General features: G+C 36.3%; 48 protein-coding genes and 2 pseudogenes. 23 read left to right on the top strand and 27 right to left on the bottom strand.

The window, feature by feature from the left end:
• Positions 1-370: 370 nt before the first annotated feature.
• From D5R40_RS07225 to D5R40_RS07205, 5 genes are all read right to left on the bottom strand, one after another.
• The gene (locus tag D5R40_RS07225) at positions 371-1,105 is read right to left on the bottom strand and encodes an energy-coupling factor ABC transporter ATP-binding protein (protein WP_124154431.1); all 735 of its coding nucleotides are present in this window, start codon (positions 1,103-1,105) and stop codon (positions 371-373) included.
• An 11-nt stretch (positions 1,106-1,116) separates the two neighbouring features.
• Positions 1,117-1,917 (bottom strand): cobalt ECF transporter T component CbiQ, encoded by an 801-nt coding sequence (gene cbiQ, locus D5R40_RS07220; protein ID WP_124144537.1) that lies wholly within the window; start codon positions 1,915-1,917, stop codon positions 1,117-1,119.
• Between the two features lie 1,079 nt (positions 1,918-2,996).
• Positions 2,997-3,641 carry a cobalt transporter CbiM gene (gene cbiM, locus D5R40_RS07215; protein WP_124144538.1) on the bottom strand — a complete coding sequence of 215 codons (645 nt, stop codon included), beginning with the start codon at positions 3,639-3,641 and terminating at the stop codon, positions 2,997-2,999.
• Between the two features lie 303 nt (positions 3,642-3,944).
• Positions 3,945-4,451 carry a carboxypeptidase-like regulatory domain-containing protein gene (locus D5R40_RS07210; RefSeq protein WP_124144539.1) on the bottom strand — a complete coding sequence of 169 codons (507 nt, stop codon included), beginning with the start codon at positions 4,449-4,451 and terminating at the stop codon, positions 3,945-3,947.
• 452 nt (positions 4,452-4,903) lie between these two features.
• Complete coding sequence (locus D5R40_RS07205) at positions 4,904-5,725, bottom strand: DUF4382 domain-containing protein (RefSeq protein ID WP_339379461.1); 822 nt, start codon at positions 5,723-5,725, stop codon at positions 4,904-4,906.
• Between the two features lie 725 nt (positions 5,726-6,450).
• On the opposite strand from D5R40_RS07205, the gene D5R40_RS07200 reads away from it, so the two are divergent.
• Together D5R40_RS07200 and D5R40_RS07195 are read left to right on the top strand one after the other, a co-directional pair.
• Positions 6,451-6,819: a helix-hairpin-helix domain-containing protein gene (locus D5R40_RS07200; protein ID WP_161564948.1), complete on the top strand. Its 369-nt coding sequence runs from the start codon at positions 6,451-6,453 to the stop codon at positions 6,817-6,819.
• Positions 6,820-7,051: 232 nt separating this feature from the next.
• Positions 7,052-7,486 carry a ferritin-like domain-containing protein gene (locus tag D5R40_RS07195; protein ID WP_124154429.1) on the top strand — a complete coding sequence of 145 codons (435 nt, stop codon included), beginning with the start codon at positions 7,052-7,054 and terminating at the stop codon, positions 7,484-7,486.
• A 650-nt stretch (positions 7,487-8,136) separates the two neighbouring features.
• On the opposite strand, the gene D5R40_RS07190 is transcribed toward D5R40_RS07195, so the two are convergent.
• On the bottom strand, positions 8,137-8,634 hold the full coding sequence (locus D5R40_RS07190) for a hypothetical protein (RefSeq protein WP_124144542.1): 498 nt from the start codon (positions 8,632-8,634) through the stop codon (positions 8,137-8,139).
• Positions 8,635-8,853: 219 nt separating this feature from the next.
• On the opposite strand from D5R40_RS07190, the gene petN reads away from it, so the two are divergent.
• The 3 genes from petN to D5R40_RS07175 all read left to right on the top strand — a co-directional run bounded on the left by petN (position 8,854) and on the right by D5R40_RS07175 (position 9,957).
• Entirely contained in the window at positions 8,854-8,943 is a 90-nt protein-coding gene (petN, locus tag D5R40_RS40855) for a cytochrome b6-f complex subunit PetN (protein ID WP_124144543.1), read from the top strand.
• Between the two features lie 298 nt (positions 8,944-9,241).
• A complete protein-coding gene (locus D5R40_RS07180; RefSeq protein ID WP_192901101.1) occupies positions 9,242-9,421 on the top strand; it encodes a hypothetical protein in 180 nt (59 codons plus the stop codon).
• 71 nt (positions 9,422-9,492) lie between these two features.
• Positions 9,493-9,957 (top strand): multicopper oxidase domain-containing protein, encoded by a 465-nt coding sequence (locus D5R40_RS07175; RefSeq protein WP_338043167.1) that lies wholly within the window; start codon positions 9,493-9,495, stop codon positions 9,955-9,957.
• Positions 9,958-10,300: 343 nt separating this feature from the next.
• On the opposite strand, the gene D5R40_RS39255 is transcribed toward D5R40_RS07175, so the two are convergent.
• From D5R40_RS39255 to D5R40_RS40850, 3 genes are all read right to left on the bottom strand, one after another.
• The gene (locus D5R40_RS39255; RefSeq protein WP_240038908.1) at positions 10,301-10,507 is read right to left on the bottom strand and encodes a PAP/fibrillin family protein; all 207 of its coding nucleotides are present in this window, start codon (positions 10,505-10,507) and stop codon (positions 10,301-10,303) included.
• A gap of 16 nt (positions 10,508-10,523) precedes the next feature.
• Entirely contained in the window at positions 10,524-10,796 is a 273-nt protein-coding gene (locus D5R40_RS39250; protein WP_240038909.1) for a hypothetical protein, read from the bottom strand.
• A gap of 123 nt (positions 10,797-10,919) precedes the next feature.
• Positions 10,920-11,054 carry a hypothetical protein gene (locus D5R40_RS40850; RefSeq protein ID WP_275670342.1) on the bottom strand — a complete coding sequence of 45 codons (135 nt, stop codon included), beginning with the start codon at positions 11,052-11,054 and terminating at the stop codon, positions 10,920-10,922.
• A 129-nt stretch (positions 11,055-11,183) separates the two neighbouring features.
• On the opposite strand from D5R40_RS40850, the gene D5R40_RS07165 reads away from it, so the two are divergent.
• On the top strand, positions 11,184-12,593 hold the full coding sequence (locus D5R40_RS07165; RefSeq protein ID WP_124144544.1) for an aromatic ring-hydroxylating dioxygenase subunit alpha: 1,410 nt from the start codon (positions 11,184-11,186) through the stop codon (positions 12,591-12,593).
• 609 nt (positions 12,594-13,202) lie between these two features.
• On the opposite strand, the gene D5R40_RS07160 is transcribed toward D5R40_RS07165, so the two are convergent.
• On the bottom strand, positions 13,203-15,098 hold the full coding sequence (locus D5R40_RS07160) for an AAA-like domain-containing protein (protein ID WP_124144545.1): 1,896 nt from the start codon (positions 15,096-15,098) through the stop codon (positions 13,203-13,205).
• 1,373 nt (positions 15,099-16,471) lie between these two features.
• Here D5R40_RS07160 and D5R40_RS07155 point away from each other — a divergent pair.
• Together D5R40_RS07155 and D5R40_RS07150 are read left to right on the top strand one after the other, a co-directional pair.
• Positions 16,472-17,140, top strand: coding sequence for a DUF3747 domain-containing protein (locus D5R40_RS07155; RefSeq protein ID WP_124144546.1), 669 nt, complete (start codon positions 16,472-16,474; stop codon positions 17,138-17,140).
• Between the two features lie 511 nt (positions 17,141-17,651).
• Positions 17,652-17,969: a hypothetical protein gene (locus D5R40_RS07150; protein ID WP_240041558.1), complete on the top strand. Its 318-nt coding sequence runs from the start codon at positions 17,652-17,654 to the stop codon at positions 17,967-17,969.
• 362 nt (positions 17,970-18,331) lie between these two features.
• Here D5R40_RS07150 and D5R40_RS07145 read toward each other — a convergent pair.
• Positions 18,332-18,886: pseudogene (locus tag D5R40_RS07145) on the bottom strand (CHAT domain-containing protein); the annotation flags it as partial.
• Positions 18,887-18,996: 110 nt separating this feature from the next.
• On the opposite strand from D5R40_RS07145, the pseudogene D5R40_RS42465 reads away from it, so the two are divergent.
• A pseudogene (locus D5R40_RS42465) lies at positions 18,997-20,183 on the top strand (IS630 family transposase).
• On the opposite strand, the gene D5R40_RS07130 reads toward D5R40_RS42465, so the two are convergent.
• The 3 genes from D5R40_RS07130 to D5R40_RS07120 are packed head-to-tail and all read right to left on the bottom strand — an operon-like array spanning position 20,143 to position 21,111.
• Positions 20,143-20,529, bottom strand: coding sequence for a hypothetical protein (locus D5R40_RS07130; RefSeq protein WP_124154428.1), 387 nt, complete (start codon positions 20,527-20,529; stop codon positions 20,143-20,145). The pseudogene D5R40_RS42465 and the gene D5R40_RS07130 overlap by 41 nt on opposite strands.
• Positions 20,526-20,768 carry a S1 family serine peptidase gene (locus D5R40_RS07125; protein ID WP_124144548.1) on the bottom strand — a complete coding sequence of 81 codons (243 nt, stop codon included), beginning with the start codon at positions 20,766-20,768 and terminating at the stop codon, positions 20,526-20,528. The genes D5R40_RS07130 and D5R40_RS07125 overlap by 4 nt, the downstream gene beginning before the upstream one ends.
• Before the next feature lie 13 nt (positions 20,769-20,781).
• On the bottom strand, positions 20,782-21,111 hold the full coding sequence (locus tag D5R40_RS07120; RefSeq protein WP_192901102.1) for a CU044_2847 family protein: 330 nt from the start codon (positions 21,109-21,111) through the stop codon (positions 20,782-20,784).
• Positions 21,112-21,326: 215 nt separating this feature from the next.
• On the opposite strand from D5R40_RS07120, the gene D5R40_RS07115 reads away from it, so the two are divergent.
• The gene (locus D5R40_RS07115) at positions 21,327-21,644 is read left to right on the top strand and encodes an acyl-CoA dehydrogenase family protein (protein WP_205127334.1); all 318 of its coding nucleotides are present in this window, start codon (positions 21,327-21,329) and stop codon (positions 21,642-21,644) included.
• 69 nt (positions 21,645-21,713) lie between these two features.
• Entirely contained in the window at positions 21,714-21,860 is a 147-nt protein-coding gene (locus D5R40_RS34775; RefSeq protein WP_161564467.1) for a hypothetical protein, read from the top strand.
• Between the two features lie 264 nt (positions 21,861-22,124).
• Here D5R40_RS34775 and D5R40_RS07110 read toward each other — a convergent pair whose 3' ends face one another.
• From D5R40_RS07110 to D5R40_RS39245, 6 genes are all read right to left on the bottom strand, one after another.
• The gene (locus tag D5R40_RS07110; RefSeq protein ID WP_124144549.1) at positions 22,125-23,924 is read right to left on the bottom strand and encodes a M61 family metallopeptidase; all 1,800 of its coding nucleotides are present in this window, start codon (positions 23,922-23,924) and stop codon (positions 22,125-22,127) included.
• Between the two features lie 146 nt (positions 23,925-24,070).
• The gene (locus D5R40_RS07105; RefSeq protein ID WP_124144584.1) at positions 24,071-24,754 is read right to left on the bottom strand and encodes a Crp/Fnr family transcriptional regulator; all 684 of its coding nucleotides are present in this window, start codon (positions 24,752-24,754) and stop codon (positions 24,071-24,073) included.
• A gap of 576 nt (positions 24,755-25,330) precedes the next feature.
• Positions 25,331-25,684, bottom strand: a complete 354-nt coding sequence (locus D5R40_RS07100) for a DUF1257 domain-containing protein (RefSeq protein ID WP_124144550.1) — start codon at positions 25,682-25,684, stop codon at positions 25,331-25,333.
• 175 nt (positions 25,685-25,859) lie between these two features.
• Positions 25,860-27,377 (bottom strand): stress-responsive protein Ycf46, encoded by a 1,518-nt coding sequence (gene ycf46, locus D5R40_RS07095; protein ID WP_124144551.1) that lies wholly within the window; start codon positions 27,375-27,377, stop codon positions 25,860-25,862.
• A gap of 150 nt (positions 27,378-27,527) precedes the next feature.
• Positions 27,528-27,878 carry a slr0373 family blue light stress response protein gene (locus D5R40_RS07090; RefSeq protein WP_124144552.1) on the bottom strand — a complete coding sequence of 117 codons (351 nt, stop codon included), beginning with the start codon at positions 27,876-27,878 and terminating at the stop codon, positions 27,528-27,530.
• Positions 27,879-28,292: 414 nt separating this feature from the next.
• Complete coding sequence (locus D5R40_RS39245; protein ID WP_338043168.1) at positions 28,293-28,424, bottom strand: zinc ribbon domain-containing protein; 132 nt, start codon at positions 28,422-28,424, stop codon at positions 28,293-28,295.
• 1,496 nt (positions 28,425-29,920) lie between these two features.
• On the opposite strand from D5R40_RS39245, the gene D5R40_RS40845 reads away from it, so the two are divergent.
• From D5R40_RS40845 to D5R40_RS07060, 5 genes are all read left to right on the top strand, one after another.
• Positions 29,921-30,043 (top strand): hypothetical protein, encoded by a 123-nt coding sequence (locus D5R40_RS40845; RefSeq protein ID WP_275670343.1) that lies wholly within the window; start codon positions 29,921-29,923, stop codon positions 30,041-30,043.
• Between the two features lie 77 nt (positions 30,044-30,120).
• Complete coding sequence (locus D5R40_RS07075; RefSeq protein ID WP_124154427.1) at positions 30,121-30,918, top strand: COP23 domain-containing protein; 798 nt, start codon at positions 30,121-30,123, stop codon at positions 30,916-30,918.
• Positions 30,919-30,979: 61 nt separating this feature from the next.
• Entirely contained in the window at positions 30,980-31,828 is an 849-nt protein-coding gene (locus D5R40_RS07070) for a S1 family peptidase (protein ID WP_124154426.1), read from the top strand.
• A gap of 56 nt (positions 31,829-31,884) precedes the next feature.
• Positions 31,885-33,354: a S1 family peptidase gene (locus tag D5R40_RS07065; RefSeq protein ID WP_124154425.1), complete on the top strand. Its 1,470-nt coding sequence runs from the start codon at positions 31,885-31,887 to the stop codon at positions 33,352-33,354.
• 71 nt (positions 33,355-33,425) lie between these two features.
• Positions 33,426-34,703 (top strand): S1 family peptidase, encoded by a 1,278-nt coding sequence (locus D5R40_RS07060; protein ID WP_124154424.1) that lies wholly within the window; start codon positions 33,426-33,428, stop codon positions 34,701-34,703.
• A gap of 272 nt (positions 34,704-34,975) precedes the next feature.
• Here D5R40_RS07060 and D5R40_RS40840 read toward each other — a convergent pair whose 3' ends face one another.
• Positions 34,976-35,107, bottom strand: a complete 132-nt coding sequence (locus D5R40_RS40840) for a hypothetical protein (RefSeq protein ID WP_275670344.1) — start codon at positions 35,105-35,107, stop codon at positions 34,976-34,978.
• A gap of 138 nt (positions 35,108-35,245) precedes the next feature.
• Positions 35,246-36,649 (bottom strand): (Fe-S)-binding protein, encoded by a 1,404-nt coding sequence (locus tag D5R40_RS07055; RefSeq protein WP_124154423.1) that lies wholly within the window; start codon positions 36,647-36,649, stop codon positions 35,246-35,248.
• Between the two features lie 568 nt (positions 36,650-37,217).
• On the opposite strand from D5R40_RS07055, the gene D5R40_RS07050 reads away from it, so the two are divergent.
• Positions 37,218-39,173, top strand: coding sequence for a CHRD domain-containing protein (locus D5R40_RS07050; RefSeq protein WP_124154422.1), 1,956 nt, complete (start codon positions 37,218-37,220; stop codon positions 39,171-39,173).
• A gap of 215 nt (positions 39,174-39,388) precedes the next feature.
• On the opposite strand, the gene D5R40_RS07045 is transcribed toward D5R40_RS07050, so the two are convergent.
• Positions 39,389-40,726: an FAD-binding oxidoreductase gene (locus D5R40_RS07045; protein WP_375339372.1), complete on the bottom strand. Its 1,338-nt coding sequence runs from the start codon at positions 40,724-40,726 to the stop codon at positions 39,389-39,391.
• A 422-nt stretch (positions 40,727-41,148) separates the two neighbouring features.
• Here D5R40_RS07045 and D5R40_RS34770 point away from each other — a divergent pair, with 422 nt between their 5' ends.
• Positions 41,149-41,322: an EF-hand domain-containing protein gene (locus tag D5R40_RS34770; RefSeq protein WP_161564468.1), complete on the top strand. Its 174-nt coding sequence runs from the start codon at positions 41,149-41,151 to the stop codon at positions 41,320-41,322.
• Between the two features lie 112 nt (positions 41,323-41,434).
• On the opposite strand, the gene D5R40_RS07040 is transcribed toward D5R40_RS34770, so the two are convergent.
• Positions 41,435-42,100: a class I SAM-dependent methyltransferase gene (locus D5R40_RS07040; RefSeq protein WP_124144560.1), complete on the bottom strand. Its 666-nt coding sequence runs from the start codon at positions 42,098-42,100 to the stop codon at positions 41,435-41,437.
• 355 nt (positions 42,101-42,455) lie between these two features.
• Here D5R40_RS07040 and D5R40_RS07035 point away from each other — a divergent pair, with 355 nt between their 5' ends.
• Both D5R40_RS07035 and D5R40_RS40835 read left to right on the top strand, forming a co-directional pair.
• Entirely contained in the window at positions 42,456-44,354 is a 1,899-nt protein-coding gene (locus D5R40_RS07035) for a S9 family peptidase (RefSeq protein WP_124144561.1), read from the top strand.
• 798 nt (positions 44,355-45,152) lie between these two features.
• Positions 45,153-45,278 carry a hypothetical protein gene (locus D5R40_RS40835; RefSeq protein WP_275670345.1) on the top strand — a complete coding sequence of 42 codons (126 nt, stop codon included), beginning with the start codon at positions 45,153-45,155 and terminating at the stop codon, positions 45,276-45,278.
• A gap of 125 nt (positions 45,279-45,403) precedes the next feature.
• Here the strand turns inward: D5R40_RS40835 and D5R40_RS07030 are convergent, their stop codons facing one another.
• A complete protein-coding gene (locus D5R40_RS07030) occupies positions 45,404-47,455 on the bottom strand; it encodes a mechanosensitive ion channel domain-containing protein (RefSeq protein ID WP_124144573.1) in 2,052 nt (683 codons plus the stop codon).
• A gap of 532 nt (positions 47,456-47,987) precedes the next feature.
• On the opposite strand from D5R40_RS07030, the gene D5R40_RS07025 reads away from it, so the two are divergent.
• Positions 47,988-48,230: a hypothetical protein gene (locus tag D5R40_RS07025; RefSeq protein ID WP_124144574.1), complete on the top strand. Its 243-nt coding sequence runs from the start codon at positions 47,988-47,990 to the stop codon at positions 48,228-48,230.
• Here D5R40_RS07025 and D5R40_RS34765 read toward each other — a convergent pair.
• Together D5R40_RS34765 and murG are read right to left on the bottom strand one after the other, a co-directional pair.
• Positions 48,208-48,465, bottom strand: a complete 258-nt coding sequence (locus D5R40_RS34765) for a hypothetical protein (protein ID WP_124144575.1) — start codon at positions 48,463-48,465, stop codon at positions 48,208-48,210. The two genes, D5R40_RS07025 and D5R40_RS34765, sit on opposite strands and share 23 nt — an antisense overlap.
• A 674-nt stretch (positions 48,466-49,139) precedes the next feature.
• A complete protein-coding gene (murG, locus tag D5R40_RS07015) occupies positions 49,140-50,210 on the bottom strand; it encodes an undecaprenyldiphospho-muramoylpentapeptide beta-N-acetylglucosaminyltransferase (protein WP_124144576.1) in 1,071 nt (356 codons plus the stop codon).
• A gap of 536 nt (positions 50,211-50,746) precedes the next feature.
• Between murG and D5R40_RS07010 the strand changes: the two genes are divergently transcribed.
• Together D5R40_RS07010 and D5R40_RS07005 are read left to right on the top strand one after the other, a co-directional pair.
• Positions 50,747-51,589, top strand: a complete 843-nt coding sequence (locus D5R40_RS07010) for a DUF8623 domain-containing protein (protein WP_240038911.1) — start codon at positions 50,747-50,749, stop codon at positions 51,587-51,589.
• Between the two features lie 419 nt (positions 51,590-52,008).
• Entirely contained in the window at positions 52,009-52,782 is a 774-nt protein-coding gene (locus D5R40_RS07005) for an SDR family oxidoreductase (RefSeq protein ID WP_124144577.1), read from the top strand.
• The last annotated feature ends 141 nt before the right edge of the window (positions 52,783-52,923 follow it).

Genomic DNA, 52,923 nt, shown 5'->3' with positions numbered 1-52,923 from the left:
ACGGAGTCCTCAGGAGTCAGTCCTCAGGAGTCAGGAGGGAAGAAAGAAGAAGGAAGAAGAAGAACAGGAGAAGAAGGAGAGAGTTTTCTGATCACTAATTATCCGGACATCATATAATATGAAGAATAGGAGACAGGAGACAATTATATATAGTGGTCAATAGGAGTAAGTAATTGAGTATTTATACTTAGTATTTTCCTGAAAATCTGACTGCTGAGAAAGGTCAAATGTAGGAGCTATATAGTATAAATACCTACCAAGTTACGGATTTTTCTACTACTTTTAATGTTACAAATTGAAGTGCGGAATGTGAGTTGTAGGACTGCCAATGCTTTTCCCTAAGACCTACCACCTACTACCTAAGACCTTCTTAATAATCAATGGGTAAACCGTAGTATTCAAGAGTTGAACTATCTTGAATAATATTTTGAGTAGAAGTATCTACTTGAATTTGACCAGATTGCAAAATTAAAGCACGTTGAGTTACTTTAGCAACCCAGTTTAAATCATGGGAAGCAATTAATATAATTTTAACTGGTAATTGTAAGATGATTTTAGCTAAATTTTTTCGCCATAAAGGGTCTAGACCATTAGTGGGTTCATCTAATATTAAAATTTCTGGTTTTAATGCTAAAACAGCGGCTAAAGCAGCCAATTTTTTTTGACCTCCTGAAAGTTCATATACAGATCGATCTGCATACTTTTCTAAACCAAATTTTACTAACAAATTATGAGCAATTTCTGTAGCAGTTTCTGGAGATAAACCATAGTTAAGCGGACCAAAAGTTATATCCTCTAAAATCGTAGGCATAAATAGTTGGTCATCAGGATTTTGGAAACAAAAACCTATTTGACGACGTACTTGAGATAAAGTTTTTTCTTCTAGAAGAATTCCTTGAATCCAAATTTCACCAGATACAGGTTTTTTTAAGCCTACTAAAATTTCCATCAAAGTGCTTTTTCCTGTACCTGTAGGTCCTAACAAAGCGACTCTTTCTCCAGGCTTAATTGTCAATGAAAGACTCCGTAAAATCGGTTCATTTTGTGGATATTCAAACAATAAATCTTTAACATAGACTCCAGCTTTTGGGTAATCGTCTTGCATTTTATCAATGACTAATTATTAACAGTAAAAAAAAATATTTCTGCCATGGCAAAACTAGCAGCAATTATCAGAGATAGGAATAGATATATTGAGTCAGAGCTATATTTAAGATTGTTTGTATAACTGAAATATATTCTATTATTTTCATTGTGTAACACATTGCCATAACCGCGCAACAACATTGCCTGATAAACTCGTTCTGCTTGTTGATAACTTCGCACTAAAAGACTACCTGTAAGAGCAGCATAAACTGATAAATTTCTCCAACTAAATTTGTTTCGTTGAAAACCTCTTAATCTAGTAGCTTTAAGCATAATACTAAGTTGATTAGATATTTCAAAAATATAACGATAAGATAACAACAGTATATCGGTAATAATGGGAGAAATTCCTAACTGCCTCATCCCTTTTATTGTTGTTAAAAACGAACTTGTACCGAATAAAATTAAACAAGTAGTCATAATGGCAAAAAAACGACTAACAATTAATATAACTGCCAGACATCCTTCCTGACGAATTGTCAAAAATCCGTATTGCCAAATAATTGTTTGACCAGATAAAAAAGGTAATAATACGATTACTCCTAACAAAAAAAACCCTGGATAACGTAATCGACTAATTAAAAATGATAAAGGTAGGTTTGAAACTCCATAAAGCAGAATTGTTACTAAGAGCATTAATGGAATTAAATACCAATTCTTAACAGTAGCAAAAGCAAACATTAATGCCATTAAACCAATAAGTTTATATCTCACATCCCACCGATGTATTGGAGAGTTTAAATTGGCATATTCATCTAGAGCAAATTTCATTACTATAGTAGGTATTAGGTAGTAGATTTTCCACAATTAATAATTATTGTCTCCTCTCCTTTTTGAGTGGGGCAGTAGGCGACCCACCCCTAACCCCTCCCCCTCCCAGGAGTGGAATAGGGGGAGTAGTAAACATAAGAATAATTAACAATAACTGGCGTGCTAATTATCAAAAAAGTTATTCAGTCTGCGTTAATTACTTAATAATTGAAGTGTCACCTAAGTTAAGTATTCTTTTTTCACGCTTGGTATAATAAACAAATGAGAAAAAAATCGAAATAGGTAAATTATAGGATTGGAGAAGTTTTTTTTAGGCATAATTTTCAGTTTTTTTTGTAGCATTGCTTTTTCCACGCTTGGTATTACCTAATACCTTATGGTAACTACTATTAGCTGTAGACGAGAAAAGTTTACTGCTCAATCTAACACCTAACTTTGAAAACAAAGGAACAAATAACAAAAGAAAGTTGTAGTTAAAAATTTGACTAACTATCACCGAAAAGTCCTGACCTCAAGTCTCCCCTTTTAAGGGGATAAAAAGCGGTTGAGGGATGGCGAGGTCCCCTCGCCATATCCAATCAACCAAGACAGCGGTCGATCTTCGGAGCTTCCCGTAGGGTGGGGTGGCGTTTGCTACCGCAAAGCTTTCCGTTCCGGAATGCTACCGCAAACGCTAACAGGGGAGCGGGTCTGTAAGAACGGGTCTCCTCGCCATATCAAATCGACCAAGAGAAAGAGAATATTTCAGATTTCAAGCTTCTTGCTTTCCTAGGTCATGCTGCGCAAACAGCGGTCGGTACTGATAACTGATAACTGAAATGACTAACTAATAGTTATTCAAGATTGATTTGAAGGATATAGTAGTCGAAGGAAAGGTGAGGACATATCAAAAACTTAAAACTCAGACAACGCCAGATTTTTCCTTATTACTTATGTCTTCTTCCTTCTGCTATAACCTGTGAAATTTTCTCCCTTACCTATTTTCCATAATCATCTTCTCTAGTAAGAGTTTCAACCCATAATTTTCAAATTTAAAAACCAGTATCCTCTGACTTTTTATAGATTTCTGAACAACAGTCCTAAGAAGGTAAAAGCTCTGGCATAACTCGACGCAAAAAACTAATAATCATTGCAGTCAAAATACCTTCTATTCCCATCAAAGGAATATGAGAAATCATTAATCCATAAATTACTCTCTGCTCTAAGACAGTATCAAACCCAGAAGGTATATTTGTAATAATTATCGTAAAAAATATTAAACTAGAAACTCCAATAGCACTAGCTCCAGCAATAAATCCAAAAATACTCATAGATAAATTTTCCTTAATTCCATTTCCTAAAATATGACGTAGCTGAAATATTTGATAAGCCAAAAGCGCAGGTATTCCCATAATTAAAGCATTAATTCCTAAAGTAGTTAAACCACCATGTCCGAACATTATTGCTTGAAAAAATAGACCAACCAGGATAGCTGGAAAAGCATAATAACCCAAAACAGTTCCTAACAAACCATTTAATACTAAATGAACGCTAGCTGGTGGAATAGGAATATGAATACTAGAAGCCACAAAAAAAGCTGCTGTTAATAAAGAAGCTTTAGGAATACTAGCTTGAGGATTTGGTAAACGATTAATTTGGCGTAGAGAATACCAGGTAATTAAAGAAGTAATCCCATAGCCACTAATACATAGTTGAGCAGGCAAAATACCTTCTGAAATGTGCATTATTGAAGATTTAAAATTATCCTGACAAAGGTCAAATATTATAAGCATTCAGCCGTCAGCTATTAGCTATCAGCTAGTAATTTTGGGTCTGCGTAAAAGCAACCTTTGAAATTGAAAAAGAATAAAAAGTTACTGCCAAAGTCCCAGGAACAAAAAAGCAACCTTTGAAATTGAAAAAGAATAAAAAGTTACTGCCAAAGTCCCAGAAACAAACCTGAGAAATAATTATTCATTACTAATTGCTGATAGCTGACTGCTGATAGCTGTTTGCGCAGCATTCCGCAGGAAATGCTTACCATTATTCTAATGTTCTTCTTGTGGTCGATATTGAGTTTTAAATCGCCAAAAAAATAAAGTAGTTCCCACAAAACCCCACATAGTACAACCGATCATTAATCCTTTTTGTAGCGGATTATAATCATTAGAAATATTGGCTAAATACTTGTGATTTTTGCTGACATTATGATTATGATAATTGTTAGATTCATCTACTTGAAAAGGAATACTGACCAGCCCACCATGACCAGCTTGACGCACCTTAATTTCCCAAGTTCCAGACAGAGAAGAATCAGGGTGAAAAATAAAATTTCCTTGCTCATCAGTTGTGCCTTTTAACCAAACTTTATTTGGTTCGATAGGAGCATAAACTGTGACAGAAGCATTAGGTAAAGGAGTGCCAGTATCGTAAGTAGCATTAATCTTAATTGCCTGAGTAATTTGGTGTTGAATTTTCACTCCATGAGCGATGGCTTTTCCCTGTAAACTTACTGAAGATAAAAATATTAAAGGAATAGCAAATTGCCATTTCATATTTTACCTATGTATAATTTTTACCTTAGCAATCTTGCCATTATTTATAATAAAATAGGATTTATTTTATAGAAAATCCCGAATTACTAAATTACCCAATTTAATTTATGAGATTTCTTTGTGGGTTTAATACCCCACCGTCAACGGGGGTGTTCACGCATTACTTGGGGGAGCGAATCCCCATGTAATTTTCCTCCTGTCTCCTGTCTCCTGTCTCCTGTCTCCTTCTTCAAGAGATTTCTTACAAGGCTAAAAGTCCAATAAATTACTAGTGCAGGATGGCAGAAATAACTAACCAGTTACAAAATCCTAAAAGCCTTACCAATCAATACTTTTGACTGTATTGAGTGCGTCTTACATTCTGAGGACACCTCAGAATTACGCACTCGATGCATGACTTTTGACTTTTAACTTCCGCGTAGCGGCAATAGACAAAAATTATCTTTGACTTTTTAATTTTGACTTACTAATGACTCATGGCAATGGCCTTCACCGACATGACCCAAACTGGGTAAAATTGCCATTAACTTTTGATAGTCAGCAGGGGAAAGTTTGCTTTTCAATGTAGCCATATCTGCTTCAACTTTTCCTCCTTCGGCGATCGCTGCTAGAGGTGCAAAACCTAATGCTCCTGTATTAATTTCATCATCTGAGGCGGCACCACCATCACCGAAAAGATGGTCAAAATGGAATGTTGCCTCCAATTCTGCGGTATCTCCACCTTGGAGAATACCTTTACGCTCATCTCCAACAAAATCTCCACAGGTAAATTCTAGCTCCTGGTCAATTTTGAGGGTAAAAGGTATAGTCTGACCATCTTTAGTTGCTGTGCCATTAATTAATAGAGAATAACCCTGAGCAGGGCCAACCGTTGCTTTGGGCATTTTCCAAGAGATGGCATTGTAGCGACCAGGAGGTGCAGATACCTCACTTACCAAAATAGCTTCCGCAGTTTCATCCCCCTCTGCTAAGTCTACTGTTTTAGTTTGAGCAAGAATGACCTTTTCTTTTGCCTCTGGTTTTCCTCCCGTTTCAGCATTATAGGGTGGGTCTGTTTGGTAGGCAGTGACTTCCACTAAATTCGCGTAAAGTTGGTCAAATGTCACTTTCCACCCATCTTTAGTCACGAAACCTTCTCTGACAAAGTCTTCTCCGTTGGCACGAAGTTTGAGAGTACCTGGAGTATTGTCAGTTGTTTGGGTTTGCTCGGTCTCAGTTTCAGTTGTTTGGGTTTGACAACTGCTGAGTAAAGCACTAGGGATGACAAAGGCCAATGTTGACCATATTAACAGCTGTTTTCTCATCTTCATTACTTTTACAGTTGTACAGATAGGATGTTGAAAGTAAGAAAATTTTAGCCATGGGATTTTGATTTATAGAGAATTATGGACATGAGTAACTATTTCTCTCAAAATCTATGTTGCTTACTTTTTTGACATTCTTTCATACACATCTCTGTTATTTAGCAAACACTTTTTTATAAAAATTAACAATCCCTGGGGAGGGCATTATAGCGCGTAGCGCAAGTCAGAAGTTAGAAGTCATAAGTCAGAAGCAATCCCTGACTGAGTTTGAGTGTTTATAATTTCCCTAACCTATTTATGTAATGCTATATGTGGACAAAATAATAATTAAGTTTTAAAATTTTTTTTGAATAAGGCAGAAGGCATTCCCCCTTTCAAAGCTATCCCTTACCCATAAGTCTTAGAAGTATTGCAGGGTGGAGAGATGGTTATAGTAGCAACGCCAGAGAAATCAAATAGCACACCCATTCGTTATTCACTTTTAGCCACCTCTGTCACTATTTATCTTTTAAAGATTTAAAATTGCTTTTAAACTTTGAGTTAATAACTATTACTATCAAAAATAAGATGATAGGATTATGACTTTAATAAAGATAAAATAAAAAAAACTAATATGTAAAAAATTGTCAATATTTTTGAGACCCCTTACAATATTTAATTGTCTTAGCATGAGCCAAAAAACTTACTTAACTAATATGATGAATCACTTTCGTTTTCTATCCTTATCTGGAATTATTGCTAGCTTAATTGCCATGAGTTCCTGTGCAAATACAACTACTCCAACTGTAGATCCTAACGCTAGTCCTAATAGTTTAAATTCACCAGTATCTACTGCTACTGACAACATGAGCAAAATAGATATAAATGATGCTTCAGACTCAGACTTAAAAAAATTAGCAATCAAGTTAAACATACCGGAGCTACCAGAAAAAATTAAAGAAAATCGTCCTTACAAAGATATTAATGAACTGGCGGTCAAAGAAGTTATTAGTCCTCAACAATTAGACTTTGTGAAGAATGATATAACTGTGGCAAAACCTACCCCAGTACCAGAAGAAAATTAATTTTAAAAAAGTTTTTTTTATTGTACTATTTACCCCTACTAATATATTCCTTATTTACTTAGTAGTAACTTAGTAGTAGGGGTAGAAAAAGGTTTTGTATTGAAATTATCTATAGAGAAAATTAATATATTTCAATCTTAAATAAAAGTTAAAATAATGTATTTTGTTGATTAAATGTATATAATTCAGAAGTGAAAATTAAGCAGAAAAAATTAAGACTTGAGAAACTAAAATGATAGAACTTAATACACAAAAAGCTGTAGAGTTATTAAACTCTATTATGGAATTTGAACTAGCAGGAGTAGTGCGCTATACTCACTACTCCCTAATGGTAACAGGACCTAATCGCATACCAATTGTACAATTTTTTCAAGCCCAAGCAAATGAATCTTTACTTCATGCTCAACAAGCAGGAGAAATATTAACAGGTTTAGAAGGTCACCCCACATTAAAAGTTGCTCCAATTGAAGAAACAAATCAACATTCAGTACCAGACCTTTTAAAGGAAAGCCTTAACCATGAAGCTAAAGCTTTACAACTATATAAAAGCTTCTTGCAAGTTGTAGAAAACGCAAGTATATATTTAGAAGAATATGCTCGTACCATGATTGGTCAAGAAGAGTTACATAATATGGAAATCAAAAAAATGTTGCGTGACTACAGTTGATTAATATAACCTAGAGTAAATCTCTAAAATTATCATAGCAATCCGTCTAAAAAATGTGAATATCTGCCCAGAAATTACATATTATTTAGGATTAGAGAAAGAGCAATCGGATTGCTTCATTTTTCTCCAATACCAAAGAAAAATATCAACTATTTTGAGAAAATTTTTGTGATTATTTACCAAAAATCATCCGCTTTTTTATTGCTAAATATGCCATTGGTGATTGGAGGTATGAAATCAGTAATTTAGGTAAATTAAGAGTAATTATTTGAATGGCAAGATTAGATATTGTCTTTACTGAATTGACCGAAAAGCACATTTCTTTCTCCTGACTCGGTCCTCCTGACTCCTAAGTAGGGTTTGCTGAAAAAGTATTTTAGTAGGGGTAGGAAACAGGAGACAGGAGACAGGAGACAGGAGAAAAGGGTCGGGAGCGAGGAAGTAGGAGCGGGCGTTTTGTAAGAATGATTTTTCTGCCCAACTATGCGCCTAAAATACTAACTTTTTGAGCGTGAAGAGCTGAAACAGGCGCACTTTTTTCGTTCCCAAAAAGGCACTTGTCTTTATATGTCAATGCTTTTATATTTAATCAGCAAGCCCTAAGTAATTAAGGTTAATATCATACAGTAATTCACCAACGCCCTAAATATTTATTCATCTTCATTAGGTAGAGAAGGAACAGAAGGAAAAGATTTTATCCACTTTTGATTAATACTCCAATCCAAAACAAGGCCAGCCACAGCAAAAGCCACTACACTTTCTATACCCAAGACCATTAAAGGCCATAAATCAAGAAACCTATCCTCATAACTTAATCCCACATCAATTTGTCCCAAACCTCTGACACTGCCAAAGGCCACGACTGCTCCGGATTTTAGATGGGGGTTGCTGTCCTGACGGATAATATAACGATAAGTCACGCCAAACAGAAAACCACTAATAAAAGCAATGGCGCACTGAAACAAAAAATTCCAGCCTAGAGCTATAATTTCTAAATCTGCCAATAACTCAAACTTATGGGCCAAAAATAGGCTGTTGCCGAAAGCGATCGCCCCAGAGGTTAAAAATAGGGAAATACCAGCTATAGTTCCTGCTTTTAGAGATTCTATTCTTTCAGCAAAGGTAAAATTTGATGAGTATTTGACCATATATCATATTATTGATTACCACCGAAGGGTATCAACCATCAGTTTTTTGTCTCACTTATCTTACTATTGTTTTCAAGACTGGTTAAGATACTTAAATTGATACGCAAATTGCGATAAACTTAATATTATTATTCTGTTTGATACTTTTGATAGTCAAAATACCCTAAATCAAATATTATAAAATTTGAAGTAAATGTTTACCTTTTTCTAAATGTAGTTATGGATATTTTGTCATTAGGCTGGGTTTCACTTTTAGTTGTGTTCGGCTTCTCTATTTCGATGGTAGTCTGGGGTCGTAACGGTTTCTAGAAACTAAGCATCCGTTTTTATAAACCTAATTTTTTTGATGCGATCGCACTAAATAGCTTTTCTGAGCAACACCAGAGATGGGGTAGGTTTGTTACCTCTCCCCATCAACCTTAGAAAATAACATTGCTTAACCAATAATTATTTATATAAAATTCCTCCTCATCTTCTCAAGCAAATATCAATCAAAAAATATAGGTAAGCAGAATTACTTTTATCCCTACTTATTGAAAAAAATAGAAAATAACTATATTTTAATTATTGACTTTTTAATAAAAAGTGTCAATAACTTTCTATAACTATGGCTAATCCCCTAGAGCCAGAAAAATCAGTAATTTGGAACAGACGGCAATTCTTAAAGCTAGGTTTAGTAGGTAGTGGAGTAACTTTAGCTGGCATTACCACTCAATATATTATACCTGCATTGTCATCATCACTCGAAGCTAGGGCAGCCATCAATACTAGAGTTGTTGGGAAATAAAAATTGAACAATGCTCAAAAGCTTATTCTATAAGGTTTTCAGGATTCTAGGACTTAAAAACGCTATAAACTTTGACCAATAAGGGTTTTAGCCTTTTTTTTAGCTTAATTCCCAACAACTCTACTATAGAATTAAATCCTACAAATACCCTAAGAGAATTTGATTATGGAATTATCAAACAAGAAAACGGTCGTCAAATCCGAGAATTTCAGATTAAAGCAATTAATTCTAAATTACAACTAAATCAAGCAGTATCCTTTATTAGTTGGAACTATAATGGTCGGGTGCCTGGGCCAACATTAAGAGCAACAGAAGGGGAAAGAGTCAGAATAATTTTCGAGAACGAAGGTGGTCACGCCCACACAATGCACTTCCATGGCATTCATCCAGCAGAAGTAGATGGAGTGCGTCCAGTGCGTCATGGGAAAACAACCATTTATGAATTTGACGCTCAACCTTTTGGCGTTCATCTCTATCATTGCCATATTACTCCAGTAACTCGTCATGTCAGCAAAGGGTTGTACGGTATGTTTTGACTATATCAATAGACATCTCCAATAATAAAAAATCAAATCAATTATCGCACAGAAATTATTAATTCTTTCCCCCTACTCTGTACGGACGTTGCATGGAACGTCCCTACCACTCCCTCTTTTGTGGAGATATAGCAATGTGCGCTGGCATATTTACAAATTGCAGGAGGTGTCCAATAGCTAAAAGTCTTATATGATTCCTACGGAATGCTTGCGCAAACGGTTTTTTATTCCCCCAGATGAGCTGTTGCCTGTTGCCTGTTGCCTATTGCCTGTTGCCTGCGCGCAGCGCTATATCTATTAGACATCTTCATAAATTAAATACTCAAATTTGAGCTTTGATCGACTATTTATGCTGTCGCTCACAAACTAGAACAGTTCCCTTTTCTCCCCGTGTAATGCGAAGTTCTTCATCTAAATAAAGCACTTCTAAAGGACCTTTAGGCGATCGCTTCATTGTAAAAGAAATTTCTCCTGTTTCTGTATTCATGCCTTTGGGTGGCACTAACCCAAATATCAACTTTAAAAATACAGACATTAATTGTTCTTTCAACCCTTTCTTTGATAATTTATCGTTGACTAAATATATCTTTCCAAATTAACAAATTTTCACCCTTTTGTGGAGTTAAAGTTCCTCCAGTAAATTCGACTTGTAAGGTTTTATTATCGGCAGGATAACAAACACCTAAATTACGAACAATACCTTTTAATGGTGGGAATAATTCATCAATAATACTAAACTCAACTACAATATCATGGCTACGTTTTTTCCCTTCTCCTAACAACACAACAGGTTGTCTAACAGAATCAATAACTAACTTTAAATTGCTAGGTTCAAACATATTAAATGCTAACCTTCCCAGAGTATAAGCATATTTACCATTAGAAAGTTTCTCCCCTTGAGGAAAAGAAGGGGCGCTAATTAATAGCCAATCTTGAGATTCTAGAAGGGAGCTATGGGTAGGTTATACTATAGGATTAAGTTGAGAAAGTTGCTCTATTTTTTCCTTAACATTCTGGTGTTTAACATCTCCTTGATATATCTTCAAAGCTTCTTTCAAAGCAATTTTTGTTTCAAGTATTGTTGCTGTATAATTCATGATTTTTTCCTAAAATTTGCGTTATGTAAAACTAATACACCCTATGCGAGTTATTAAAACAAGCTATAAAATACTTTGGCATAAAGCTATATTATACTAGGTAACTTAACTAAATCAATTAACATTCTGATGATTACTAACGCTGTAAAAAATTCCCACAATATACCTTTAAGTGCAGGTGGAACTGACCCAGAATATTTTGATTGGCAAGAAGTTTGGTATCCAGTTCATTATGTAGAAGATTTAGACAAAACTAAACCTACACCGTTTACATTATTAGAACGAGATATTGTGATTTGGTGGGAAGAAAAAAACCATCAATGGCGCGTATTTGAAGACCAATCTCCTCATCGTTTAGCACCCCTTTCTCAAGGTAGAATTAATGAGACTGGATGTTTAGAATGTCCTTACCATGGTTGGGCATTTTCAGGCAGAGGAAACTGTGAAATTATTCCTCAACAAAAAGAAGAAGGTAAAGCTGAAAAATCATCAAGAGCAACGGTTAAATCTTTACCTACAAAAGTCTGTCAATGTCTTTTATTTGTCTATGCAGGAAAAGTAGAAAATGCTGCTCAAACACCTATTCCTACAGTTGATGTTTTAGATGAAAATTCTGATAAAAGTTCTAATGAATGGGTTTGTTTAAATACTTTTCGAGATTTACCTTATGATGCTTTAACATTAATGGAAAATGTTTTAGATTCTAGTCATATTCCTTATACTCATCATCGTACTGTGGGAAACCGTACTAATGTTTCTCCTGTAGAATTAGAAGTAGTAGAATCTGGAAAATGGGGTTTTAAAGGAGTCTGGGAAGAAAGTCCAAGAAAAGGTACTTTGGGAAGACAAGAAACTACTTTTATTGCTCCTGCAATGATGTGGCATGACCTTACTTCTAAACAATTTGGTCGTACATTAACAGTTGTATATGCAACACCTATTCGGAAAGGAGAATGTCGTTTGTTTGCTCGTTTTCCTTTTAAGTTTTCTTCTCCATTTCCCAAATTTTTTATTCAGTTAAGTCCTCGTTGGTATTCTCATCTTGGGCAAAATGGAGTATTGGAAGATGACCAAATATTTTTACATCATCAAGAACGGTATTTAGAAGCAAAAGGTGGTAGTCCGAATTTTTCAAAGGCTTTTTATTTACCGACAAAAGCAGATTTATTTGTATTTGAATTGCGTTCTTGGGTGAATAAATATAATGCTCAGTTATTTTCTAATGCAAGTTTAAGTTCTGCTCTTTATTCAGAAATATTATTAGACAGATATCATTCTCATACTAAAAAATGTAGTAGTTTTCGCAATGCTTTAAAATTTTTACAACGAATTAAAATAGGAGTAATAATTGCTACTTCAGCTATGTTGATGATTATCCTATTATTACTGTTAATTTTGGAATATTTAAATATAATTGGGATGATTTTTATGATTTTAACTTTACCTCTTGGAGTTGTTTCTTGGTTAGGGTTAAATCAATTAGAAAAACAGTTTTATCAAGGTCGAGAAACTCCACCAAGAAATTTACCAGATAATTAGGAAATATCAAAATTTTCTTGAGCGAGGGAGTAGGGGAGCGGGGGAGTGGGGGAGATGGGGAAAAAGATGTTGGAATGGCGCTCAGATGGAACATTTTGTATAAGCATAAGAATAATTAACAATAACTGGGGTGCTAACTATCAAAAAAATATTCAGTCTGTGTTAATTAATTAATTAATAATTGAAGTGTCGCCTAAGTTAAAAATTATTTTTTCACGCTTGGTATAATACTATAGCAACTGCTATTACTACTTTTAACTTAGGAATATCTGTTTGCGTAGCACATAGAAATCATTAGAACGGGAACAAGCAACAGTTAGAACGGGAGCAAGAGCTCCCACTAGCTATACCATTATAATCCACCAGTACCTTTAGTTCTTCCTTCTCTCCTAAATAACTAAACTCCCTTCTTTTTTCCTCCTGACTCGGTCGTTCCCCTCCCCTCCAGGGAGGGGTTAGGGGTGGGTTGACTCCTGACTCCTCCATCTTTTATTTATAACTAAACACCTTCTTCCTTCTTCCTTCTTACTTCTTACTTCTTCCTTCTTACTTCTTCCTTCTTACTTCTTCCTTCTTACTTTTTCCTTCTTACTTCTTACTTCTTACTTCTTACTTCTCCGATAACAAATGCGCTTGAAAATACTGACGATATAACTCACATCTGGGATAACATTTATTACTCTGCCATTTCACCAAACCTAAACTATCTAACTTAAAACCCAACATTCCTGTTAACTGCCCATTATAATTTTCAGAAATCGCATTTTTCATCGCTTCAGCTAACTCTGGATATTCTTCTAAATTCCACAAATGTCGTCGTAAATGGTCGCTATAAATTCCCGTTTCAGCAGTTACATTTTCCGGCAAATCTTCCAGAGTTAAATCTTGTTTAGAAATATGATATAAAGCAACCCTAACTAAATAAGGATGCCCGCCAACAATTGTCATTAATTTATCAACTTCTGACTCCGACCAATTCAAATTATGTCGCGATGCTAAATCTCGAACTTGTTGTGGATTAAACTCTGGTAAATCTATAGGCAATCCTACATTAAAAGGAGATTGATTAATATTCATGGGAATATAAACTTCCGTAGAATGTACTACCAATAATCGCAATTTTTTCCAAATAACTCGTCGCTTTGATTCCTCATGCCAAGCTCGTAATAATCCCAAAAAATCTTCGGCAATATCAGGATATTGAAAAACTCTATCAATTTCATCTAAACCCAACACTAAAGGATTATCTATTTGAGCTAATAAATACTTCTCAAAATAATCCTTACAATTAACTTTACTACCAAAAATATCATCCCAATAATCATCTAATTGATTAGGCAAACGTAACTCTCGTCCCACATAAGCACAAAACCATTTTAAGAATTTATCAAGATTACTAAAAACCTCTTTATCTACTAACTGAAAACTTAAAGGTACAGTCCGATATCCTTCCTGTGTAGCATGGTGTAAAATTCTTGCCATTAAAGAAGTTTTACCCATCTGTCGTGGCGCTTTAATTCTAATTAAACCACTTGGTTGCAAAATAGCTTGATAACAACGTTCTTCAATAGGTGGACGCTCGATATAAAAAGTAGATGCCACATCAATTTGTCCCCCCGGTATTTCAGGTTCAGCAGAGGGTAAAGGAGCGCTATTTGTTGATGCAATGCTACTAATTTCTTCCGCAGGTAAAGTCTCTTGTTGTTCCTCTACTTCCGACGCAATATTCTCCGGTGGAGTAGCTAAAAGAGTCAAAACTTCCCTCAGAATGACCACACTATCTTCTGGCGATCGCCACTCCCGTTGTTGAATGCGATAGAGATAACCCCGCAGATCGTGGTTGAGGGGTGTACTCAGGGAAAACCCTACCCGTATCGGCAAAATTACAGGTTTACGGTTGGGTCGGGAAAATTGTAACTCCCTTGCAAGTTGTACTTGATAGGTCAGTAACTCACTTTGTACCGACTGGGGAGGCAAAAATAACAGCAAATAGTCACACCGTCTCAACTCTTCATTAATACGCCGAAACCAATTTTCTCCCAGACGGATGCGGTCTGCTGCCATAAAAACCTGATGACCAGCAGCATTCAAGGCCGTTTCAAACTGTCGCGCCAATTCTCGATCCGGGTCTTGACTGCAATAACTGATAAAAACTTGGGAACTATTGTGACTCACTATTTCTTCGTTATTAAGTAGTGGCAAAAGTTCTCCAATAGGTTCTGTTTCACTTGAAGTTTGACTCTGTTTTCCCGAACGGTGGTCTGCTTCATCCAATGTCAGACCAAAGGAGGCAAAAAGCTGCTGAATTTTACTCAGGTCTGCACCGACTCGCCCTTGTCTAATTTTACTGATGGTGTCGGAACCCACTCCAGACTCAGCTTCAATTTCTGCAAGAGTAGCTCTGAGGTTGTACTGTTGTTTCCATTCTTCAATAGCTTCATTCAGTTTTTTCAGTCCAGAAGTTGTGAGAATTCGTCCGCGATCGCGCTTTGATTTTTTTTCCACTGTTTCTTCCTATTTGTATTTTTATTGTTATTTATTTTACAGCAGTTATCGAGTTGATGAGGTATAAAGTTTTATTGCTCTAGGGAACAGGGAACAGGGAATATACGAATAAATAGTCTTATAGCTGTACCTCACTATCCTCAAAAGTGCTGTAAATGATTTTAACTAGCTATCAGCTTTTCTGTTCCGGAATACTTTCCTACAGAATGCTACGCAAACGCAAATAGCTGTCAGCTAAAAATTCAAGGGTTTGAGTCCCCCACTTTAACGAACTCAGAAGTCAGAAGTTATTAGGGAACACCGGAGCTGGGAACAGGGAATATACGAATAAATAGTCTTATAACTGTACCTCGCTATCCTCAAAAATGCTGTAAATGATTTTAACTAGCTATCAGCTTTTCTGTTCCGGAATACTTTTCTACAAAATGCTACGCAAACGCAAATAGCTGTCAGCTAAAAATTCAAGAGTTTGAGTCCCCCACTTTAACGGACTCAGAAGTCAGAAGTCAGAAGTTATTAGGGAACACCGGAGCTGGGAACAGGAAATATACGAATAGTCTTATAACTGTACCTCACTATCCTCAAAAATGCTGTAAATGATTTTAACTAGCTATCAGCTTTTCTGTTCCGGAATACTTTTCTACAAAATGCTACGCAAACGCAAATAGCTGTCAGCTAAAAATTCAAGAGTTTGAGTCCCCCACTTTAACGGACTCAGAAGTCAGAAGTCAGAAGTTATTAGGGAACACCGGAGCTGGGAACAGGAAATATACGAATAGTCTTATAACTGTACCTCACTATCCTCAAAAATGCTGTAAATGATTTTAACTAGCTATCAGCTTTTTTGTTCCGGAATACTTTTCTACAAAATGCTACGCAAACGCAAATAGCGGTCAGCTAAAAATTCAAGGGTTTGACTCCCCCACCTCACGGGGTGACAAGTCACAAGTCACAAGTCAGAAGTTAACCCACCCCTAACCCCTCCCAGGAGGGGAAGTAGGGGATGCGTGAGCAACTCTCCAAAAATATTTCGCTTTAAAAGGCGGAGTTTTAGACCCAATTATTTTGATAAAAAAGCGCGTGATGCTTGTTAATGGGGGACTTAAACCTTCATTATACACCTTGAGAAGCTGATTGCTCATAGCTGAGTGCTGAATGCTACTTTAACGAACATAGCTAACTCTTTCTAATTTAAGGAAGTTAACTAATTAACAACATTTTAACTGCTTTTATCTCGAAACTATACTGCCTAACATAATTGAGGCTTTTCTAGATTTTTTTAAATCTGGTTTAATTAAAATCCTAATATTCTCTACAAAAAAAAGCCGATTTTTTTAAAGTATTTAGAGAAACAAAAAACAGGGAGCAAGCCAATGAAAAATATTTTTCATCGTTCAATTTTAACTATTTTTAGCACAATATTTTTTACTATTAATACTGCGATATCTGCCCAAGCAAATTTTACTTTTGACGAGGTAGAAATTGACCAAAATCAAGTTATTGCCACGGCAATGCCTCTGAGCGATCTAAACGGATATTCTGGTTATAAACTAATTATTTTAGAGCAGCGTTCTAATGAAAGACCTTGCTGGAGTGAAAGTGAAGCAGGATTATATCCAATTTTAGTTGAGCCTTTGCTATTAAACTTTAATTTTTCTGGCATTTGTGGAAGAGCTACTGATAGTAATGGCTATTCAATTCGGGTAGATGGTAATGATTTATCAGTTAGTCATAGATTAATTTTGCAGAATGTTGGTGGTGAAATTAAATTATTTGGCATTTCCTTGACAGGAGATAAAAAAATGATTGGTAGAAGTCGCGGACTTAGTAATGGAATGATGAAAATTTTTCTAGAACCTGGTTGGCAATTTACTAAGCGTAGTTATCAAGGAAAAGTTCTTGGTCATTTTTATTTTAGTTATGATAGTTTTGCTGCTAAACAAGCTGAGATTGAGCAAAGAATATCTGAGATTGAGGCTCAAATTCCAGATAGTTTAGAGTTTTATGATAATACTAATTCAGCAATAGCAGAAGGTTCTTAACGAAGTCAGAAGTCAGAAGTCAGAAGTTATTTTTTTAACGGGCATTTGAGCAACTCTCCAAAAATATTTCGCCTTAAAAGGTGGGGCTTTAGACCCATATTATTTTGATAAACTGAAGATTCATAAATTACAGAAGTATTTTTTAATATACCTTGAAAAATGTAGATTCAATACACAATATATATTTTGAAAATGGATGAATTGATTGATAAACTTTAGCAATTTAAATTAATTTATAACTCTTAATAAAATCAGAAATTAGCAAATATTTTATCGATGGTAACTAGATTTAAAATTCAGTATATAGCTAGAAAAATTTGTACCGCCCTACTTTCTAATTGATCAAATAGTTAATATAGCAGTAGAAGCAAAGGGCACGGACAGATCAAAAGCTTAAAAATCAGACAACGCAAGATTTTTCCTTCTTCCTTCTTTCTTCTTCCTTCTTTCTTCTGCTATACATTAAAATTTTCTTTCACAAAATCAATAAAAAAACATGGAAATCAGACTTATGAACCATAGAAAAACCCATAAACTATCTCAGAAAGACTTGAATAATTTAGAAACATTATTAACTTTAATAGGTCTAAATTTAGTCATTCAAGAAACAGAGTATTTTACAGGAGATGATTGGTTGCCTCTATGTAATGATATTGATAGTGGAGAAATTTATCGGAACTGGTTTATTTGGCAAGATACAGAAGTTACTCAAGAATGGGAAGCTTACGATCATGTTACTAATCAACGAATTATTGACAGTAACTTAACTAGATTAACAGCAAAAATAGATATAATAGAAAACCAGAGAAACTTACAAATAAATAATTAGTTGAAGAAGGAAGAAGAAAGAAGGAAAAAATGGATAGGGATACTAAAATAAGCCACTCTACATCTACAAACCCCAAGAAATTGTAGATACCGTGTAGACTGCATCAAAACTAGAAACTTTACATACAAAAAAATCAAGTAGGAAATTAATTATGACAGGTTTAGAAATAATAATTTTTGCTTTAGTACCAAGTATTGCTTGGGGAATAGGAATTGTATTTGCTTTCCCTCCTGACGATATTAATAATTACTAAAATCCAAAAATAAGTATCAAAACTTTCATCATCGTAGAAATTGATTAAATTAGTATAGTACTACGCAAATGGGTTAGGAGGTTTATAAACGCTCAAACTTAGTCAGGGATTACTTCTGACTTGCGCCTAGCGCTATCGGTGTCCCATCCCCGGAAAAGATGAAACTCGCCCAATAATAAGGATGTTGATATTCTCCCTCTTTCAACCAATTTCGCTGAATATCCAGTAACGCATCCCGGCGTCCTTTTCCTGCTTTTAATCCCTGATAATAAGCTACCATCAAGTCTTTTGTGGCATTATCTTCTACTTTCCACAGACTCATCATTTGACTTTCGCTGCCTGCAATAACGAAAGCACGACGTAATCCATAAATTCCTTCCCCCACGCTAATATCCCCTATTCCTGTATCGCAAGCGGATAATACTACTAATTGAGTGCCGACTAGATTTAAGAGGGTGGCTTCATAAGCAGTAAAAACTCCATCATCTCCTCCACTCTGTTGTTTTTCGACTCCGGCAAACACTAACCCAGAACGAAATAGGGGATTATCAAGATTGGTTGGGTTTTCTGATGTAGGTTTGGATAAAAAGAATCCATGAGTGGCAATATGGAGGAAGTCGGGATTTTTGACTTGCTTGAGGGCGTTTTCTGTCGCTTTGGTTTTGGTTAAAGTTAGAGCTTCTGGGAAGAGTTGATATCAAATCCGGTAGCATCGGTATAAAAAAATTAAACCTGATAAATTAAGGGATGAATAGTAAGAGTTGGGCGATCGCCATGCCGAGATTGTTAAAGCTAGAACCACACAAAAGTATCGAAGAGTTGGAAAAACTCTACCGACAAACTCAAGACCCAATAGAACGAACTAGATGGCAAATCCTCTGGTTGATAGCTAAAGGCCACAAAGTAGAAGAAGTGGCTGAGGTTACTGGATATCGGCGTGGTTCAATTTACAGAATTGTAGGGCGCTATAACCGATTAGGTATTGATGGATTAAAAGATCGTCGCCATCAACATCAGGGGCCGGAGACCTTACTCTCAGAAATAGACCAAGCTTTCCTATGGCAAGCACTACAAGAGCCACCGGTAGATGGAGGTTTATCATTTTCTTTGTGGGTTTAATACCCCACCGTCAACGGTCGTGTTCACGCATTACTTGGGGGGAGCGAATCCCCATGTAATTTTCCTCCTGTCTCCAGTATAGCTGTCTCCTGTCTCCTTCTTCAAGGAATGGACCCAAAGTAGCTCAGTGGATGAGCGAGCATCTGGAACGTCCTATTCATCCTCAAAGAGGGTGGGAATATCTACGTAGCTTTGAAATGCGTTTAAAAGTACCACGTCCAGCACATGACAAAGGGGAGATCACAGAGCAAGAACAGTGGAAAAAAAAACTCAACCAGAAAGTCCAAGAAGTAGGGCAAAAACACCCAGAGGCCACAGTTGAAGTCTGGGCAATGGATGAACATCGCTTAGGGTTAAAACCTATATGTAGAAGAGTCTGGGCTCAGTTGGGTAGTCATGCGATCGCCAATGTTAACTGGAAATACCAATGGCTATGGTTATACGGCTTTGTGAATCCAAATAATGGTGAAACTTACTACTGGATTTTACCAAAAGTTAATGTAGAGCTTTTTAACCGAGTTTTAGAAGACTTTGCACGAGAATTTCAGTTAGGAGAAGACAAACACATTATCTTAACCATTGACAGAGCTGGATGGCATACAAGTTCTGAGTTAAAGATTCCTTTGGGCTTGCACTTAGAGTATTTACCACCCTACTCGCCTGAATTACAACCAGCAGAAAGGTTATGGCCTCTAATTAATGAACCGATCGCAAATCGTTCATTTACCAGCCTCGAAGAGTTAGAAGAAATTCTGTTTGAGCGTTGTCAAGTTCTTTTAACACAGCAATTTGCAATCAAGGCTATAACCCAGTACCATTGGTGGCCGAAAATTCAGGTTTAATTACTCCGATGCTACCGGATTTGAGATCACCTAGAGTATAGTAAGCAATCCCTCTTCTTTGAATACCTAGTCTTCCCAGAATAGTTTCAAAAGTTGCTTCTACTCTATTAAGTGCTTGTAGTTGCTGATTAGCTATACCTGCAATGACTCCAGCAATTATTGCTCCAATAAAAGAGATAGCCAAAACACCAGAACCAAAACGAATCATGCGATTAGCTTTCTGATTAGCTTTAGCCAAGATACGATTCTTGTCTTCTGATGTCTCAAAAGCTACTTTAGCTTCTAGCTTTTCTCGTTCTTGACGTTTTTTTTCCTCTTTATCTCTATTCCGCTCTGTCAAACTCATTTGACTGCTTTCCAGCGAACAACCCTTGCCTTAAGAATGTTTCCCGATGCAACTAGGGGAACATCTAGATAAATTGCCCTATCTGGCAGATCTAGAGTATTTAGTTGTTTTCCCAGTGCTGCATTAACCACATGAGCGCAGGTGATAATGTGCCGATTAGACACTAGAAAACCTGCGCCAACAACGTTTTTGTTAGGTTGACGAATGCGAACGATTGCCGATGTCCATTGAAAAGTCATTGTTAACTACAAATCACTTCTTCCACTTCAAGGTAATTTCATAGTTGCCTTCCACATTTGTCGAGGCAATAATCGCTCCCATTTCTGCCGTCATCTTTAGCCCAAATTTTACCTCTACTTCATCAGGGGAGTCTTTTAGTTCCCGAACTTTGCCAATAATGTTGGTAGCAATAGGCTTAATTGTCTCCATTGCTTCAGCAAAGGAGGTTTGAGCTTGAGCAACAACTTTTTGGCCAGGATAGTTAGCAACCAGTTCCTCATCTACCTCGGAAACTGGTAACTCCTCTACTTCTACAAGAATAGACTTGTCACCATCTAAGGGAAATTTAATTAAGGGTTTCACAGTTTACCTCTGCTTCTAAATTGAAGTTCTAATTAAAAAAATTTTACTATTACTATTATGTACAACAAGCCACCCCTGGATTCCGGATATGTTCCTGGTATTTAGAATTTTTAGCAATACCCATTTCAGGCAAAAGATAGGCTACATAATTATCATATAGCTTTAGTGCTTTTGCTTTAGGATGTGCTTTAGCAGGTATAGATATTATGAAATAAATATCAAAAACGAAACTTCTTCCTTTTATCCCAGATGCAATTTATTCCTTACAAACTGAGGTTGATAAATGTCGAAATGCCATAGAAGAAGCCAATAAAAATCCTAATACTGATTTTGCCGAAAAACTCCACCTCAGAGCAACAGCTATTAATTTAGCCCAACGTTGTACTGCTGCTGCTGTTACTGTTTCTAGTGGCGCAGCTAATCACAAAAATCATGGAGCACAACGGGTTTATCGCGAGGCTTTAGTATACACAGTTTCAGGTCAAACTACAGATATTATGGAAGCTACTCTCAAATGTTATAGCAGGGAATAGGGAACAGGGAACAAGGAACGGGGGGAAAAACATTTCCCTGTCTGAGGTTCACCATCAGCACAAGTCCTAATGGTACTTAGGGTTTGCGCTCAAAAATCTTTTAGTAGGGGTAGGAGACAGGAGACAGGAGAAATGGGAATGAGCGAGGAGGTAGAAGTAAGAATTGTAAGAATGATTTTTCTGCCCAACTATGCGCCTAAAATACTAACTTTTTGAGCATTTTAGACTGAAACAGGCGCACTTTTTTCGACTCCAAAAAGGCACTTGTCTTTATATGTCAATGCTTTTAGATTTAATCAGCAACCCCTACTTAGACATTTTTTGGTAGGAAAAATGCTTCAAAGTCAGTCTAGACAAGGGAATTATTGTTTGGGTTGGCGATCGCCTCTTTCCCTAATCATAATAATCTGTAGGGACGTTGCATGCAACGTCCCTACCTGTTCCCTGTTCCCTATTCCCTGTTCCCTGTTCCCTGCTCTATTAAATAGAATCCAATGGCACTCCTAACCATTCTGCAAAATTTTCTAATTGTTTGAGTGTGGTGCTGCTCAATGATACCACTTGGTAATTACTAGGACTAGGAGCTGCTAAAGTTACCTTATGGGTCAGAAGTTGATCGTGATGAAAAACCGTTACTTCAATTGAATCTCCTGGTTGATAATCTTTGAGGCGATCGCTCAACTTATCAGCACTTACCCGAAAACCATCTATTGCCAATAACTCATCACCCGCATCCAATCCCGCTAACTGTGCTGGCCCTTGGGCTTCGACAAATTTAATTATTTCTTTGCCATTCTTAGTGACAACATTCATCCCTAAATTAGGCCATTTATTGTCTTCTCTCTTAAGTTGTAATCCAAAAGGCTTGAGATACTCGTCAAAAGGCAACTCATCTACACCATCAATATACCTCTCAAAGAAATCATCCAAATTTACTCCTGCTACTTCTTCAATTACACTTTTCAATTGTTCGGGAGTAAAGCCTATTTCTGGTTTACCAAACTGCTCCCACATTCGGCGCATTACATCATCTAGCGAGTATTGATTTTGATGTTTTTCCCTAATTAATAAATCGAGCAATAAAGATACCATCGCTCCTTTTAAATAATAAGAAATCTGGCAATTATTGCTATTAGCATCCCGACGATAAAGTTTAATCCAAGCATCCCAACTAGACTCACTTAGGGGTTGTACCTTTCGTCCTATTGTTGTTAGGAAAAGTGTAATTTCTTTCCCTAATCCTTGTAAGAAAGTTTGAACATCATAAACACCAGCTCTGAAAGGAATTAATAAGTCATAATAGCTAGTTGTACCCTCACAAAACCATAGAGAAGGAGTATAGTTTTCCTGTTCATAATTAAATACTTCTAGAGCTTTAGGTCGAATACGCTTAACATTCCATAAGTGAAAAAATTCATGGGCGACTAATTGCATAAAGCGATCGCGTTTTTCCTTACTCCTAAAACTGAATCTAGGATAATTTAAAGTACAGCTAAATTTATGCTCTAAACCACCAAACCCCTGTCCAGATATATGCAATAAAAATAGATATTTTTCATAAGGTAAACCACCAAAAAACTTGGCTTCTACATCAATAATTTTTTTAATATCTGGAATTAACTTTTCTGGTTCTGCATTACCTGTTCCCCAAATAGCTAACTGATGTGCTTTTCCTTGTACTTCAAATTGATATAATTGATGAGTACCTATTTCAAAAGGACTATCTACTAAAGTATCAAAATCTACTGCCTCAAATGTATTATCAGAACCTGGAATTTCTGGTAAAGAAGTCGCTACTTTCCAATCAGGTTTAGGTGGAATAATCTTTATCCAAATGGAATTTTTCTCAGCTCCAGGAATATCAAAAAATAAAGCTGCACCATTAAAATAACCATGTGTAGAGTCTAAATGATTAGTGCGTACCGTTAATTCATTTGCAAATATCCTGTACTGTACTATTACTTCAGAAGTTCCTGAAGTTTCTATTTGCCAATGATTTTTACTGAGCTTTTGCCAATCTAAAGAAGATTCATTTTCACTATAAGCACAAAAATCTTGTAAATGTTTAGCATATTCTCTAACTAAGTAAGACCCTGGTGTCCATACTGGCATCTTTAAATCCAGTTTTCCAGCTTTTTGAAATGAAGGAGATAGCTGTTCAAGTTGGACACACAAACTAACCTCAAACAGATGAGATTCTGGATGAGGCATAAATACTTGATATTGAATTGCTGGTTTTTTAATTGTGGGACTGAGGGATACTGTTCTAGCTTCAGTCATGGTTATTTATTTTTGATATTAACTATTTCCATTTGATTTTAGTATTATATATTTTCTGTTAATTCATCACATATTAATTAATATTATTTTTTAGACAAAACTTTTGATTAAGTTTTTAATGTTTAAAACATTATTATTTATCTAGTCTATTGACTTGCTAAATGCATTAAATGTTTGAGATTAAGTAAGTGAATTACCTGATGTTCTGTATATCTATTCATCCACCCCTTAGCCTGTAGTTTTTCCATGATTTTGCTAGTTTCTTCGATTGTTATATCTGTAACATCAGCTAAATCTTGGTCAGAAATATTAAATATTTCACAGGTTTTGTCTGTGGTCTGACCGTAATTTTCTACTAATTCAACTAATGTATTAGCCAGTTTGACTGCAGGGGGTCTATGACGCAGTTGATCACGAATATTTGTTTGCCTTAGACGCTTGACCATAAGTTGAAGCATTCGATGATGTAACTGAGGGTCTTTGAAGAGAGTTTGAATAAATCTTTGAGCTGAAATACTAATCAAACGTACTGGTGATAAGGCAACGACATCATTTGAGCGTGGTGACTCATCTAGAATAGCCATTTCTCCAAAAAAATCTCCTCTCCCTAGAATAGCAAGTGCAACTGAGTTGTCAGGGGACAATCTGCGTCTAACTTTGACCCAACCGGATACCACGAAGTAAACTGCATTACCCCAAGCATCCTCCATAAGGACGACTCTATTTGAGGGATATTCGTGTTTGACTGCAACTGAAAGTAGCCATTCCAAGGTTTCTGGGTTTGCTCCCTTAAACAGAGGAAAAACCTCGCTGAAAGCTTCTGTCTGCATGAAAATTACTGCTCTTTGTCGTATCTTGATATTGTTCAACTCTACAGCTATCATAACTGGAGTTTTTTAGTTAAGCCAAATTATGTTTTTATTCTTAATTATCTCAACTAAGTTTGATTAAATTAAAATAGTACTATCTTATCATTATTCTTTGCTTATTGCAAACTTAATTTAAATTGAATATTTAATATAGCCATTGAAGGAAAGGTTATACCATTTCTCAAAAACTTTTCAACCCGTATCTTGAGCAGGGGAGTGGGGGACCCACCCTTAACCACTCCCAGGAGGGGAATAGGGGGACAAGTAAATATAATAATAATTAATGCACTCCTAGGGTGCTAATGATCAAAAAGGTGATTATATTTGTGTTAATTACTGAATAATTGAAGTGCTACCTAAGTTAAGCATTAATGCATAGTAATTGGTATTAGGATAGGTCAAAAGCTTAAAATTCAGACAAAGCAATATTTTTCCTTCTTCCCTCTTCCTTTTTCCTTCTTCATTCTGCCAAAATAACTAAAAAAACGGGCTAACCCGATCTTGGTTAACCCGCAAACTTGGGAACGCGCAAATAGATTACTTCTGCACAACCAACTTGACATTAGCGTTTTGCAGACCGCGTTGCTTAACAGCAGCTAAAGTCTTGTTAACGGCATATTTCTGATTGATGGAGTTGATCAACTCAGTTTGATTGTGCTTTTTAGCAACACCCCACAAGTCAGCGATTAGGTCAAAAGAACCATCACTATTGGAAGACCAACCTAAATCATATTCACCTTCGAGAACAGCAACGATATCTGAACGTACACGTTGGCCATTGTAGCCACGAACATCAGCGTTAGTTTTAACTGTGATACCCAAGTCACGCAGAGAAGCTTTTAAGATTTCAGAGTCAGAGATCTTGGTACGCAGTGTGCTGAAGTGAGACATTCGAGTTTCCTCCTAAAATTTTAACTGAAAACAGAAACAACAACGGTTTTTATGAAAAATTACCACTGCTCATCATCGTTAAGTTGATATCGAGTCAAAGTGGTTTTTTTAGGCACTGCTAGTAACTCTATACAGATTACTAGCCTTTACTCCTGTTTGGACCAGGAGAAAGCTTTTAGAACTCCAGTCTTTGATACTCGGCGACTGAAGCTGCAGCAGGCCGCGCACGTTGTCTTGCCCAATCTCGTAGTGCAGTCACCTGCTCTGTCATGGTTTTCGACAACGGTAGTGTAGCTTTAATCGCGGCAATAATATCTAGCTGTGTAAATTCTCTATCTTGAGCAAATGCCTCATACATAGCAGCGATTATGGCTTGCTCTATTTCTGCACCTGAAAAGCCTTCGGAAACATTAGATAATTGATCGAGATCGAAGCGTTCAATTTCTCGACGTCTTTTTGCTAGGTGAATCTTGAAGATATCTTGACGTTCCTGTTTGTTTGGTAAATCTACAAAGAAAATTTCATCAAATCTACCTTTACGCAAAAACTCTCCCGGTAAACGTTCTACTCGGTTGGCAGTTGCCATCACAAATACTGGGGAAGTTTTTTCTTGCATCCAAGTCAGGAATGAACCGAATATTCTACTTGAAGTACCTCCATCAGAGTCAGCTGAACCAGTACTACCAGCAAAAGCTTTATCTAACTCATCTATAAATAGTATAGCTGGTGATATTGACTCGGCTGTTTTAAGAGCATTTCGTAAATTAGCTTCAGAACGTCCTACCATTGAACCATCGTAGACTCGTCCCATATCCAAGCGCAATAATGGTAAACCCCACAGGCGAGATGTAGTCTTTGCTATTAAAGATTTTCCACATCCAGGTATTCCCAAGATTAACATACCTTTTGGCTGAGGTAGGCCATATTCTCTAGCTCTCTCTGTGAAAGCATCAGAACGTTGTCTTAACCAGTGTTTAAGTTCCTCTAGCCCACCTACAGCATTAATAGTTTCATCCTCTTCGATGTACTCTAATATGCCGTTACGCTTGATTAGCTGCTTTTTCTCAGACAGTACAATCTCAACCTCTTGTTCAGTTAGACGTCCTGCTGTTACTTGAGCTTTGCGATATACCTTTTCAGCCTCATCTTTTGTAAGACCTAAAGCTGCTTTGAGGAGCTTTTCCCTTGTCTCTGTGGAAATGTTACGCTTCCCTAGATATTGTGAGAGGACTTGATTCAACTCCTTCATATCTGGTAGTGGAAAATCAAGTACAACTACCTCCTTTTCTAGTTCTATCGGAACATTCTGCACTGGGGACATCAATATAATTGTCTTATTTGTGCCCTTGAAACTAGCGATCGCATCTCTTAACCACCTAGTAACTGGCGGTGAGTCAATAAACGGATGTAAGTCTTTGAATATATATATTCCAGCGTTGTTGCTAGTATCTCGCTGTCTGATTACCCACTCTATAGCTGCCTCTGGTGAGACTGTATTATGCTGAGTGGTATTTTTGCTTTGACTATACTCTACTATTCCGTGAGTTACTGTCCAAACAAATACTTTTTTCTGAGACTGGGGCTTCAGTTGAGCTATAGCTGCAATTGCCTGCTCTGACCGCTCTTCCTCGGATGTTACGAGGTAGATCAGAGGATATTGAGCTTGGATTAGAATCTTAATTTCTTCTTTCATAGTCCTCGATCCAATAGAAACGGTACAATAGATTACGGCTTAATTGAGTTTATGCTTGCTACCCTTAGCAGTATGATGAGCAATTATTTAGAGGTTTAACTGTCATCTCTACTACTTTGTAGTCATCAGATGTAGTCATTTCTACATTCATTAGCAGGGAACTAACTCTTGCTCTCCCGGTTGAGCTTTAGATTTTTCTGTTTCCGGGGTTTCATGTACTGGAATATTTTGGTCTGCCAATACACTTGGCTGATTTTTCAGGGATGCCAGTTCTCCTTCTCGCATTACAACTGAACTCGTACACTCTGGACAAGTGTATACCCGGTGGGTTTGTCCATACATTGAACTTAGTTCATCCACTACTTCTGGGTTTTCCAGATAGAAAAGGATAGCTCTTTCTGCTATTGATGACATTGGTTCCGAGTCAACTGCTGCTCTGATTTTGAGCTTGCGATGCAGTTCTGGTTGGATGTATAACGTAACTTTTTGCTTGTCTTGCATATGACAGTCAACTTGTTTACCCGGGTATGTATATTACATTAACTATTCTTCTAGGGAATGTCAAGCAGTTAAACCGTTTTGACTCTAATATTGTAACATATATTTACATTTTATCAAAAGTAATTTACTGATAAAAAAAGCTAGACTCTACTTTGCATAAGACTTACAGCCTTATATAGGCTATCAAATGTTTTGCTTTTTTGACTAAATAATTTAAACAAGAATCGAAATTAGATTACATATAGCAGGGGACAGGGAACGGACAAGAGTGGGGAAAAGTACTTCCCTGTCTAAGGTTCATCATCAGTCTGTGTCCTAACCAACTCGTTCCTTGCTATCTGAATTTGGATTAATTCCTAACATACATTCTGCAAAACAGTAAAAATAATTTATATTTTTTAATATTTTTCATGGTTAAGCGGACTGGATGTTAAACAGAGGTAATTTTTCTACTATGTGCCCACAATCAGAACAAAGCTTAGAACTGGAAAAGAATCGATCAATCTTGATTAATTTCCGTCCATACCATTCCGCTTTAGAGCTGATTTGTAAACTTAGCTAAAACCCTTATGTAATCTGACTCTCAGGGATTTATTTTTGTTTGGTTATCACTTCCAAAACCCTTGTATTGCAAGGGATTTAGCCTCTTAATATTCACTTGATAAATCAGCTCTTATACTCTAATTGTCTAACTAACTCGGACTAGTTGGCATCACTCCCACCCCTCTTGCTCCCCTACCGGGAGCAGGGCTAATTCTTTGTCGTCAGAGAATATTTATATGGATATGAAATATAGCAATGTGCGCTGGTATATTTACAAATTGCAGGAGGTGTCCAATAGCTAAAAGTCTTATATTATCAGCTTTTTATTCCCCCAAATGAGCTGTTGCCTGCGCGCAGCGCTATAATTAAAACTCACATTCCGCACTTCAATTTGTAACATTAAAAGTAGTAGAAGAATCCGTAACTTGGTAAGTATTTATACTATATAGCTCCTACATTATGACCTTTCTCAGCAGTCAGATTCTCAGGAAAATATTAAGTATAAATACTCAATTACTTACTCCTATTGACCACTATAATTGTCTCCTGTCTCCTATCTCCTATTTTATATACTACAAAAGTAGTATAAATGTAGGTTTCATTGTGCAAATATAAGAATCTCCCCATCTCCCCACACTTCCCACACTCCCTATCAATTATTCTATAGCGTGACAATAAATTAACCCTGTTTCCCGGGAGGGGATGGGGGTTGGTTATGATTCTTGACCATATTCTTTACTGCTAAATCCTCAACCACAACAGTTTGATTTTCTCTGATTAGTTGTAGGGAAGCCGTCGGATTGGCGACTTATGTTAGGTTGTGTGTATAGTCAAGCCTTGAATCTTTAATTTTGACGTGGATCTTTGCTATTTTAAGTCTGGCTTTTCGATCAAAAATTAATATCAGAAGAATTTAGTTAGCTATTTGCTATATTTAGTTTATGGGGTATTGCTGCAAACAATATCCTTAGTTAATCCCTAAATCCTTACTCCTATTCCTGCCTAGCGCTTAGGCAAATGGGGTATATTTGAGTTTTTTTTTGATGAATCAATACCTGTTATCTCTAGCTTGTGCAGGTTAGTAACCTATCAATTACTAGCAATAATATTAACAGCACAAGCTCAAATAGGCACTAACTATATATATCTAAGCCTAATATCATAGTAGTTCAAGAAAATAAACCTAAAAAGGCTCAAACGAGTATTTCTACTCACTCTCCTAATAGTCAAACTACAGGTTATAGTCCTCGTGCTATTAGATACCGATTTGAATGTAACTCAAATAATCAAACAGTTTTAGCTATTTATCAAGCACGACGAGACCGTAGAGGGAATATATTATCTTTGTGGAAAAAATTTACCGAACCAGAGGGAGGTTGTAATCAAAATAATGTTCTGTGGACTCTGAGACATGACAATCAAAATTCCAATGGTTCAAATTATTCGACATTCGACAATTACTGAGCACACTTCGAGGTAAAGCGAGCAGTAGCATAATTATGGAAAGTCAAAATGATGAAGAAATAGAAGCATCTTCAGAAGTTAACATGGAAAATATAATTGATGCCATTATTGAAGAACAAAGCGAAAAATTTGATGAGGAATACGAATTTCCTGAATAATAGAACAGAGAAAGGAAGGATGAAACAAACAGCAAACTTAAAGTTTTTGCTGAACCATAAGCTAGGAAATATTAATTATGGAACACCGAAAAATATTACCTATGGTCTGTGCAGTAGCGATCGCTGCTCAACTCTTAGTTATCAAAGTACAGTCCAGTTTTGCCCAACTCACAAACTCAAATACTACAGTTACTCAACTTAGTACATCTGATGACGAACCAGATAATAATCCCACTCCTTCAGTCAACCCTAAAAAGATACGTTACAGTCGCCGTTACGCATACAAATATAAGTTTGATTGTACACCAGAAAATCAAACTGCGCTAGTCATATATCAAGCACGTCGTAGTCGTCAGGGTGAAATAGTTACATCCTGGAAGGAAGCGACTAAAAGACCTCTAATTCAATGGACAAAGGGAGGTTCCGTAGAATTTGGTGACAAGTATACTCCGGAAGCTCGTTGTCAGGCAGTTACAGATAGATTTAATCAGCATTTTATACAGGGAGAAAAACCAAAGATGCCTCCTTTAAGTGAAGGAGTTGTTAATGGTATGGCTGTAGTTTGTGCTGCTAAAGCAGGAGGTTGTAACTCTAGTAATTTGTTGTGGACTCTCAGAAATAATAATAGAGCTACTAACGGTAAAATTCTGATGAATTTAGTAAGTTCTCTCAGAGGTAATGCTAGTGCTTCGTTAATAATTGAAAGTAGCGATGTTGTGGAAAATAAAAGCCTTGAATGGGTTGAAAAATTGTCAGTTATTGATGGGTTGAAAGCATCATCAGTAAATCAGGAAAAAATGCTGGAGGTGGATATGGAAAAGTTGATTTTTCAAGTTATAGAAGAACAAAAAAAAATGGAAAATCAGGAGTTTTAAGGCTGGAAATGAGAATTGTTAAACAAAAATTTTAGGGATAAAGAAACTCCCACTAACTCAAATGAAACAATTGATAAGTTTAATGGCAATAATTCCTACTTTTTGGGAACTTTGCCTTTCTCAGGTAGCATCAAACTCTGAAGAAGTTAATCTCCCGCAAATTCAGGCAGTTTCTGTTTCTACTATTAAGTATAATCCAACTGTGGAGGCGATCGCTAGACCTCTGACTGTTAGATTGATCGGGAAAAATATTGCTGGCTCAGGAGTGATTATTTCTCGGAAAGGTAGCGAGTATTTTGTTCTAACTTGCGCTCATGTACTTGATTCAAATCAAGAAAATAAATTTGCAGTTTTAACTGTAGATGGAAAAGAATATACTGCTCATAAAGATACTAGATTTAATTTTAGAGAACTGGATTTGGCAATAGTTAAATTTTCCACAAATAATGAGTATAAAGTTGCTGTTGTCAATGCTAATTTTAACTTAAGTTTAGGAGAACAAGTTTATGTGGCTGGATTTCCTAACTATGAAAGGAAGGCAGTAAATTTAGTTACTACTGTAGATTTAGGAATTAAACCATATAATTTGACTAAGGGTAAGGTTATTCATCTACTTAATTTATCCTTGGAGAGAGGTTATAAAATTGGCATGAGTAATGAGATTGAAATTGGGATGAGTGGGGGACCAGTTTTGAATCAAAATGGTGAGTTAGTTGGGATTATTGGTCGGGCAAAATATGCTTTTGGTGGCTTTGATGCTTATCGATTTTCTGATGGTAGTCAACCATCAGAAGAGCTACTTGATGAATTCCTGAGTGCTAGCTGGGCAATTCCTATTGCTAAGTTGAATCAACGGGATGATTTTGCAGAGATAGTAAAGACAAATATTAGTGATTTGTCTGGTGATTAAAATTAGTTATTTGAGATTTTTTTTGACACAAAAATTTGGAATAGGTGTGAAAAAATATGATAAAAAAAAGACATATATTTACTGCCTCTATGACTGTAATTATTCTCAGTATTGGTAAGGGAGTAGATGCAGTTCCTAGAAAATTAACAGTAGAAGAAATTAACTCCATAGCTAAACAAACTACTGTTCTAATTGCCCCCAGGTTAAGTGAACGTGAAAAAGATGATTTATTAAAAAGAAAACCTGTAGCTAGATGGACAGTAGGTTCAGGAGTAATTATTGCTAAACAAAATAAAACATACTATATTTTGACAGTAACTCATAACTTTAGTCAGGAACAAGTAAGTCAAGATGCACATTATGGCATACTAACAAGTGACAAAAAAGTTCATCAAGTTACAAAAATCAACGATGGTAGAGAATGTACTAATAGATTCTTAGAAGCAATAAAAAATAAAAAAGTAGAAACCGCTTTAGTAAGATTTGGTTGTTTTAACAATCAAGAAATAAATGGCTATGATTTAGCAATAGTTAGTTTTGAAAGTAAAAAAAACTATCCTGTTGTGACCTTAGGAGATGCTAGTAAATTACAAGAAGAAGATATTGTTTATATTTCTGGTTGGCCGAAAATTGAAGCGGAACCGAAGCTAAAACTTGATGGAACTATGCAATTAGATTCCCAAGGAAAAATAATTTGTAAAGATCCTGCACCTGAAAGGCAAAGACACCTAGCATGGGGACCATTAAAAGCTTCTATTCCTGTTACTGAAAAGGATAATGGTTATAGCTTATATTATACAGATTATACTCGTCCAGGGATGAGTGGTGGTCCTGTGTTTAATAGTGGCGGAGAGCTAGTTGGAATTCACGGACGAGGCTCGACAAATAAACCTATTTGCGGACAAATATATGAACCAATATCTAATAATAATTCTACTTCAAAAAATAAATTTGAGGCAGGAAATAATTCAGACCCTTTTAACGTGTTTGAGTCTGAAAATACTAGGTTGAAAAATGAAGATCAGAAGAAGCAAGATGATTTCCTAGGATATCCAGAATTTCAATCTCAAAATAACTTAGAGAATAACTCAAATAAAAATCAAAATAATTCTACATTAGACTTGGATTATACTTCAAAATCAATTTATGATTTACAGAAAATGTATAGTAGTGCCCAAAATGTTAATTATTCTCGAAAGTTGATTCAGGAGATAGAAATGAATTTATCTTTTAAATTAGAGGCTCCTTCACAAAGGATAATTCAATCAGAAATAACAAAAATTCCTCAAATTAAGATTCCTGGTGTAAGTAGCCAAATCGAAAATTCTATGTCGAGAAATTCAGATATAACAATATTAGAAAATCCTGAATTGATAACTCCAAATCAAACACCTGAATTGATCGATCCAAATCAAACAAAAGAGGGCGGGTTTGAAGACCCTAATGATAAGATAGACAATATATATGAAATTTTTAATTTTGATCTAGAAACTCGTATTCGGGATAAAAAACCAGATCTATTATAGGTAATTGAAACATCATAAAATATAAAGTAGGTTTAATGAAAAAAATTATGTAATAGATGCAGGGGGGGCAAATGCTATATTTTTTCATAAAAAAAACTCAAAAATTATCTATTTTTATCGGTGGAATCTTCCTTAGTTGTCTAGCATCAACTCCTGCTGTGGCAGAACTTTCAATAGAGGAAATTAATTCTATAGCTAGACAAACAACTGTATTAATTGCTCCTGCACTAACCCCTGAATTACGACAAGATTTAGAAGAAAATCGTAATAACCCATTACAAAAATCAGGGATTTGGAATCCAGGTTCAGGGGTAATTATTGCTAAAACAGGAAATAAATATTATGTCTTAACTGTAGCTCATAATTTTATACAAAGACACCTTGATAGTAAACAGTATTGGCAGCAGTTGGGAGGTATTCCTTATTATGGAATTAGAACTTATGATGGGAAAGTTCATATTGTTAAAGATGTTAATGACCACCGGGGGTGTCCTCTAAAAGGCAATCCGAAATTAACAGTATTGGTGAGATTTGGCTGTCGTGATCGCTTTATTGCAGGTACAGATATAGTTGAACGCAGCATTGGTACAGATCAAATAAGAGGTGTAGATTTAGCGATCGTCACCTTTAAAAGCACAAACAATTATACAGTTGCTCCTTTAGGAGATCCTAAACAGGTCAATATCAACGATAGAGTATATATTTCCGGTTGGCCTGACCCAGAAAGAGAGCAAGACCCGCAGACAGGTAGATGTCGTAACAGAGTAGCTCGCAGACAACGCCGTTTAGCTTGGGGTTTAGTTAGGGGAAAGATTAACCCTGCTCCTGAGCATCTGGGTTATAGTATTTTTTATACTGATGAAACTGCTGCTGGTATGAGTGGGGGACCTGTGTTTGATAGTAATGGTCGTGTAGTTGGCAGTCATGGGTTAGGTAGTCAGAGTAAACCTTTATGTGGCGGGAGTCTTGAGGCAGGAGGTGAATCTGATTCTAGTTCTGATTCTGATAATGTTTCGAGTGGTGAGAGTCTTGATTTTAATAAGTTGCAAAAGCGTTATAGCAGTGGGCAAAATGTTAATTATTTTGAGAGTTTGCTCAAAGAGTTTGATTTTGATTTGACTTTCAGACGAGAGTTACCTAGACCTGAAGTTATAAAAGCTGGTATCACATACATTAAAAATCTAGAAGTTGCTAGTAGTAGTGGTCAAGTAGAATTTGACGCGAGTGAGGATGTGTTTAATGACCCTAATGATGTTGTTGATGATATTTATAAACTGTATACATTTGAGTTGGAGAATATGATTAGGGATGAACCTTCTGGTGGTCCTGAGAGTATATTGTTAGATTGAGAAGGAATCAGAAGGAAGAAGGAAGAAAGAAGAAGGAAGAAGGGAAATATTACGTTGTCTGAGTTTTACAGCATATTTCAGGTTAATGAGGTACAAGTATGAATGGTAAAGTGCTTGTAGTGCGGACATCTTGCCCGCGTACTGGTGTAGTAAATAGGGCTTGCTGATTAAATATCAAAGCATTGACATATAGAGACAAGTGCCTTTTTAGGTCTTTAAAAAGTATAAGGTTTTCGTTGTAGGCAGCTCAAAAAGTTAGGATTTTGGACTGACTATGGCAGAAAAATCAAGGGATAATTCTTACTACTGCCTCCTCGCTCCCGACCCTTTTCTCCTGTCTCCTGACTCCTACCAAAAGACTTTCCATAAGCAAACCCTAAATACCAAATCCAGTTATCATGCATGACCTTTTTCGCCAATGAGATATGAAATACGCTGGCTTCGGAGTGATATATATGATGACTCAATCACGGCAGCTATGATTTTCTTCTAAAATTCTGTCTACTGTCTCCTGTCTCCTGTCTCCTGACTCCTTCTTCTTCTTATAGCTTAACTCCTCGAATTGAATAATCTAATAACTCTATTGGATGCATTAAAATCATTTTCTTTCCTTGCAATTCTAAATGCTTTTTAATCTGCAAAGAACATCCAGGATTAGCAGAAGCAATTAATTCTGCACCTGTATTCAACAAATTTTCTACTTTTTGTTGCCCCAACTCATCAGCTATTTCCGGTTGCAACATATTATAAACTCCAGCACTACCACAACACAAAGAAGCATCTATTGGTTCGCGCAACTTCACTCCGGGAATTTTTTGTAATAGTTGTCTGGGTTGCAAACTAATTTTTTGACCGTGTAATAAATGACAAGCATCTTGATAAACTATAGTCAATTCTTCCTCTTCAGTTAAAGGAGAAAGTTTAGCTGTTAATTCTACATTTGCTAAAAATTCTTGCACGTCTTTAACATTACTAGAAAACTCTTTTGCTTTGTCAGAATATTCTGAATCATCTTGGAGAATATTGCCGTATTCTTTCAGAGTATGACCGCAACCCGCAGCATTAATAATAATGGCATCAACGCCAGTATTAGCAAAACTATCTATCATTTGTTTTGCCAAAGTATGAGCTTGTTTTGTTTGCCCTTGATGTTCTGGCAAAGCAGCACAACAACCTTGACTTTTAGGAATCACAACTTCGCAACCATTAGCAGTTAAAACTCTAATTGTTGCCTCATTAACTGGTGAGAAAAATATTCTTTGTACACAACCTAAAATCAAACCGACTCGATAACGTTTTTCTCCTTGAGCAGGAATAACAGTAGGATAATTATCCTGGAAAGAATCAGCAGTAATTTCTGGTAAAATAGATTCCATTGCTGCTAATCTGGGGGATATTTTTTTCAGCAGTTCAGTGGCACGAAAAAATTTCTGGAATCCTAATTTTTGATACGCTAATAGAGGGATGAGTAATGGTCGTAATCTCTGAGGATATGGGAAAATATTAAAGATGAGATTGCGAATAAATTTGTCAGGTAATGAACGTTTAATATTTCGTTCTACTTGCGGACGAGTTGCAGCAATTAATTTGTCATATTTAACATTAGATGGGCAAGTAGTTACACAGGCAAGACAACCTAAACAAGTATCAAAATGTTCAGAGGTAGTTTCATTGAGAGGTGCTTCTCCTTTGTTAATAGCATCCATAGCATAAATTCTGCCCCTGGGAGAATCCATTTCTTTACCAATTACCCTATAACTCGGACAAGTTGACAAACAAAATCCACAATGAACGCAAGCATCAATTAATTCTGGTGATGGAGGTTTTTGAGAGTCAAAACTAGGGTGATCTGTTAAAGATTTTAAATGTGGATTTTGCTGTAAAAAGTTGCTTTCTTTAGCAGGAATTTCTCGATTATTTTCGGTGTTTATGTCTTTTATCTGCATATCTTATATTCAAATATTTGTTGATACTAACTTTAATTGATCGTGCTATACATCAATCTTTTTGTCAATCAATAAATAGTAGGTAAGCATTTCCTACGGAATGCTGCGAAACAGGTGTCAGCTTTCAGCCATCAGCTATTAACTTAATTGCCCTTGAAGGAGGAATCAGAGTTGAAAGATTTAACACAATTAAAAGTCCCAAATAAATTAACTACTTGCTCACAACTCAATATTACTCAAATCCTCAAACTACTAATTCCGCCAAAGCTGACAGCTAATGGCTGTTTGCGCAGCATTCCGCCGGAAATGCTTACAATAGTAGAGAGCAATTACTAGCTCACTTGTAAATTTTTATTATAGCATTTAATAATATTTAATAAAACCAACTTGTTGTAGAGAATTTACCTATAAATAATGTAATTTATGAGTATAACTATCTAAATAGGACGAACTGTCATATTTTTTTTGCAAAAAGTAAGAATTATATACCAAAAAAATTTTATATTTAAAAGAAATATGACTATTATAGTTTAGTATTAACCATACTGAAAAATTACAGAGATTAATAATGACTACTTATTTATTTGAAAACTTCTTGGGACTTTCTTTGCCAATGTCAGAACTACAAGAAGTTCCCCCAATAGCAGATAGTCCAGCTTTAGGAAGTTTCAATGCTTTTTTACCAGGAAATACATTACTAATAGAGGGACTCTATGGTGGACTATCAAGCCCTTTATTTCCTGTAGGAGCAGCAGACTCAGAGGAAAACCCTCAAAGCGCAATTCATGTTCATCAGGCTGAAGCAGGTCAAAATGGGGATATTCTTCGCAACTTGACTGTATCAGAATTTGATGATACTACAGGTATATTTCATGGTGCTTTTACTCTCACAAACACAGAAACACAGGCAGCAGAAGCAGACGAGTTGTATATAAATCTGCACACAGAGAATAATCAAAGTGGAGAGCTAAGAGGACAGGTTCTTTTAGACGATCTAGAAGCAATAGTTGGTCTAGGGTTGCCCATGTCAGAAGCTTTTGAAGTACCACCAGTAGCAGATACCCCCGCAGAAGGAATAGTAAATGCCATTCTGACTGGTAATAACCTATTAATACAAGGAACTTTTTCAGACTTATCAAGCGATTTATTCCCGGTTGGAGATGAAGACTCAGCAGGAAATCCTCAGAGCGCCATTCATCTGCATCAGGGATTAGCTAATTCTAATGGTGGAATTATTCGTAACTTCGATGTAATTGATAATGGTGATGGATCGGGTGGATTTTTTGGTGATTTTACTTTAAGTCCCGATGAAATAGTAGCTGCTGAGTCTGGAAATTTGTACGTCAACCTCCATACAGAAAATAATCAGAGTGGAGAATTACGCACCCAAGTTCTGCTCAACGAAATAGACCCAACAGGAAATGATCTAGCAACATTTTTACCGATATCAACCGTTCAAGAAGTCGATCCAGTAGGACCTAGTGACGGTTCAGGAACTTTTTATGCAGTTCTCTCTGGCAATACTCTCAATATATCCGGTGATTTTTCTGTTGTATCAAGTGATTTGTTGAATGTCGGACCCTCCGAGGACTCAGAGGGGAACCCTCAAAGTTCAGTTCACCTTCATTTGGGTGGACTTGGTGAGAATGGCGATATTTTACGCAACTTGACTGTGGTTGAAACTGATGGTGTTGGTGCAGGTTTCTTCTCTGGTAGTTTTACTCTGGATGAAACTGAAGTTGCAGCAGTAGAGTCAGGAGGAGTTTATATTAACCTGCACACAGTAAATAATCCGAGTGGTGAGTTGCGCGGACAGGTGATTTTAGAAGATTTGGATACTGTAATTCCTCTTGATGATGTAGTGTTCAATGGAGACAACCGGGATAACAATATTGATGCAGGTTTTGCTAACGATATAGTAAGAGGTTTTGCTGGAGACGATCGATTAAATGGACTCGCAGGTGACGATCGCGTCATTGGTGGTGATGGTAATGACAACCTGATTGGTGCTAGAGGAAACGATACTCTATTAGGCCAGGATGGTAATGATGTTTTAGAAGGTCGCCCTGGGTTCGATATATTGCTTGGTGGAGACGGTAATGATATTCTCAATGGTGGTCAAGGTCGCGATCGCCTGAATGGTGGTGCTGGAGACGATGAATTGATAGGTGGGGCAAGTATAGACCGATTTATTTTTAACACCAACGAAGAATTTGATTCTCAAGATATAGGTATAGACCAGATTAATGATTTTAATAGTGGGCAAGATAGAATTTTGCTTGACTTGAGAACCTTTACTGCTCTAGATAGTTCTCCTGGTATTGGTTTATCTACAGATGATTTTGCAATTTTCTCTAGTGAAGTTGATGCTGCAACTGCTGAGGCTAAAATTGTTTACAACTCTGCTAGTGGAGCGTTGTATTATAATGCCAACGGTACTGAAGATGGTTTCGGTACTGGCGCTCAATTTGCCACATTAGATGGCAGTCCAGATTTAGTAGCTAATGATTTTCAAGTTAGATAGATAGGAATTGCCACTCTACCTGTACGCTCAGTTGCAACGCACCTTACACCATTCCTGCCTGTTTGATCTGAAAACTAATTCATATCATGTCCGGATAATTAGCGATCAAAAAAACTTTCTCCTCTTTCTTTTTCTTTCTTCCTTCCTGACTTCTGACTCCTCCGTCGTTTATTTATAACTGTTCAACCGGACATGATATCATATTATATTCCCTGTTAAATTCCACCAACAAAAGAATAGGGATTAAAAATATTTTGTGGATCGAATTGTTGTTTAATTCGGCGCATTATCTCAAGACCATTCTGATTATAACCCCAAACATCTAGTTTTTCTTTTATCTCTAATGGTGCTGCTAAAACTGTGATAAATCCACCTTTAGATTCACACCAACGCCTTAATTCTAGAATAGTTTCAGGAGTAACAGAATTAAACTTTAATTCTCCCAAACCACTCCCTGCATGAATTAATCCGAAACCAGTTTCTATGGCCGATCGCTCTAAAGTTTCTACAGCTTCCCTAGGCATAACTCCTATTTTACAAATTATTTCATTTTGCTGAGAATGCCAGATTTGTTGTTTTAATTTTTGCCATAATTCTGCTTCATAATCATGGTAACGGGTGGAATTTAAACCTAAACTATCTCCCACTTTTAATAATTGATTAGATTGCTCTTCAACACTCTCTATTATGCTTTGAAATCTAACCATTAATCCCACACCTTTACCTAAGTCTAATTGTTCTACTAATTTAGTTGAAAGTAAGTCAATAGCAACGGGTGTTAATGCTGAAGATAATAAAGTTTGAGTTGCTTTGGCAATGTTATTTTTTTCTCCTACTAAAACAACGGTACCGGATGCTTGTTGTTGAGGATAAACTCTCAGAGTAACTTGACTAATGATACCTAATGTGCCATAAGAACCTGTAAATAATTTCATTAGGTCGTAACCTGCCACATTTTTAACTACCCGTCCTCCCGCTTTAGCAATTTTTCCATCCGATCGCACAAAACTTATACCCAGTAGCATATCTCGTACACCCCGGTAGCGTTGACGTAGGGAACCTGTATCAGCAGTGGCAATGATACCGCCAATAGTAGCAGTTTCTGAATAAGCAGGGTCGATAGCGAGAAATTGACCTGCTTTTGCTAAGGTTTCCTGTAATTCTGCATATTTCATCCCTGCTTCCACAGTAACAGTTAAGTCACCCACAGCGTGTTCGATGAGATGGTTGAGGCGATCGCTACTGACAACTATTATTCCTTGTTTGTGAGTAGTTCGGTCTACTTTCATTAACCCTCCCCAATGAACTTTGCTACCGTTACCACAAGGTAATATTGCCCAATTATTTTTAGCACAGCAAGTAACTATGGTAGAAAGTTGTGCTTGAGTTTCTGGATAGACGATGCAGTTGATGGTAGTGTCGGGAGCGATCGCCTGTGATATTTGTTGTTTTTTTGTTTGGTCTATATCTTGCCACAAACTAATATTGTCTTTGCGGACAATAGTTTCTAATTCTTGTATGTTAAATGTATTTTCTTGGGAAATCACTATGATTAATTATGAATGGTATTAAGGAACAAGGAACAGGGAACAGAGAACAGGGAATAGGGAATGAATAAAAATTCTAGACTAACCTAAAACTGTACCTCACGCTTCCTGAAATTTGCTGTATATGCTGAACTACTTATTTTTATCATACTTTTAGATTTATATTTATTGCGAACTTCAATTTATTCTTTTTTAAAAAAAGCAAAGAACGAGTTGGTGTTTGACATAGACTGATGATCAACCTTAAACAAAGAAGTGCTTTTCCTACTGTTCCCTGTTCCCTGCTATATAAACTATAAATGTGCAACCCCCCTTTCCCGACTATAGTCTGATATAGTATCAAATTGTTTAACCCCATAGTCTGATAAATCCTGATGGGAATAAGGACAAATCTAGGTTCAATTATTTGAATAAAGGAAAACAAAAATATGCTGACAGAATTACAAACAAAAAAATGGACAGGTCTGTTTCAAGTCTATGATGCCGATCAAAATGGTGTAGTAGAAAAAGACGATTTTGAGGAAATATTCCAGAATCTTGCTAGAGCGGGTAATTTAACTCAGGGAACACCACAAATTATTAGAGATTATCAGAGAAGATGATCTGGTAGGAGTTAGATAGTTAAAGAAAATGTAAGTAAAAAAAACTTTATTTTTACCTATAAAAAATACTTATTTAACTTACTAACTACCCCCTAAAACCGATCGCTTAATACTAAACCTGACGATAAGCAATTACAGCATAAAAAGGGTCGCCTCCTCCTAAACCGAACATCTGTAAAAAACTAGGTACATTTGACTTCTGATAAATTACCTCTACTTGACTAAAACCTGGAATTTCATTAGCACTTTTTACACTGTCAAAATAACGCTTGACTAACTCTACTCTTCCATTTTCCGAACCATCTCGCCAAGCACTAATAGCTTTCTGATAAAACATCCGATTAGAAAAACTAATAATTGCTATTCCGCCAGGTTTCAAAATTCGATAAATTTCATAAAATATAGCATCAGGATATTGCAAATATTGAATAGAAACACAATTAACAACAGCATCAAAATCTTTGTCAGGAAAAGGTAATTTCAAATCCTTGTTTAAATCTTGAACAAAGTAATGATTTAATTGACGATTTTTAGCCAACTCCTCCTCATTCATACCATGACCTTCAACATGAGCAAATTCAATATCTTGTGGTAAGTGAGAAACCCAACTACTCATCATATCTAAAATTCGAGTATGAGGTTTAAGGCGATCGCGATATAAATTTGTCAACCGATCAATAAACCCTTCATCCACATGAGTAACAAATCTAGGGTAAGAATAAAACAGGCGATCGTCAGAGTCGTCTAACTTTGTGCGTTGATTAGCTTGTAGTAACATAAATAGTCAAGGTGGGTTTACACTACATAATATATTTTATCCAAATGTTACGAATTGTAAAGTAAGCGGTACAATAAAAAATGTATAGCAATAGCTAGAACAGTTAGGACAAAGACTGATAATGATCTTTAGGTGTTGCTGAATTGAAGTATGAATGCGCGATTGTTTGGTTCAGGTCCACGCCCCCTAAATCCCCCAAAATTGGGGGACTTTTAGAGTTTTATTCCCCCCAAAATTGGGGGGGCAAAATCATACCCAGAATCAGCAACGCCAATCTTTAGACAGAGAAATGTTTTTCAATCTGTTCCCTGTTGCCTGCTATGCAACTTCAGCAAATCAAATATTCAACCAAAATATGACAACAACAACCGCAGAAAAAATGACAACTAAACTCCCTCCCCTTATTCCCCGTGAAATTTTGTTTGGCAACCCCGAACGTACCAGTCCCAAACTTTCCCCCGATGGCAAATATCTGGCATATATTGCTCCAGATGAAAAAAATGTCTTGCAAATATGGGTACGAACAATAGGTCAAGAAGACGACCGCCAACTTACTGCCGACAAAAAACGGGGCATTCGGATGTATTTCTGGACTTACAACGAAGACCAACTCATATATCTTCAAGATGCTGATGGGGATGAAAATTATCATCTCTATCAAGTTAATATTCAATCAAACATGGTGCGCGACCTCACCCCATTCCAGGGAGTCAAAGCAGAAGTAATAGATTTAGACCATAATTTCCCTGACCAAATATTAGTGGGTCTGAACCTGAAAAATCCCCAAACTTTCGATGTTTACCGCATCAACCTCAATAATGGTGCAGTAGAATTTGACACCCATAACCCAGGTAATATTGTTGGTTGGACTGCTGATGCAAAATTCCAAATCCTGGCTGCAGCAACCATCACAGAGGATGGAGGTTCGGATTTACTGTATCGCGAAACCACAGAAAAATCTTGGGAAACTATCCGTCACTGGGGGCCAGATGAAGATGGAGGCCCGAGTTTCTTCTCCAATGATGGCAAAACTCTCTATATATCAGCTAACCATGATGCTAATGCTATACGTTTACTTGCTCTCGATCTTGCCACTCGCGAAGAAAAAGTAATTGCTGAAGACTCCCAATATGACATTAGTGGCAGTTTAACTCATCCTATTACTCGTGCCATTGAAGCAGTGGGTTTCTACAAAGATAAATTAGAATGGCAGATTCTAGATGATAGCATTGCTGCAGATTTTGAATTTCTCAAGCAAGCGCACAAAGGCGAGTTTCGCATCGTTAGTCGTACCCTCGAAGACAATAACTGGTTGGTAGCTTATTTTACTGATGACGGACCTGTTTATTATCATACTTACGACCGCACTGCTAAAACTATAACTTTTCTCTTTAGCAACCAACCCCAACTCGAAGGTTTACAGTTGGCACCAATGGAACCCATTTCCTACGCTGCTAGGGATGGTCTAACTATTCATGGTTATCTGACTAAACCTGTAGGTGTTCCAACTCCAGCACCAGCAGTGCTTTTAGTTCATGGGGGACCATGGGCGCGGGATACCTGGGGTTATAGATCACAAACTCAGTGGTTAGCTAACCGAGGTTATGTGGTTTTGCAAATTAATTTCCGGGGTTCGACTGGTTACGGTAAAGATTTTCTCAATGCTGGTAACCGGGAATGGGGAGCGAAAATGCACGACGATCTAATTGATGGAGTTAACTGGTTAGTAGAAAAGGGTATTGCTGACAAGGATAAAGTTGCTATCATGGGTGGTTCTTATGGTGGTTATGCAACATTAGCAGGGTTGACTTTTACCCCGGAAGTGTTTGCTGCTGGTGTGGATATTGTCGGACCGAGTAATTTGATCACTTTAATGCAAACTATCCCTCCTTATTGGGAACCTTTGAAGAAAGTCTTTTTCCATCGTGTGGGAAATTTGGAAACTGAAGCAGAATTTTTGAAGTCGCGATCGCCTCTGTTTTTTGTCGATAAAATTGAGAAACCTTTATTAATAGGTCAAGGAGCAAATGACCCACGGGTGAAAGAGTCAGAAAGTACGCAAATTGTTAAGGCAATGGAAGACGCGGGTAAACCGATCGAATATGTGCTATATACAGATGAAGGACATGGTTTTGCTCGTCCAGAAAACCGTTTACATTTTTACGCGATCGCCGAGGAATTTTTAGCAAAATATCTGGGTGGAATATTTGAACCAGTAGGGAATATAGAAGGTCACTCTGGTGTAGTTCGTTAGAGCGGGGGAGTAGGGGAGTAGGGGAGCAAATTCCTTGGATAAGAGGTACAGAGATTAACAATTTAACGTTTGTAGTGCGGGCATCTTGCCCGCGATGGGTGCACCTCATATAGCAATGTGCGCTGGCATATTTAGGGCTTGCTGATTAAATATCAAAGCATTGACTGATATTGGTTTGCTGCCTTTTTTTGTCTTGAAAAAGTGCAAGCTTTTCGGTCTAGGGAGCTCATGCATGCTAGTATTTTGGGATGATTATGGCAGAAAAATAAAGGGACAATTTTTACTACTACCTCCTCGCTCATCCCCATTTCTCCTGTCTCCTGTCTCCTGTCTCCTGTCTCCTACCCCCACCAACAGACTTTCCATAAGCAAACCCTATTTACAAATTACAAGAGGTGTCCAATAGCTAAAAGCCTTATATTATCGGTTTTTTATTCCCCCTTCCGGAGCTGTTGTCTGTTGCCTCTCTTGGTGCGCATTCCCTTGCGACTGGCGTCGTCGCGGGGTCGCACCGCTGTTGCCTGTTGCCTGCGCACAGTGCTATAACTTCGGAAACTGCTGTAATACCAATTTGAAAAAAGAATGTTACGAATAATAAGTGCGATAAAAAGATTTTGCAGGAAATTTCTCTTTGACGAAAAAGAGAATTTACGACCTAAAAACTGGTATTGAAGCAATTCCCATACGACTCCTGACTCCTGACTCCTGACTCCTAAGAAATAGCCTAACTATTTGTAGCAAACATTTATCAAATTGGTATAAATACATCCTCTTTCTTTGGTAGTCCTGCGGAGCGTAATGGTATACAGCAAAAAAATACCAGGTACGGGAGCAAAAGGAATACCTGAAACGGGAGCAAGATGCACCACTACCCAACAGTTTAAAACTCAGGCAACACCAGATTTTTCCTTCTGTGCTAGATAACTAAAGCCTTCTTCCTTCTTCCTTCTTCCTTCTTTCTTCTCCTCTTCTTCCCTCCTGACTCGGTAACTTCCCCTCCACCGGAGGGGGAGGGGTTAGGGGTGGGTTGACTCCTGACTCCTGATTAACTATTCTTCTTCATAAAAACTATAAAAAAGATATTCATTTTTAAAACCATGTCTATCTAAGACATGATGAATTAACCCACGATCAATTAATAATTGACCAATCGAAATTGCTTCTTGTAAATTCAAATTTTGAGTCCTCATTAACCATTTTACTGCCTCAGAACCAACAAAACATTTTGGGTAAATACCCCACCGATGTCGGCGGTCTTTTATTGCTACTCCATGAGAACCACGCATTTCCTGAATCAAGGTATCTATATCTATATTATTAAGAATTTCACTGTCGATATTATTGATGGTTGATACAGTTAAATTATCCTCTTCATCTAGCTCTAAATCAGAAATTTTTCTTTCCAGTTTATGTACAAAACTATCAGGATAATAAAGTTCTACAGATTGGGTAGTATTTTTCTGAATCCAAGTCTGAATCATTTGCTCTATTTCTGGAGATTTTAAATGCAAATCTCGCTGAGGAAAAGGAATTTCAATTCCATATTTTCTTAGACTTACTTCAATACGATAATTTAGTTCACTTTTGAGCTTATGTTTTTTCTGAGGTTCTCTAATCCAAACAAGCAAATCAAAGTTTAGAGAACTATCACCAAATTCTTGAAACCATAGTTGCGGTGATGGATTTAATAATACTTCGGGATGACTTTTAGCTACTTCTAAAATAGCTTTTCTAACTAACCTAATTTCAGAACCATAGGCAACTCCTATGGGAACTTTTACCCGAGAAATCGGATTATTATGACTCCAATTTAAAACTTCATTTTCTAGAAAACGAGAGTTAGGAACAATTAAAGAAATCTTGTCTAAAGTAGTAATGTAAGTGCTGCGTAAACCAATCCGTTTAACAATACCTTCTAAATTTCCAACTTGAATAAAATCACCCACTTGAATAGGCCGCTCAAAAATTAGAATAATGCCACTCATAAAATTGTTAGCAATATTCTGTAGACCAAAACCGATACCTACACCAAGGACACTAGCAATAATTGCTAAAGAACTAACATCTACCCCCCAAAGTTGCAGAATAATTAGTATACCTAAGAAAATTAAGCCATATTGAACTAAGAAACTAATTGTATCTTGAATGCTCTGCTCTGCTCCTGTTAAGCCAATAATTTTACTTCTGAAGATGCTAATAAAATATCCTACTCCTTTCCACATTGCAATGGTTAATCCGACTAAAAACATTATGTCTAAAATGGAAAAACCTTTGTTACCTAGATTAAAAATAGTAGAAGTAAAGCTCTCTTTTAAAATATTTAATACTTTGTCGCGATAGTTGCTAAGAAATGGTATTAAATCGGTTATATAGAGGACAACTACTATCCAGACTATGACTCTAACAGCAATTCCAGTTAATGGCAAAAGTGTAGGGAAATAATTGACAAGTTTAGGATATCTTTCCTCAAATAAATTGCTAATTTTGAATTCAAAAAAACCATAAGATAACTGTAGAGTAAAAGCAGTTAAAATTAGAATAATACTGATGATTAATACTTGGAAAATATAACGTGGCTGACGTTCTGTTTGAGCTAATTCCAAAGCTTCTTCAATTCTATATTTCCAGATTACTGCTTGCTCTTCTATCTTCATTCTTCCTTTGACATCTGTCGCAGTTACTGTGAGTAGATATTTACTATTAACACCCAGAATTGTTTCTTCATTTTTCTGGTCTATATCTACCTCTATAGATTCACCTGAGCTTAAGATATTTTCTAATGTTGAACTGATGATTTCAGCTCGTTTAGTAGCTGTCAAATTTTTATCATCATTACCTGATACTTTAAATAATATTTTACCATTAAGTACTACTGGAGCTGTTTTGAAATTATTATTAGTAGCAGTAGATTGCCCCCAAGCTGGTACTATGAAAAATAATAAAGGTAGCAAAAAAGCAATTATTAATATTTGAATAATTTGTCTTTGAGCTATTTTTCTCCTTAGTGGAAAAATCAAACTATTCTTTGTTGCTAGAGAGCAATTTGTTCGTTCACATCTTGCTACTTTTCTCAACTTTAGCCATAAATATTCATACCACATAGCAACCTTTTAAAACCTCAATGAACATTTAATTATCGACTGATTTGCTGTGGAAAAATTGACGCACTAAATTTGTTAACTTATTGGTACTTTCTATTACTGCTAAATTTTGTTCTAGCAGATTTACAGCGCTTTTGCCGCTAACGCCCCTACTGTGGTCTACTGAAATGAAAACCGCTGTAAGTTTTTTTATTAGGACTTACTAATTTTTTAATTTTAATATGAAATACTAAAAATTATGTTATTTAATACTCTCCTTATCTCCCTTACTAATTATTGATATCAAAACAACTTTTGCAAGAGATTATAGTTGTAACTTACTATCATATAAGCTTTTGGCTAAGTTCTCTGAATGGTATAATTATTGTTTGAAAAACGCAGAAGGCATAAGGGAAAATTGCTTATGGATAGTCTTCGACACACCACTCCCTGTCTTATAACCCCAAACAATTTTAAGCATCACCGTTGACGGTGGAGTATTAAACCCGCCACAGAAAAGATAATATCATGAACTTTAAAGTAATGAGGAAAAATGAAATTATTACTCAAGCAAACTAGAGCTACTATTCGTAAATCCCTAGGAGTTATTCGTAAGGGTTTATCGTTTGGAGAAATTTTAGATAATAAAGCTTTGATTGGAACTCACCACAAAACAGGTACTGTTTGGATGTTAACTATATTCAGTGCTATTGGTTCTGATTATGACTTAAAATTTTGCCGGGAGAAAAATAAGGCAGCTCTTAGGGGTTCATCTAAGAACTTTGGGCATTGGTGAAAATAGGTATGACATTTGTCCGGATCAGAGCGCAATAGAACTCTATTCCGCTTACGCGACCAAAAAACTTTCTCCTTCTACTCGGGGTTTGTTCTTCTTTCTTCCCTCCTGACTCGTGAATTCTGACCTCCTGGGAGGAGTTAGGGGTGGGTTGACTCCTAAGTAATGCGCGATTAATATCATACACGCTATTCAGCAACGCCGAACTTTGATATTTTTCTTGACGATCATTCAAAGTTTGATTTTGACATACTTTCTAATTACAAAGGATTACATATTATCAGAGACCCAAGAGATGTAATTGTTTCTACTTGTTTCTATCATACAAAATCATCAGAAAAATTGTTACATATTAACAGAAAATATTTTTGTGGATTGACTTATATCATGTCCGGTTGAACAGTTATAAATAAATAACGACGGAGTCCTCAGGAGTCAGGAGTCAGGAGTCAGGAGGGAAGAAAGAAGAAGGAAGAAGAAGAACTGGAGTTGAAGGAGAAAGTTTTTTATCACTAATTAGCCGGACATGATATTACCAGGAAAAACTAAATTATTATTCATCCTGTGATGATCAATTGATATTTGAAATGGAGAATGCAACTAGGAATGTAATTGAAGATATCAAGTGTTAGAATTATGATAATCCTGACTTTATAGAGAGAAAATATGAGGATTTAATTCCAGATACTAACCTAACTTTATTCAGAGATTTTTTTCAGTTTCTATGGTTCAAGGAAAGAATTATTCCTAGTCTATTCAGAATAGCCTAAAGAAAAAGTTTTTTTCTGGACGGGTTTCAAACAATAAGCATATCAGAACGGGAAAAAAACAGCAGTGGAAAGAATATTTTAAGCCCATTCACGAAGCAAAAATTTTCGATCTATTTGATGATGTTTTACTCAAACTAAATTATGAGTAATCATTCAATAATTTATCGACTAAATTTGCTAATCTCTTAGCACTATCATTTACTGCTAATTTTTCCGAACCCTGATTCATTTTTTCCAGTTTTTCTGGTGAATTTAATAACTCCAAAACTACTGTTTCAAGTTTTTCAGAAGTTAATTCTGATTGAGGAAAAACTATTGCCGCTTCCTGATTTGCAAATACATTAGCATTATAAACTTGATGATTATCAGCAGCATAAGGATAAGGAATTAAAATAGAAGGTGTATGAGTAACTGCTAACTCTGTTAAAGTACCCGCCCCTGCTCTACCAATCACTAAATTTGCCCGCTGAAATAAACCAGCCATATTATTATAAAATGTCATAGGAAAATATTGGGGATGTTCTACACTAAAAGCATCTCGGTCATTTTCCCCAGTTTGGTGAATAATCCAAGCACCAGCATCAACCCATGCAGGAACACATTCTCTCACTAATTGGTTAACCGAAACTGCTCCTTGAGAACCCCCAACAACTGCAATCACAGGGACATTTTCTGGAATAGGTATATCTAACACTTGAGGAGACAAAAATTGCTCTCTGACAGGAGTACCTACATAAACCGTCTTACCATTAGGGAGATATTTTGCTCCTTCCTCAAAACCCAATGCCACTACATTACATAAACTACTAAACCAGCGCGTCACCTTCCCAGGCAAAACATTAGACTCATGGAGAATAACTGGTAAACCCAAGGAACGAGCAGCAATAATGGCCGGAGCAGCAATATAACCGCCAGTGGTAAACAATCCTTGAAAGTTTCCCTGCTTAAGTATATGTCTTACCTTTAGAATAGAGCCAATAAGTCCACTCAAAATTTTTAAAGTCCCCAGGCCCAATTTCTGCTGAAAACCTTCAACTGATATAGTATGGAGAGGATACTGGGATGGGACTAACTTAGTTTCTAAACGATTAGGTACTCCTAACCATTCGATCTGATAATCCTTTAATTCCTTAGCAGTGGCGATCGCTGGAAATAAATGTCCGCCAGTACCACTGGCCGCGATTAACAATTTAATTGGTGTATTGGTCAAGGTTTCTTTACTCCCTGGTATAACAATGAAATAAGTCAAAAATTTCAAATCAAAAGGCCAAAGTTTAAGAGAAATTGATAATTTGTGTATTTTAATTTATCTATAGCAGGGATCAGGGAACAGTGGTAAAAGCTTTTCTCTGTCTCAGGTTTATCATCAACATAAGTTCTAATCAACTTGTTTCTTACTATAATTTTCAGTTTTGCAGAAGGTCTAATATTTCATAATTAGTCTTTAACGCAGTAACATTAGGCAAAAATCAAACCTATCAAAATAATTGGGTCTAAAACCCCGCCTTTTAAGGCGAAATATTTTTGGAGCGAAGCTCAAATCCCCGTTATAGCAATGAGCGCTCAAGTATTTACAATGTCCAGCTCAAAGTGCAGTAAGCGAAAAGGTGTACAAAAAATAATGTGTAAATATGCCAGCGCACATTGCTATACAAAAATAACTTCTGACTTCTGACTTTGTTAAGGCCATATAATTCGATTCTGACAACCAACAAATCTTTAACTAACAACTTTTATAAGTTAAAAATGATTATTTCTCAAATCATATTTCGTACCCAAAGCAAATTTTTGATTAAATTTCATAAATTATCAACAACATTATTTAGTTCTTTATTACTAGGTTTAACTGTTTCTTCTGGAATAGTTTTATCTCCTAATTTTACTTTAGCTCAAGATAGAGATAAAACCCCTGATGAACTGACCGAAATTTTGAAAAAAATAGACCGAGCTGCCAGTCGTCAAGACTTAGAAGATGTAATGGATTTCTATAGTAATGATTTTACTAACTCTGATGGTTTAAATCGGGAAAGTTTGTCAGAAGCTTTATCTAAATTCTGGCAACTTTATCAATCAGTTAAATATCGTACTGAAGTAAAATCCTGGGAAATAGATGGCGATGCAATTGTGGCTGAAACTGTTACTTATATTACTGGTGTTCAGCAAATGAACAATAGAAATATAAGATTAAAGTCTACTATTACTTCTCAACAACGTTATGAAGATAAAAAAATTGTTGAACAAGAAATTTTAGCCGAGCGTAATCAACTGACATCCGGCAAAAATCCACCTACTATTAATGTTAATTTACCACTAGAAGTAGAAGTAGGTAAAAAGTATAACTTTGATGTGATTGTTGCAGAACCTTTGGGCGAACAAATTATGTTAGGAGCTGCTTGGGAAGAACCAATTAATGAAAATTCTTACGATCTTGAACCTGCTAATTTTCAATTAGAACTATTGCCTTCTGGGGGAATTTTTAAAATTGGTGAGGTCATAGAAAATTCTCAGGATCAATGGTTATCAGCAGTTTTGATGCGAAAAGGAGGTATTACTATTAGTACCTATCGTTTAAGAGTTTTGGATAAGTGATGATTTATCTAAGGAGTCAGGAGTCAGGATTCAGGAGTCAGGAGGGAAGAAAGAAGAAGAAAGAATAAAAAGGAGGAAAAGGAGAAAGTTTTTTGATCACTAATTATCCGGACATGATATAATATTGCTTTATAGCAGCCGAAGGAAAGGTTAGGACAGTTCAAAAGTTTAAAACTCAGATAACGTAAGACTTTTCCTTCTTTATTCTTCTTTCTTCCTTCTGCTATACTGCTTACCGTATAAAACCTTCTTCAACAAACAGCAAAATAGATATCTCCAAAAATCAAAAATAAAATCAATTATCGTACATAAATTATCAATTATTTCCCCCTATTCCCTATTCCCTCTTCCCTCTTTTATGGAGATGTCTAATAGTGTAAATAATTAAATCAAACTGGTAAATCTATAGAATAGTAAATATGATTTCTGTTGAGGATAAAATAGTCTTAATTACAGGTGCTAGTAGTGGTATTGGAGAGTCTTGTGCAAATGTATTTGCTCAAGCAGGTGCAAATCTAATTTTGGCTGCTCGTCGCCAAGAAAAACTAGAAAAACTTGCTGATGAATTAACTAAAAAATTTCAGTGTAAAACTTATTTATTAAAGCTAGATGTACGCGATCGCCTAGCAGTAGAATCAGCAATAAATTCTTTGCCTGACCCTTGGAAAAATATTGAGATTTTGATTAATAATGCTGGTTTAAGTCGCGGTTTAGATAAACTCCATGTTGGGGACTTCAACGATTGGGAAGAAATGATTGATACTAATGTTAAAGGATTACTATATATGACTCGCTATGTGGTGCCAGGAATGGTTAATCGCGGGGAGGGTCATGTAGTTAATATTGGTTCTATTGCTGGTCGTGGTGCTTATCCCGGAGGTAATGTTTATTGTGCTTCAAAGGCTGCTGTTAGAGCAATTTCTGAGGGGTTAAAACAGGATTTATTAGGAACTCCCGTGCGAGTCACTGAAATTCAACCAGGTTTAGTAGAAACAGAATTTAGTAATGTCCGATTCCATGGGGACACAGAAAAGGCTAAGAATGTTTACAAAGACTTGACACCATTAACCGGAGATGATATAGGAGATTTAGTATTTTTCTGCGTTACGCGATCGCCCCACGTCAATATCAGCGAACTATTAGTAGTACCCACAGATCAGGCTAATGCAACAATGGTTCATCGACATCAATAGGACGATCGAGAAATATAGAAAATTTTTCAGAATTTTCCAGAATGCTTCAATTACCTTGAGAAATAAATGGTAGATGCACCCTGATAGATAACCTCCGCCGTAATTGGTGGAGGTTTTTTTTGACAATAAAACAATAGAAAA

Source organism: Okeania hirsuta (assembly GCF_003838195.1).
GTDB lineage: Bacteria > Cyanobacteriota > Cyanobacteriia > Cyanobacteriales > Microcoleaceae > Okeania > Okeania hirsuta.
Note: the sequence above shows the minus strand (reverse complement) of the source record. Positions and strands in the feature narration are given on the sequence as shown.

Bases quoted from the DNA above. Each gene is read 5' to 3' on its own strand.
- D5R40_RS07225 (WP_124154431.1), bottom strand. From the start codon at position 1,105: ATGCAAGACGATTACCCAAAAGCTGGAGTCTATGTTAAAGATTTATTG.
- cbiQ (WP_124144537.1), bottom strand. From the start codon at position 1,917: ATGAAATTTGCTCTAGATGAATATGCCAATTTAAACTCTCCAATACAT.
- cbiM (WP_124144538.1), bottom strand. From the start codon at position 3,641: ATGCACATTTCAGAAGGTATTTTGCCTGCTCAACTATGTATTAGTGGC.
- D5R40_RS07210 (WP_124144539.1), bottom strand. From the start codon at position 4,451: ATGAAATGGCAATTTGCTATTCCTTTAATATTTTTATCTTCAGTAAGT.
- D5R40_RS07200 (WP_161564948.1), top strand. From the start codon at position 6,451: ATGATGAATCACTTTCGTTTTCTATCCTTATCTGGAATTATTGCTAGC.
- D5R40_RS07195 (WP_124154429.1), top strand. From the start codon at position 7,052: ATGATAGAACTTAATACACAAAAAGCTGTAGAGTTATTAAACTCTATT.
- D5R40_RS07190 (WP_124144542.1), bottom strand. From the start codon at position 8,634: ATGGTCAAATACTCATCAAATTTTACCTTTGCTGAAAGAATAGAATCT.
- petN (WP_124144543.1), top strand. From the start codon at position 8,854: ATGGATATTTTGTCATTAGGCTGGGTTTCACTTTTAGTTGTGTTCGGC.
- D5R40_RS07180 (WP_192901101.1), top strand. From the start codon at position 9,242: ATGGCTAATCCCCTAGAGCCAGAAAAATCAGTAATTTGGAACAGACGG.
- D5R40_RS39250 (WP_240038909.1), bottom strand. From the start codon at position 10,796: ATGTTTGAACCTAGCAATTTAAAGTTAGTTATTGATTCTGTTAGACAA.
- D5R40_RS40850 (WP_275670342.1), bottom strand. From the start codon at position 11,054: ATGAATTATACAGCAACAATACTTGAAACAAAAATTGCTTTGAAAGAA.
- D5R40_RS07165 (WP_124144544.1), top strand. From the start codon at position 11,184: ATGATTACTAACGCTGTAAAAAATTCCCACAATATACCTTTAAGTGCA.
- D5R40_RS07155 (WP_124144546.1), top strand. From the start codon at position 16,472: ATGAAAAATATTTTTCATCGTTCAATTTTAACTATTTTTAGCACAATA.
- D5R40_RS07150 (WP_240041558.1), top strand. From the start codon at position 17,652: ATGAACCATAGAAAAACCCATAAACTATCTCAGAAAGACTTGAATAAT.
- D5R40_RS07130 (WP_124154428.1), bottom strand. From the start codon at position 20,529: ATGAGTTTGACAGAGCGGAATAGAGATAAAGAGGAAAAAAAACGTCAA.
- D5R40_RS07125 (WP_124144548.1), bottom strand. From the start codon at position 20,768: ATGACTTTTCAATGGACATCGGCAATCGTTCGCATTCGTCAACCTAAC.
- D5R40_RS34775 (WP_161564467.1), top strand. From the start codon at position 21,714: ATGGTACTTAGGGTTTGCGCTCAAAAATCTTTTAGTAGGGGTAGGAGA.
- D5R40_RS07110 (WP_124144549.1), bottom strand. From the start codon at position 23,924: ATGACTGAAGCTAGAACAGTATCCCTCAGTCCCACAATTAAAAAACCA.
- D5R40_RS07105 (WP_124144584.1), bottom strand. From the start codon at position 24,754: ATGCAGACAGAAGCTTTCAGCGAGGTTTTTCCTCTGTTTAAGGGAGCA.
- D5R40_RS07100 (WP_124144550.1), bottom strand. From the start codon at position 25,684: ATGTCTCACTTCAGCACACTGCGTACCAAGATCTCTGACTCTGAAATC.
- ycf46 (WP_124144551.1), bottom strand. From the start codon at position 27,377: ATGAAAGAAGAAATTAAGATTCTAATCCAAGCTCAATATCCTCTGATC.
- D5R40_RS07090 (WP_124144552.1), bottom strand. From the start codon at position 27,878: ATGCAAGACAAGCAAAAAGTTACGTTATACATCCAACCAGAACTGCAT.
- D5R40_RS40845 (WP_275670343.1), top strand. From the start codon at position 29,921: ATGGAAAGTCAAAATGATGAAGAAATAGAAGCATCTTCAGAAGTTAAC.
- D5R40_RS07075 (WP_124154427.1), top strand. From the start codon at position 30,121: ATGGAACACCGAAAAATATTACCTATGGTCTGTGCAGTAGCGATCGCT.
- D5R40_RS07070 (WP_124154426.1), top strand. From the start codon at position 30,980: ATGAAACAATTGATAAGTTTAATGGCAATAATTCCTACTTTTTGGGAA.
- D5R40_RS07065 (WP_124154425.1), top strand. From the start codon at position 31,885: ATGATAAAAAAAAGACATATATTTACTGCCTCTATGACTGTAATTATT.
- D5R40_RS07060 (WP_124154424.1), top strand. From the start codon at position 33,426: ATGCTATATTTTTTCATAAAAAAAACTCAAAAATTATCTATTTTTATC.
- D5R40_RS40840 (WP_275670344.1), bottom strand. From the start codon at position 35,107: ATGCATGATAACTGGATTTGGTATTTAGGGTTTGCTTATGGAAAGTCT.
- D5R40_RS07055 (WP_124154423.1), bottom strand. From the start codon at position 36,649: ATGCAGATAAAAGACATAAACACCGAAAATAATCGAGAAATTCCTGCT.
- D5R40_RS07050 (WP_124154422.1), top strand. From the start codon at position 37,218: ATGACTACTTATTTATTTGAAAACTTCTTGGGACTTTCTTTGCCAATG.
- D5R40_RS34770 (WP_161564468.1), top strand. From the start codon at position 41,149: ATGCTGACAGAATTACAAACAAAAAAATGGACAGGTCTGTTTCAAGTC.
- D5R40_RS07040 (WP_124144560.1), bottom strand. From the start codon at position 42,100: ATGTTACTACAAGCTAATCAACGCACAAAGTTAGACGACTCTGACGAT.
- D5R40_RS07035 (WP_124144561.1), top strand. From the start codon at position 42,456: ATGACAACAACAACCGCAGAAAAAATGACAACTAAACTCCCTCCCCTT.
- D5R40_RS40835 (WP_275670345.1), top strand. From the start codon at position 45,153: ATGGTATACAGCAAAAAAATACCAGGTACGGGAGCAAAAGGAATACCT.
- D5R40_RS07030 (WP_124144573.1), bottom strand. From the start codon at position 47,455: ATGTGGTATGAATATTTATGGCTAAAGTTGAGAAAAGTAGCAAGATGT.
- D5R40_RS07025 (WP_124144574.1), top strand. From the start codon at position 47,988: ATGAAATTATTACTCAAGCAAACTAGAGCTACTATTCGTAAATCCCTA.
- D5R40_RS07010 (WP_240038911.1), top strand. From the start codon at position 50,747: ATGATTATTTCTCAAATCATATTTCGTACCCAAAGCAAATTTTTGATT.
- D5R40_RS07005 (WP_124144577.1), top strand. From the start codon at position 52,009: ATGATTTCTGTTGAGGATAAAATAGTCTTAATTACAGGTGCTAGTAGT.